We start from the raw sequence: 43,705 nt of genomic DNA, 5'->3' as shown, positions 1-43,705 counted from the left end.
AGCTGAGAGGGAAACGTTGGCATGTCGCTTCGTTGCGATACTGAGAATTGCCAACATTAATGGTCACTCCTCATAGTGCTGGTGTGAAGCCTACTAGTACATCATCACATGATATTTTAGTAGGGATAAACCTGCGTTTTTGTGCCATAGTCTCCCTTATTGAGTAATCCCCAGTAAAATAACCATTGTTTATTTCAGTGTCGGCACACAACAGTTTAAGATAATTCACTACTATAGGAAGACTTTTATGAAATTTGAACCCAAATAACGCGCTAAATGCAGGTATGACTTGCATTTAGCGCGTTATTTTTAGCGACAATTGTGCTATATCGAAATAAGTGGGCGAATCAGGCAGTCAAATCAGTGAAAAATGAGCTCAGATTAACCCCTATGTATATCTAATCTACTGTTTCGCAAGACATCCCCAGTAAAATAGTGATCCTAAAACGTCATCAAATGGTGCTGCATGGCGTACTGAATGAGGTCACAGTGGCAATCCAAGGACAATTTGCGCATGATACTCGACTTATGTGCCTCCACCGTTTTGACAGAAATGCAGAGTCGTTCACCGATCTGCTTGTTGCTATGGCCTAGAATGATCAGCGGCAGCACCTCTCGTTCGCGGTCTGATAGGGTGTCATAACCGCAGTTCGTCACTGGTCGGTACGCATCCAGCTGGGTTGCCTCACGCTTATTGAGCAGTAAATTCTGGTCCAAATAAAGCCGACCCTTAGCAACGGCAGTCAATGCCCGATGAAATTCGCGGGCCGGAGAATCGTTGAGTAAATAGGCCAACGCGCCCTTTCTCACAGCATCCGCCGGGTCCGACTGCTCACCCAGTGAACTTAATGTGAGGATGCCAATTTCAGGAAATTGTTTATGTAGTCGTTCCAAAAGCAACAGCCCGTTTTCGCCACGAATGGTTAAGTCGAGCATCACCATCGCCACTGTTGTCCGCTCAATCACGCTAAAGGCTGCCGCGCCATCAGTCACTTGATCAACCACCTGAAATTCCGGCTGTTGGTCGATCAGACAACTCACGCCTGCGCTGGTAATGGCACTATCCGCAATCACAAGTACATTTTTCATTCACCTCATCCTTTCTTTTAGTGAGTGTTTTCTAAGTATTTTCTCATCATACACTTATTTTGGATAAACCGCTAGTCGATTTCCACGCATTGTCACCGTTTGAATAGGTTTACCATAAAATTCAGACAACGTCGGTGCAGTCAACAAGTCCTCGCGCTTACCCTTCCGGACGATTTCACCGCGGCGGAGCAAAAGCACGGCAGCATTTCTTCGGTGTAGTGTGACACCAGTAGCAAAGCGGGATGGTTGGGCATTTCTGCGATCCCCGCCACCCGTTTCAAAAGCTCTTCGCGCGCAAAGAGATCCAACCCGTTGCACGGCTCATCCAAAATCAGCAGCTGCGGTTTAGCCATCATTGCACGCGCAATCAACACCAGTTGCCGTTCCCCTTGCGATAAAACGGCGTACGGTTTTCCGAGCAATTTCTCACCGCCGAGGTCGATCAGCGTCTGCCGGGCAGCCTGCAGGTCGCGCTTAGTAACCTCTTGATAAACACCAATGCTGGCAAATTTTCCGGAGAGCACGATGCTGTCCACAGCGTCGCCAGGATGTAATTGGTCCTGTAACGCGGTGCTGACCCAGCCAACTTTAGTCTTCAACTCAGGAATACTAATGTGCCCAAAGACGCCGCCTAGGACTTCCAATTTACCGCTAGTGGGCCACAGATCCCCTTGAATCATCTTCAGCATCGTGGTCTTCCCAGCGCCATTAAGTCCAAGAATGGCCCAATTTTCCCCGTTCTGGACCTCCCAGTTAAGATGTTTAAGAATCTCCTTCTTCCCACGAGTAACAGAAACATCCTCAAATTTTAAAATCCGGTTCATGTGATCATTTCCTTTCAAGATGGTATTAAGAAAAAACAGCTTTTACACCACTAATGATAGTCATATTAGAATAGTAGAACGATTAGTTAAATATCCGCACTATGTCGTTAACACCATTGCTGTTTTATGTTTCATAAGCATCACTGTCGATATATATGAAAGCAGTCGAGGGCGGATTCTCTACAAACCATCTCTGACTGTCTTTCGATGTTTATCTACCGTTAAAAGCTAGCTCACTATGAGTGGAATGGAGGTATTTGGCACGGAGTCGTGGTGTCGACATCAGTTAGCGACCGTTCTTGGGTCGGTTACTGATGTGCGAGACGATGGAGATCCATTCAGATGGCGCACAGCGACAGCTGAATTAGCTTCATCGCGAGCCACCACGACGGAGTGCCAAATACCGCAATGCAACGGACTAACACGCTAAATCAAAGACAAAAGAACAGCCCTAAATTCAGACTGGAGGGACTGGACCTAGGCTGTTCTCGTATGTTGTTAGTGTTGTTGGTGTGTTACTCAGGAGTAGCTAAAGATTATTCAGCAGTTGGTGTGCTGTACTTGTCAGCATCGTTAACGAATGGCATGTGGGCACGCAATTCAGCACCGACTTCTGACAATTGTGAATGTGCAGAACGTTCGCGCATCTTGTAAAGATCCTTGAAGCCGTTCCGGTAGTCTGCCATGAATTCCTTAGCAAAGCTGCCGTCTTGGATCCGAGTTAAGGCATCCTTCATGGCCTGCTTAGATTCGGCACCAACGACCTTTGGCCCAACGACGTATGAGCGTATTCGGAAGTGTTTGAGCAATCTTGATACATCTTGTTGAACCCGCCTTCGTAGATCAGGTCACAGATCAATTTCATTTCATGTTCAACTTCAAAGTAAGCTAATTGTGGTGAGTACCCAGCCTCAGTTAAGACTTGGAACCCAGTTTCGATCAGGCTGTAACGCCACCCATCAAAACGTTTTGTTCACCGAAGAGATCTTCTTCAGTTTCTTCACGGAAGGTGGTCTTCAACAAGCCGGCACGGGCAGCACCGTTGCCCTTGGCGAATTCTTTTGATAAGTCTTCAGCATGGCCAGAGAAATCTTGGTCATAACCGTATAATGCCGGCACACCGAAGCCTTCCTTGTATGTACGACGACAGAGGTTACCTGGACCTTTAGGGGCCATCATGACAACGTCAACATTCTTTGGGGCAACGATTTCTTTGTAGTAAACGTTAAACCCGTGGGAGAAACCTAAGACGTTACCTTCTTCAAGGTTTGGTTCAACGGATTCTTTGTAAACGTCTGACATGACTTCATCAGGGGTCAACATTTGGATCCAATCGGCTTGTCTTGCGGCTTCAGCTGGTGTGTAAACTTCAAAACCATCCGTCTTAGCGGCGTCAAATGACTTCCCTGGGCGAACACCAACGATAACGTCGTAACCTGAGTCACGTAAGTTGTTTGCTTGGGCATGGCCTTGGGCACCATAGCCGATAAAGGCAATTTTCTTTCCTTGAAGATAGTTAGTGGTAACATCCTTTTCGTACAACATTTCTACGCTCATATACAATTCCTCCGATAATCTATGTTTTTGATAGTAATAGTTAAATCGAGTAATGCCTCGATATGTGGTTCGCGGTTAGGGTACTGCTGTGTGACGAGTTGGCCTTATTAGCCCCACCTCCCTTAAGGTTTTGCGCAGGGTTACATGCCAAACATGTCGTCGTTGGTGTGACCAGGCGCCACCATTGGGTACGCCTGGTCATCAACGGGCACGGTCACTTCGATCAGGGTGGCATGGGTGTCAGCAAAAATCCTTGTCATTTGTGCATCCAGGTCCTCATCAGGTGATAATTTTTGATACTGCAGATCGTAGGCCGCCATCAGTCGTTCAAAGTTTGGCTGGTGGTCAAACGTGGACTTGTAACGGTGCTGGCCGTAGAACTGGTCTTGCCACTGACGAATCATGCCTAGGGCGTGGTTGTTCAGTAAGAAGATCTTGATGTTCAGGTCTTCATTAGCGATGACTTCCAGCTCCTCACTGGTCATTTGAAACCCGCCATCGCCGACAAATAAGATGACATCCTTGTCGGGATTACCAAACTTGGCGCCGATGGCAGCGGGGAGACCGTAGCCCATCGTCCCAAGGCCGCCAGAGGTAATAATTTGTCTGGTTCGGGTAAACGGGTAAGCCTGTGCCGCCCACATTTGGTGCTGACCCACGTCGGTGACAACCGTGGCGTCGCCGTTTGTGGCCTTCCCGGCAGCCGCGATGACGGCTTGGGGATCAAATCCTGGTGCTTGTTGTGCGGACTCGGCGCGGTTGGGATGGGTGGTTGCCCATTCTTGCGTGCGTTTCTGCCATGCAGTCGTATCCGGCTTAGGTGCTGTACTTGCCGCCATTGCGGTCAAGGCTGTTTTCGCATCCGCCTGAATCGCAAACTGGGTCGCGAACGTTTTATTTAATTCTTTCGTATCGATGTCAATATGTAGAATTGTTTTATCATCCGCGTACCCGGCTGGTTTAGGAATCAACCGGTCATCGAAACGTGAGCCCACGTTGACGATAAAGTCGGTCTCGGCAAGGGCCATGTTGGCGGCGTATGTACCGTGCATGCCGCCCATGCCTAGGAACAGCGGAGCACTGTCCGCTACCGTTCCTAACCCTAACAGGGTCGAAACGACTGGTAACTGCCAATTATGTATAAACTCGTTGAATTTTTCGGCACCGCCTGATGCAGCCGTCCCAGCACCAACAATGGCGATTGGGCGTTTGGCATTGCTCAGTGCCTGCATCCCAGCTGCGAGTATCGTTTTATCAAAACGAGGTTGCGCCGTGGTCTGCGGTTTAGCGGCGGGACGAAATTCAGCTGTCTCATCCAAAACGTCTTTGGGGAGATCGATAACGACTGGCCCTTTTCGTCCGGATTGTGCTAGGTCAAAGGCGTCTGTGATCGTCGTCTGCAGGTCGTTAACGTCCATGATCTGGAAGTTGGCTTTGACGATCGGCTTGGTCACGTCCATGGTATTGAGCTCTTGAAACGCTTCTGTCCCAAGAACGCCACGACCAACCTGACCCGTGAAAACGACCATCGGCACTGAATCCATCATGCATCGGCAATCCCCGTAACCGCGTTGCTGGCACCGGGACCACTGGTGACACTCACGACACTCGTCTTCCCCGTCGCTTTTGCGTACCCTTCAGCTGCGTGCGTTGCCCCCTGTTCGTGCCGAACTAACGTGATATTGAACTCACGATCGTACATGGCATCAAACAAGGAGAGAATCGTACCGCCGGGATACCCGAATAACTGGGTAACACCCTGCTGTCGTAATGTGTCGACTAAAATGCGAGCACCTGTCTCTGTTGTCGTCGTTGCTGGTGGTGTGATTTCTGCATCCATCTATTGCGTCACATCCTTTCACTTCATTTAGTTTTCAATGTGTTACGACCACCAGCCGCGAAGGAGGATTTGCCGCCTCGTCCTTGGCTGGTGCTTCGTAATGGTTAATACAATATCAACTCGATTTTAAATTGTCAACAAGAATTCTAATTATTTTTTAATCGAAATAAGCAATTGAAAATTGCATACTACTTTATAGGCCGAGCTAATTTTTTGAAATTAATTTTGTTGAAATAGCTTTGTAGCACAGCTTACGACAACAACGATTGCTGAGCCGTTATTTTAATGCCATTTTATCCCCAGTAAAATAGCTGGTTATATTGCTAGTTCAAAAGTTTCTCTCATTTTAATTTAATTTTGATAATTGCTAGGTTTTTCAAATCTATTGTGATATAGTTAGCAAAACTAACGTGTAACACACAAGAAAGTGGCTTGGAAAAAGTACCCTGTCAGTTTGGTTCAGAGAGGTCCGGTTCGCTGCAACGGACTCCAACTTACAGGTGAAAGTAGCTCCGAGGCACCCCCGCTTTCTGGTACTGGCCATTATCCAGAGGATATGTGTTGGCATATCCATAAGACACAGGCAACTGTAACCTAAGGTGGTACCGCGCGAAAACGCCCTTTGAGAGTTTATTTCTCAAGGGGCGTTTTGTGTTGTTAGTTTCGCTTCACTATAGAAGACTTCATATTGGCACCAGATTCGCATCATCGCAGAAAGGAATGATTTCATGACATCACACATTATCCTCGCAACGTCCAACGCCCCCATGGCAGAATACTTTGAATCCCAAGGGTTTGACACCTTATATCTAGGCCAGCGTTCGGTGGCCGCCCAATTACTGGGCACAGGCAGCGACAAGGTGTTAAGTCTGCCCGAATATGCGCAGTATCTCAAGTGCATGCGCACCACGACGGACGTTAAGCTGCTTGCCGAGGCGTCCTATGCGTTAACAGAAGCTGACAGTATTGCGGATATGGTCAGCATGCTTGCGGATTGTGGTGCCAATAAGGTCCTGATCGACGACTCCGACCGCCACGGCCACGCGCTGACCTTAGCCAATCTAAGCCAGACGCTGGATGACGTGTTGCAGCGCATCGCGGGTCTGGACACGGGAATCATTTTAAACCTCTGTCACTACGATGATTATGGCATTGCCGGCATCAAGGAACGTGTTGCCCTCGCCCATCAGGCACAGATCGACAGCATCGCATTGAGCCGACTCACCACGGCCACACTGAGTGCATTAGCGCCATTGCTGAAAGAGAACACCGATATTGGTCTGACTTTGGATACGAAAGACCTCAATTTCAGCCTAATTCAAGCCTTAAAACCCGCGTTTGTTTTGGATACCTATCACCCACAGGAAGCGTCAAATCAGTGGGTTCAAAAGACTGGCGCATCAGTCATTACCAAACTATTTATGAGTTAATGCTATTTCTTTAGAAGATCAAAAAGCACGACGGTTTATTCGTCGTGCTTTTTGGCGTGAGGTTCTTAACCTATATTAACCTATATAATAGGAAGAAAATGAATTTTCAGTTTAATCAGGAATTGACTCATCCCTAGTAAAACGGGAATTCATCTTAAGGGAAGATAACCGCCAAAAAAAATTTAAAAATAAGTCATACCGAAAAAGTTTCAACCAATTTTCGCCAATCTTTAACCTCAATTCCGTAGTATATAGAGTGAACGTTATTAAGAAAGGACGGTTTTTATGATTAATTCCGCCAATCAGCACCGGTTACGGTTCCTGCTGATCCTCGGTACCCTAAGCGCCACTGGACCACTATCCATTGACCTCTACCTACCGGCGTTACCCCAAATGGTGCGCCAATTTCACACGACCACTGCGATGATGCAATTGAGTATCACAGCTTGTCTCCTCGGCCTCGCCGTGGGACAGCTGATCAGTGGGCCGCTCAGTGACCACTTCGGCCGCCGAAAGCCGCTGTTTATCGGGTTTATTGTTTTCGGGTTAGCCTCGCTGGCAATAGCGTCAGTCATTCCGTCAGTTTGCTGATCGGGTTGCGCTTCGTTCAGGGACTCGCCGGTGCCGCCGGCCAGGTGCTCTCCAGAGCGGTTGCCCGCGACCTTTTCAGCGGCAAAGCACTGACGCAGTTTTATGCGTTATTGAATTCAGTGAACGGTCTATTTCCAATTCTGGCGCCAATCATTGGCGGCTTTATGATCAAATTTGTGCCCTGGTCCGGCATCTTTATCCTGTTGGGCGTAATCGGCTTTCTGCTATCTGGGCTGATTCTGATCGGCATTCCCGAAACGCTGCGTCCTGAGAATCGGCTGACTGGACCGGTATTTCAGAGTTTTTTGTCATTTGGCACATTACTGAAACAGCAAGGATTCTTTAGTCAGTTGCTGATCACCGGCGTGGTTTACGGCAGTCTCTTCAGCTACATTGCCGCGTCGACCTTTATTTACCAGCAATTATTCCACCTTTCAGCGCAATCATTTAGTCTCATTTACGCGTTAAACGGGTTGGGCATCGTTATCGGCAGCGGTCTACCTGCCGCCTGACCGGCATCAGTACCTATCGTCAGTTGAGTTCAGGCATCGGGCTGTGCATGGCGGATGCGATGGCCTTACTGCTGGGCGCCTACCTGCACTGGGGATTGGTGATGATTGCCGTCTTGATCTTCCTGTTAGTGATCGGCGTGGGCATGTTGCTGACACTGACCACCGCGATCATTATGGGCGAGACAACGCAGAACGCTGGCGGGGCATCGGCATTGATCGGGTTATCGCAAAACGCTTTTGGTGGGTTATCCTCACCCCTAGTGGGTCTCTTCGGTACCAATAGTCTGGCCCCAATGGCTGGACTGGTCTTGATCTATAACCTGATTGCTGGTGGTCTGGCCTACCGGGTCCATCATCAACTTCATAAATAGAACGTCATAAATAAAAGGAACGTTGTACTTAAGCAAGTACAACGTTCCTTTTAGTGTTCTTGATGTGTTGCCCGCCACTCCTTCAAATAAGCGAGCCGTTGTTTAAACCGTTTTTCATTGCCTTGTTCAGTCGGTTCATAGTACTCATGACCAGCCAATTCATCAGGCATCGTCGTCATGGTGGTTAATTTTTCGGCTGAATTATGGGCGTACTGGTAGCCTTCGCCGTACCCGAGATCCTTCATCAGCTTGGTTGGGGCATTACGGATCTGCATCGGCACGGGCACGTTGCCGGTCTGCTTCACATCCGCCTTTACGCGATTCCGCGCCGCATAAACGGCGTTCGACTTTGGCGCCAGTGAGAGATAGATCACCGCTTCAGTGAGGTGCACATCACACTCCGGCATTCCCAGAAACTGACACGCTTGAAACACGTTTACGGCAAGATTCAACGCATTCGTATCCGCCAGCCAATGTCTTCACTCGCAAACCGAACCAGCCGCCGAGCAATGTACAGCGGGTCCTCGCCGCCATCCAGCATCCGTGATAACCAATAGATTGCAGCGTCAGCGTCACTGTTGCGCATCGATTTATGCAACGCCGAAATGATATTGTAATGCTCTTCGCCATGCTTGTCATAGCGCAGCGATTTAGTATTCAGCAGCGAATCCAGATCATTAACGGTGATGGTCACGGTTTTGTTTTCGCGATGGCCATTCAGCACAGCCATTTCCAACGTGTTAAGGGCGATCCGCGCATCGCCGTTCGCAAATTCAGCCACCATCTTGAGCGCATCCGATTCAATGTTTACGGTCAAATCAGGGAACCCAGCCGGATGCTTCAGCGCATTGTCTAAGAGGTGCTCAATATCGTTTACCGTTAGTTTTTTCAACACAAAAACTTTGCACCGTGAAAGTAACGCTGCGTTGATCTCAAACGAGGGGTTCTCAGTCGTTGCCCCGATCAGGATGATGCTGCCACGCTCAACAAAGGGCAGAAACGCATCTTGCTGCGCCTTGTTAAACCGGTGGATCTCGTCGATAAACACAATGGTGCGCTGGCCAATCTCCCGGTTGCCTTCAGCTTCCTCCATGATTTTTCGGATCTCTTTAATCCCGCTAGTCACCGCGCTAAACGTGATGAAGTGTGATTTCGTTTGGTGGGCAATGATCTGCGCCAACGTTGTTTTCCCCACACCTGGTGGTCCCCAAAAGATCATCGAAGACAGCTGGTCGTTTGCAATAATGTCCTGCAAGATCTGGCCATCGCCGAGAATCTGCTGCTGCCCAATAAAATCCGCCAATGTTTCCGGTCGCACGCGGTTCGCTAACGGACTATTTTGCCGCTGCTGGTCATCAAATAGTGAGCCCTGTTCCATCCGAAAGCCTCCCTTCTCAGTTGATAAAAAGACCGCGACACACTAAACCCCTAAGTTCAGTCCGTCCCGGCCACTGTTGTTTGTCTTATTTTTCTTGATCTTTTTTCATTTGCGCCGAGACCTTTTTGGCCTGCTCGCGCTGCTGGTTCAAATGGTTCGCCTTATCATGGGCATACGCTGTGTACAAAGCCCCATAATCCAACTCATGACTTCGTAACGAACCGTCTCCCGCGTCAAACTTGTTAACCCGACTAAACCATGATGCCATAGTAAACTCCCCCAATGACCGTTTACCTGTATGATACCAAAGTTAGCGCTTAATTAAAGGGTTTCTAGCGAATTTGACGCGGAAACTTTAGATTTCCGGCAAATTATGGTTGTTCTGTTGATAAATAATGGGTAACTAGTGGGTAATGGTCGCTGCGTTCCATCGGGCGGCCCTGCCGGTAGTAGTGTGGTCGCTACAACCGGCAATGCCGCCCGGCGCCACTCCGCTAACATACCGATGCACAGTCAACTACTCAGTGTACATTATCGTAACTAACACCCCATTAGCTAGTATTCATCAATCTACTATTGGTTATCTTTTTCACTACTAGGTTAGCTGACCACAAGGTAATTCGCAGTCGAGGGCGGATAATCTACAAACCGGGTTAATTATCTTGTCATCCTTCACCTAATAGTTATTCATTTCAGGAATGTGAGTGGAATGGCGTAATTTGGCACGGCAGCGTGGTGTCGATGTCACTTGATGGCCGTTCTTTGGCCATTTAGTGACATGCGAGACGAATAAGATCCACTCGAGAGCCGCGCAGCGGAAATCGAGTTAGCTTATTCGCGAGCCACTACGCTGCCGTGCCAAATTACAGAATGCAACGGCCTACCAACGCAAAACAAAAAGCCTGAGCATCACTCGCTCAGGCTTTCAATAGTTAACGCTTAAAGCTCATCGCCCTCAGCCCGCAGAAGTTCACCTAATGCAGGTTGTTGCTTAGTATCGATGTGATACTTGTCAGCAAATTCAGCGACTGCATCCTTGCCGTAGAGTTTTTCATCTAATGGCATGTAGGCAGTGGCAACTGGATCGTCAGGTTTGATGATGGCGTTGATAACGATTGGCTTCTTGTTGCCGTTAGCTTGCAGGTCCTTGACCTTAGCAAACACATCGTTTAATTCGTCGATGGACTTAGCAGTAAAGCCGATCCCACCGAGCCTTCAGCAACCTTTGCCCAGTCAGCTGGGGTCAGGTCGACGCCGTAGAAGTGTTGTTTCGTTTCAGCTTGTTCGTAGTAGATGAACCCAAACCGATCGTTTGAGAGGACCACGTTAATGACTGGTAATTCATAACGGGCTTCAGTGATGACGTCTTGTTCCACCATGGCGAACCCACCGTCACCGGAAAGTGACCATGCTTGAGCATCTGGCACACTTAACGCACCGGCTAACCCACCAGGCAGGCCAAAGCCCATGGTTGCGAACAGTCCGGAAATAGCGAAGCGTTGGTTCTTGTTCATTGGTAATCCACGAACGCCCCACTCGGAAACATTCCCGGTATCCACAGCGTAGGTATCGTTTGGCCCAGCGAGTTCAGCAATCTTAGCGGTCACTGATTCTGGGTTCAAGCCCTTGCTGTCATCCTTGGCTAATTGATCCAGCCGAGCATCCCAGTTCTTCTTGTTTTCTTGGTTTGCTTTCAGCCAAGTGCCAGCTGGTAAGGTCTCACCAGTGTCGATCAGGGCTTGCAGATAGGTCTTAGCATCCGCAATCACAGCGTAGTCAACGTCAACGGTCTTGCCAATATCAAAGGCGTTGGTGTTCACTTCAATGATTTTAACGTTCTTTGGCCAGAAGTTTGCGAATGGGAATTCTGAACCGAGGAATAAGATGAGATCCGTGTGTTGTAAGGCTTCGAAACCTGATTTAGTCTCTAAACGGCCAAACGTCCCAATGAAGTTGGATGGTCAGTGCTGATGACACCAGTAGCTGGCACCGTGTTCATCACGGGAATGTTGAACTGTTCTGAGAATTTCGTCAAAACGTCTCTTGCGCCCAGCAGGCCACGGCCAGCGTAAATTAACGGATGTTTTGCGTTCTTCAATAGTTCAAGTGAATCGGTAATGGCTTTTGGATCAACAGTTTGCGTAAAGTTATCAGCTACAACTTTTGGTGTCTTGGATGGCACGTAGTCGATTTCCTTAGTCGTCAGGTCTTCAGGTAAGATCACAACGGCAACGCCGCTTTGACGATAAGCTTCACGAATCGCTTCGTTGATCACGTAAGGAATTTGTTCCGCGGTCGTCACAGTCCGGTTATAGACACCAACATCTGAAAACATTGGTGTTTCATCCATTTCTTGGAAGTAGTTGGTGTTCATTGAATCCTGGCCAACTTGCCCAACAATGGCAAGCACTGGCACGTGATCCATTTTGGCATCATATAACCCGTTAAATAAGTGGGTTGCGCCAGGACCAGCTGACCCAAAGGCCACGCCAATCTTACCAGTAAACTTAGCGTCGGCCGAAGCAGCGATTGCCCCTACTTCTTCGTGTCGAACCTGAATATACTTCACGCTATCTTGTTCGAGATATAAGCCTTCAACTGTGTGGTTAATGGATCCGCCTGGAATACCATAGACGTGATCAACGCCCCAATCAGCTAATGTTTTTACTAACGCTTGACCTGCCATCATTTTAGTCATGTGTCTCGCTCCCTAATCTACTTATAATCTCACTAGATAAAGGCTAGTGGTAACCTGACTCCTATTTACGAAATTCATTGTAGGACGTGAACAAAAAAAGGTCACATAATTTGACTTACTTTTTGTAAGAATGTTGAACACGCGTGATTTAAAAAACGTGTTGCTTCCATTTAAAGGGTTCATTTTGATAATAATCAGATAATTTGACGCGCAATCGTCTAATTTAGAACGGCCATTCTAAATTAGAGTAACCGGAATTTCGACCTTTTTCAGTGGCTAATTGTTTCACGTGAAACATATCGGATTAGTGTGTCCGCTCGTCAACGATCTCCACATTCTCATCAATTTCATCATTATCGTCCGCCAAAACCAGCGTGTTATAGCGTGGCTGCAGCGTCAATTTCATATTCTAGCCAAGGAATTTTTCGGAATAGCCCTTAAAGTAGATGGTCCCCAGGTTAGAATCAAGGGCCTGATCATAGTCCGTATAAGGCATATCGTTGTTGATCAAAATTAACTGAAATGACACTTGAAGTGCCACTAAACCATGGTGCGAATATGGGCCAACCCCGTCGTCGTAGCTGAGTAACAGCCGGGTATCGTCTGTTAAATGTGCCTTGATCTTGTCGGCTGCGGCTTGCGAGATCTCTAGGTGTTTTGTCATTTTGCATTCCTTCTCTCTTTTGTTTGTGGGAACCTTTTACTGGTTCGAAGCTTTCTACTTATTTGGAGCTGAAACGTGTTCAGCAAGGCACGGGGCTAACGTGTAACGGACTCTGACCCGCCTTGCTTCACACTCTTTCCAAATTATCTTCCCATCCCCTCGTAAGCGCAACCAATTAGCTTTTAATTTATGCTAAACTAGAACCAACAGTATGGAGGTCAAGCTCATGACAACAGAAAAAATGACATGTCGCGCAACACGTTCCCTTACCAACCACCGGGTCTTTCCGGCTGATATTAACGAACACGGAACCGTCTTTGGTGGCCGGACCCTGGCCCTAGTTGATGATAGTTCCTCCGTTTCGGCTGCCCGGGTCTCAAAACAGATTCAGGTCACCGCAGCAATGGATCACATGCAGTTTCTAAATCCCTTTGCCGTTCCGGAAACCATGGTGATCGACTCCTACGTGACTGGCACCAGCAAGCGTCCATGGAAGTCTTTGTGAAGGTCATGGGCGAAGACCTGACCACTGGTGGCCGTTTCCTTGGCTTCACCTGTTTCGTCACCTTTGTCACTGCAGCAAGTCCCGCCGACCCTGAATTGCCAGAAATCGTGCCCGAGACAGACGAGGAAAAATTTCTCTGCGCCGGCTATGAAGCACGCGTTCAAGAACGGAAAGCTGGTCGGGCTACCGAACGCGAAACGTTGACCCACATCGATCTTGAAGCCCCGGAATTTAAAAAATAACACCCTGTTGGCCTGCCATATTTGGCGGCTTTTTTGTTGTCAGTTTGACCACCCCACGCCAAAAGGCAATTGTATAAATATACACGTGTATACGTTCAGTGTTTTAATAAGAGGTCATACTTGTTGTTTCTATAACATACTAAATAAGGACCAGCCGCCTTCAACTTGAAAGTGGCTGGTCCTTATTATGACGCATTTAACAATCACACTATTACTAATAATTCTACTTAACCTTTGCAATCTTACCCTGCTCAATATAAACATCGAGAATGGCAATATCAGCTGGGTTGACCCCGCTGATCCGAGTTGCTTGGGCGACCGTTTCAGGCCGGATCTTGTTGAGCTTTTGATGGGCTTCAGTTGCGAGGCCATCAATGGCGTCGTAGTCGATGTTGTCAGGGATCTTCTTAGCTTCCATCTTCTTCATCTTGGCCACGTTCTCTTCGGCCTTCTTAATGTAACCAGCGTACTTGATCTGGACGTCGATCTCTTCCATCTCACGGCGATCCAGTGGCACATCGGGTGCGGGAATGAACTGCATCAGATCCTTATACGTCACTTGTGGCGACGCAGGAAGTCTGCTGCCAAAACACCGTCCTTCAACGGCTTCTCATTATGAGACTGAACATAGGCATTCACAGCATCCGACGGCTTGACCCGCACCGTATTCAACCGCGCAATTTCGTTTTTAATGGTCTGACGCTTCTGGGTGAAGGCATCGTAACGTTCCTGAGAGATCAGGCCCAGTTCGTAACCCTTGTCCGTCAACCGCAGATCGGCGTTGTCGTGGCGCAAGATTAACCGGTACTCTGCCCGGCTGGTCAACAAACGGTAGGGTTCGTTCGTGCCCTTGGTGACCAAATCATCAATCATGACACCAATGTAGCCTTCAGAGCGTTTCATGATGAATTCGCCCTTGTCCAGTGCCCGCAGACCGGCGTTAATGCCGGCCATAATGCCCTGTCCAGCAGCCTCTTCGTAACCAGAAGTCCCGTTGGTCTGACCCGCTGTGAACAGGTTCTTGACCAGCTTAGTTTCCAACGTCGGCCGGAGTTGATAAGGTGAAACGACATCGTACTCGATGGCGTATCCTGGGCGCATCATTTCAGCGTGCTCGAGCCCCTTGATGGAGTGGAGGATCTTTTGCTGAACCTCTTCCGGCATCGACGTCGACAAGCCTTGAACATACCATTCATCCGTGTTCCGGCCCTCTGGTTCCAAGAACAGCTGATGGCGGCTCTTGTCAGCAAACCGAACGATCTTATCCTCAATGGATGGGCAGTAACGGGGGCCGACACCTTCGATAACACCGGTAAACATTGGCGCGCGATCCAGGTTATCCCGAATGATCTTATGCGTCGTTTCGTTGGTGTACGTCAGCCAGCAAGACAGCTGATTCTTCAATGACAGGTAGTTTTCATCCGGTGTTTCATAGCTGAAGTGGTTTGGCTCAACGTCGCCAGGTTGCTCCTCGGTCTGATCGTACTGAATCGTGTTGCCGTCAACTCGTGGCGGTGTCCCAGTCTTAAACCGCTTGAGTTCCAGACCGTACTTTTCCAAATTCTTAGTCAACTTCATGGCTGGCTGTGAGTTATTGGGCCCGGATGAATACATCAATTCTCCAATAATAATTTTCCCGCGGGCAGCAGTTCCAGCCGCGATCACCACGGCTTTAGCGCTGTACCGCGCACCCGTGTTGGTGATGACCCCTTTGCAGACGCCATCTTCAACGATCAGATCATCCACGATGCCTTGACGCAACGTGACGTTTGGTTCCTTTTCAAGGGTATGCTTCATTTCGGCGTGGTAGGCGTGCTTATCGGCCTGCGCGCGTAACGCCCGGACAGCAGGCCCCTTACCCGTGTTCAGCATCCGCATTTGCACGTAGGTCTTATCAATATTGCGGCCCATTTCACCGCCCAATGCGTCAATTTCGCGGACGACGATCCCCTTTGCGGGACCACCGACTGACGGGTTACATGGCATAAAAGCGACCATGTCCAAATTGATGGTCATCAGCAGGGTCTTATTGCCCATGCGCGCAGCTGCGAGCGTGGCCTCAACACCGGCATGGCCGGCACCTACGACAATGACATCGTAGTCTGTTCCTTGGTATGGTTGAATCTCAGGCATATCGTTTCTCTCCTTGACTGTTGCTCTTTTTTTAATCGTTATGAAATGACCATGGCCCCTTTAACAAGAACATGGTCTTGTGATAATTCGTGTGACGCCACGTACTTCATTGCATCGACCTTAGAGTGTCACATGCTACGCTGCAAGACGTTGTGAGTCAACGGATGTTACTTACCAACACAGAACTGGCTGAACAGTTGATCCAGCAACTCATCTTGGTAACTATCTCCGGTAATCTCTCCAAGGTCGTTCCAGCAACGCGTCATGTCGATTTGAACAAGGTCGACAGGCATCCCCGCAGAAATACCCGTCATGACGTCGTCGAGCGCCTGGCTTGCCTGATTTAACAGGCCAATGTGGCGCGCGTTAGTCACCATGACGTTTCCCTGACCGCTTTCGATGCCTTCATCAAAGAATAAGTGGGCGATTTCGTCCTGCAGCTCACTGACCCCTTGATTTTGCAGCATGGATGTCTTGATCAGCTTGGTATCCCCAGCCAATTTCGCCAATTCGTCCATGTCGAGCTTAAGCGGCAAGTCCGTTTTATTTAAAATGATAATGCGCTTCTCGTCAGCAGTGTCGGCTAATAGCTGCCGGTCGCCATCCGTTAATGGTTCACTGGTATCCAGTACCAGCAAGACCAGGTCAGCGGCACCAATTGCTTTTCTCGAGCGCTCAACACCGATTTTTTCAACCGTATCCTCCGTTTTACGGATACCGGCTGTATCAATCAGTTTAAGCGGCACGCCAGCCACGTTAACGTATTCTTCGATCACGTCACGGGTCGTCCCGGCAACGTCTGTCACAATGGCTTTATCTTCGTTTAACAGCCGATTAAGCAGGCTGGACTTCCCAACGTTTGGTCGGCCAACGATTGCCGTGGCCAACCCTTCTCTGAGAACCTTGCCCTGTTTTGCCGTTTTCAGTAACTGCTGAATCGACGCCTTAACGTCCTGCGCCTTTTCCAATAATAGTTTGGTCGTCATCGTTTCCACGTCGTCGTACTCCGGATAGTCGATGTTGACTTCAACTTGAGCCAACACCTCCAAGATATCCTGACGCAGACTTTTGATCAACCGTGAAAGATTGCCATCCAATTGATTCAGGGCAACCTTCATTGACTTATCCGTTTTTGCACGGATGAGGTCCATGACCGCTTCGGCCTGTGACAGATCGATCCGGCCGTTTAAGAAAGCGCGTTTGGTAAATTCACCTGGTTCAGCAAGCCGTGCCCCGTTACTGAGCACGAGTTGCAGGATCTCATTGGTGGCCATCAAGCCCCCGTGACAGTTGATCTCCAGCACGTCTTCACGGGTGTAAGTCTTTGGTGCCCGCATGACGGAGACCATGACTTCATCAACCTCTGACTGGGTCGCCGGATCAATAATATGGCCATAATTAATCGTGTGAGAGTTCACATTCTTCAAGTTTTTACCCTTAAATAACGGTTCGACAATATCAAAGACATTGTCCCCGCTCACCCGAATAATTGAAATACCACCCTCGCCAGGCGGTGTTGCAACGGCCGCAATCGTATCAAATTCACTTGTCGCTGTCATAGCGTTATCCCTCCTCATTGGAATTGTGACGAATTTCACGCACAAAAAAAGTGCGCATCCGTGCCCCTAACAGCACGGATAAAGCACTTTGACTACTTTATCTATTTAAGATAAGAATGATTGTCTACAATATTAATGGGAATCGGTCGTTTTGTCAAGACGAACAGGCAAAACAAGTGTTTGGATTTTGGTGTTTTTGTTTAAAAACATGGGTTCCTCGAGGTCTGAATTCCGTTGCATTCCGCAATTTGGCACTCCGTGTGGTGGCTCGCGACTGAGCTAACTCGATTTCCACTGCGTGGCTCTCGAGTGGATCTCAGTCGACTCGCACATCAGTAACCGACCAGCTTAACTTACCTATTGTGGAAACGTGTTCCGCAGGGCGAGCGGTGGAACGAAACGACCTTAGAGCGCTACTTTGACAACAGAAAGCCTTCCGGAAGGTAGAAAACGACAATTCATATATTTGAACGTACCACAAAAAGTGGCATCATTTAGGTGCAAATGCCACCATTTCATCGCTATTTAATTTTTAAAAATTTTAGTGAACTTGCATTTTCAAGTCAGCACAAAATAAGCATCCGTTCGATGCGTTAAAATTTTGTGGTTAGCGCGGTGAAATAACGACGGCGCGCTTTGGTTCGCTACCAGCTGAATACGTCATGACGTGGTCGTTATTGGCCAAAACAGCATGGATTTGCTTACGTTCGAAGGATGGCATCGGATCCAGGTAGACTGGTTTTCCGGTTGCGACAACTTCGCGCGCCATGTTTTCAGCTAGCCGGGTCAGCGTGTCAATTCGCCGACTCCGGTAATTAGCAACGTCTAATGTTACAACTAGTTTTGAGAAGCGTTTGTGATTTAAATAAACCTGAGCAAGACTCTGCATAGCGTTGATAGTCCGGCCGTGTTTACCGATCAGCAGTCCCTCAGCTTCAGTGTTAAAGTTAACGGTCACTTGACGGTGCTTGATCTCTGTCGTGCTGGTGGCATCAATGCCAAGCTGCGCAACGATTTCATCTAGGTAATCTTTTAGTTCAGCAACCACTTCAGCGTATGATTTCTTGCTGGTGGCTTCTGTTTCAAATTCAATAGTGGATGCTTCAGTTTCAGTAGTTTCTTCAGTGGTTGTTTCGGTTGTTGTCCGGTTCATGGGCTGTGCTTGCGGTTCTGTTGCCGCAGCGGCAGTCGCCTGGACGTCTGAGTGCGTGGTTTCGGTCTGTTTAGCAGTCACATCAACTTCTGCTTGACGCGCGCCAATGCCGAAAAAACCACGCCGAGGCGTTACTTGAACCGTGGTTTCGATTTCTGTTCTGGTTAAGCTCAATGCTTTTAAGCCGGCTTCAATAGCGGCTTCCACGGTATCGCCTTTAAATACAGTCATGGTAAATTCTCCCTTCATGGGTATAACCCCATTAGATATAGTATATCATGGTCCCTCTTAATAATAGCGCAAAATTAAGTGTTAGCGCTTTAAACTGGTGGTTTTTGTAGCAGAGCGCGGAAGAAAACGGGTTGAGACCAGAATATAAGGACAAGAAGTGGGAAATCCCGGGTCTGGATTTGTCACTTCTTGCCCTTATATGGCCGGTCTCAGTTTTCTGGAGCGCGTTTCGGCTAGATAAACTAGAAGACTCAAAAAACCTGATTCTCATATTTAATCTTCACACCGTATACTACCTTGTCATGCAGTTTCCTGAATCAGTTTACTACTCTGTGGTTCCTATGTATTTATGACACAACTGCAATCTGTGACGTGGACAATTGTGCCTAGTCACATCCCGTCCTTCTCTTAGCCTTTAGCCGAAACGTGCTCCCAAGGGCAAGGCCTTAACCGCCCTTTTTCCGCACTCTAAAAAACGCGCCACCCGGATTCACACCCGGGTGGCACGATTTTTTAGTTACTTACGACGAGATTGTTTTGCGCGTTTAACAGCTTTTTTGACCTTGCGATCATGTTCCTGTTTCTCGCGTTCCTGCGCCTCACGTTCACGCCGGATCTTCCAAGGATTTTGAATAACCAAGGTCTGACCCACTTGGAAAGCATTCGTTACAACCCAGTAAAGGGAAACGGCACTTGGCAAGCTTAAGGCGGTAATGAAAATGATAATTGGTGTCGTGACGGTCATCATGGTGGTCATCCCGTTTGATTCGGGTTGGCCTTGCATCATGAGCCACGAACTAAAGAACGTAAAGACGGCAGCCAAAATCGGTAAGATAAAGTAAGGATCTCGAGACCCTAATTGCAGCCATAAGAAACTCCCTGTCCGCAACACGTGCGTTCTAAAGATCGCCTGATACAATGCCCAAATGATTGGCAGTTGAATAACCATTGGCAAACAACCAGCCACTGGGTTGACCCCAGCTTCGCTATAGAGCTTTTGCTGCTCTTCACGCAGTTTAGCCATTGTTTCTTGATCTTTAGATGAGTATTTCTTTTGCAGTGCTTTTAACTGCGGCTGAATTTCTTGGGTCTTGCGCATACTTCTGGTTTGGAAGATCATCAATGGCAAAATAATGATCCGGACGATAATCGTGAAAACGATGATCCCGATACCATAACTCCCATTAAAGAGGTTCGACAACCAGATAATTGCTCTCGAGAAGTTTAGTAAAACAACGCCATCCCAAAAACCGGTACTGTGACTCGTAATCGGCTGATTACCACAGGCGGTCAAGAAAACGGCTAGCGCGACAATGCTACCCATCGTCGCAAAGCGTTTTAATTTTTTCACTAGTCTTCCTCGCTGTACTCAGTATCAAGCAATTTTGCAAGTTTTAAAACGTGAATCAAGTGCGCCTTAATGTCCGGCATGGGCATCTCAGACGTGGTTGGCCGAGCGATGACGAGAATATCAACGTCCTGCTTCAAGAACGGCTTCAGTTCCAGCAAGGATTGCCGAATCCGCCGCTTGACCCAGTTACGATGAACCGCGTTGCCGATCTTCTTACCAACAGAGATGCCCACCCGGAAATGCTTCTGGTTAGGTTTCTCCATTTTATATAGAACAAATTGCCGGTTGGCAACTGATTGGCGCGCTTCAAAGACTTCTTGAAACTCGGTCTCCTTTTTAACGCGGTAAGATTTTCGCATAGTGCATCTCCAAAGGTGGAATCTCTGGTCATAAAAATAAAAGACCACTGACGGTCAGTGGTCTTATGCAGACAATACTTTTCTACCTTTTTGACGTCTACGTGCTAAAACCTTACGGCCGTTACTCGTACTCATCCGCTTACGGAAACCATGTACCCGTGAACGATGACGCTTCTTAGGTTGATATGTGCGCTTCATTAGAACTAACACCTCCTGCGCTTTGTGGCGAAGAACCACTATATTTACATCGTAAAATGCATTTCTAAAATATAGTACCATACTCTCGCCTAAATACAAAGACTGAATTTAATTTTCTTGGGTTTCTAAAATTTGTTTCATGACTTTAGCTTGTGGATAACCTGTGTATTTGGATTTTGAATTCACATCTTTTTAACTGAGTTATCCACCAATCCACACCCTGTGGTTTCGCAATCGTTTTTGGGTGTTCTTTCTGGGGACGAACGTGTGAAACACTTGATATAACTGTATTTGTTTTACACAACAGCCTGTGGATAAAAATGTTTCACAGAGACTTGTCCACAGTTATCCACACCCCTGTTAATAACTTCCAAACACCCTGTGAAACAATTATCCACAACGTAAAAAGGCTGTGGAAAACTTTTTTGTGGCATGCTAAACTGAATTTATCATTTCAATATTGGGGAGGTAACAAAACAGTGCTTGATTTAGACACCCTGTGGGGAGATATCAAGGATGACTTCCGAAAGCGAGTCGCACCAACGGCTTACACTACTTGGATCGATACTGCAGATCCCGTGAAGTTGACCAACCATCGTCTTACAATCAAGCTGCCGTCTGAGTTGCATCGGGATTATTGGAAACGCAATTTAACCCAACCGTTAGTTGAGTTTGCCTACGAAGCAACCCAAGAAGACATCCAGCCTGTCTTTGTCGTTGAAGATGAAGCGACTAACGCCACGGTGCCGCGAGAACCGGCCACCAATGCCCACAACGTTAGCCAAGACGCCAAATTGAACCCGAAATATACCTTTGACACCTTCGTTATTGGTAAGGGAAATCAAATGGCGCATGCCGCCGCCCTCGTCGTTTCAGAAGAACCCGGCTCCATGTACAATCCGCTCTTCTTCTATGGCGGCGTTGGTCTTGGAAAGACACACTTGATGCACGCGATCGGCAACAAGATGTTAAACGATGATCCGAACACAAAAGTAAAGTATGTGACCAGCGAAGCCTTTACCAACGACTTCATTACCGCGATCCAATCCAAAACGCAAGAACAGTTTCGAGAAGAATATCGCAACGTTGACCTGCTCCTCGTTGATGATATTCAATTTTTTGCCGATAAAGAAGGGACACAGGAAGAATTCTTCCATACCTTTAACGCCTTATATGATGACGGCAAGCAAATCGTCCTCACTTCTGACCGGTTACCGCATGAGATTCCGAAGTTGCAAGACCGCCTAGTTTCACGGTTTGCCTGGGGCTTGTCCGTTGACATTACCCCACCGGACCTCGAAACGCGGATCGCGATTCTGCGCAACAAAGCCACTGCGGACGCGATCTACATCCCTGATGAAACACTGAGTTATATCGCCAGCCACATTGACTCCAACGTGCGTGAACTTGAAGGCGCCTTAGCCCGAGTCCACGCCTATTCGAAGCTGGTCCACCAGCCGATCACAACTGAATTAGTCGCGACTTCCTTGAAGAGCTTAAAGCTCGACAAGCATAGTAGTGAAGTCACGATCCCATCCATCCAAGAAAAGGTCGCTAAGTACTACCACGTCTCGCTGGCCGACTTGAAGGGTAAAAAACGGATGAAATCCATCGTCATGCCGCGTCAGATTGCCATGTACCTTTCTCGCGAACTGACGGATAGCTCGTTGCCAAAAATTGGGAACGAGTTTGGCGGTAAGGACCATACGACCGTCATCCACGCCTATGATAAGATTGCCGAAGCCCTCAAAACTGACAGCGACCTGCAAAGTGAAATTAGTAATCTTAAAACCGAGATCGACCGCTAGTTCATTTTTCTAAATCTGGATGACTAGCGATTATCTGATCCAAAGTAACTGAGCGTTAGATAGAAAGTAATCGATTGACAAAATAGGAAGTCGACTACTTTTTTTAATGCGTTAAGTAGGCTATTATTAAGCTAACTAGAACCTTCTATAGAAGAAAGTCACAATGAGGCCTGGGGATAAGTCTAAAAGTTATGCACAAGTTATCCACAAGTGGAAAACCTAGTAACACGTTATCTTAAGAAAACTTATCCACAGTATCAACCGCCCTACTACGACTATCTTTTAATCTTTATATTATGGATACTAAGGAGTGTCACTCAAAATGAAATTTACGATCAATCGTGCTGCGTTCTTAAAAGAACTCAATAACGTTTCGCGGGCTATTTCATCAAAGACCACGATTCCAATTTTAACTGGCTTGAAACTAGTTGCTGATGATAACGGCTTGACCTTAACTGGGTCCGATGCTGACATTTCCATTGAAGCTTTGATCCACGCTGATGACCCAGATAACCAGTTAGCTATTGAATCCACTGGTGCCATCGTGTTACCTGCCCGGTTCTTTGGCGACATCGTTAAGCGGCTGCCTGAAGACAACATGACGTTAGATGTGACAGAAGGTTTCCAAACAGAGATCACTTCTGGTTCAGCATCCTTCACAATTAACGCTTGGACGCCAACAATTATCCACGCTTACCAGAAATTGATGCAACGGATGCCATCACCTTATCCGGCGACGTCTTCCGCGAACTCATTAATCAAACGGTTATCGCGGTCTCAAATCAGGAAAGTCGGCCAATCTTGACTGGTGTTCATTTCACGTTAGTTGACGACCAGCTACTGGCTGTGGCAACGGACAGTCACCGGTTATCACAACGCAAAATCACCCTGCCAACATCAGCATCAGCGACCTATGACGTCATCATTCCCGGTAAGAGTTTGACGGAACTGTCACGAATGATCAGCGATGACAATCCTGATGTTGAAATGCGCTTATCCGACAATCAAGTATTATTCACGATCGACGACCGCCTGTTTTATTCTCGGTTGTTGGAAGGCAACTACCCTGACACGTCACGCTTGATTCCAAAAGAAGCGACGACCAGTGCTGAGTTTGATGCAAAGAGCTTGCTGGCTTCGGTCGAACGTGCCTCTCTGTTGTCACATGAATCCCGGAATAACGTGGTCAAATTGACCCTGAACTCTGAGGATGGAAAGGCAACGATCTTCGGCAATTCCCCAGATGTTGGGAACGTTGAAGAAGAGTTGACACCAAAGGAATTGACTGGTGACGAACTGGAAATTTCCTTCAACCCAGATTACATGAAGGACGCCCTGCGTTCCTTCGGCCAAACAGAGATCCGCATTGCCTTCACATCACCATTGAGACCATTCACGCTGGTGCCAACTGAAGACAGTGAGAACTTTATTCAGTTGATTACGCCGGTGAGAACGTTTTAGAGAGTGTGGAAGAAGGCGGTTAAGGAGTGGAGCCTAAGTAACTTCGACCGAAAAAGGCTGGTTTTGCTTTTTTTGGTCGAAGTTACTTAGGTGCAACTCCTTGCCTTCTGGAACACGTTTCGGCAAAAGGCTAAGAGAAAGCAGTTGCCAGTAGCAATTTATAGCTTTCATCAGAAAATCCTGGTTTTGCTTTTTTTGGTCGAAGTTGCTTCTGCAGTAGCCCCCTGCCTTCTGGAACACGTTTCAACTCAAGGCTAATAGAAAGCAGCTGCCAAAAAGCAGTAACTTTCATTGGCCAATCCAGGTTTTATATTTGATGCTGGGTACCCAAAATGCACAAACCCGCATAACAGCAACCGTAAACCCAACAAATAAAACCAGTTTGTATCAAAATGAACAAGTAAATCAATCAAAAAAAGAGACTTATTCCAAAAATGGAATAAGTCTCTTTTTACATCAAAATAACTTTGTGAAAAATGGTAAGACACCAAATAGAACCTAACACCAGGTCTATCAAAATGGCCAAAGAGGCCGTCTGCTTGAAACTGATCATCCGCGAAGCAATAAAGAAGCAATATCAGTTGGACAAAAAGAGTACCTAATAGAGCGTTGCCTTAAAAAACGACAAACAGTCAATCAAATTAGCCATGACGCATACACATAACTGACGTGGCACATCTCTCAAAAAAATTATTGAATGTGCATTGCCGGTTTTTATCAGCCAAACCGATTCAAAATCTCGCCCGTAGTTCATTGACTAAGTCATCTTTTTATTTTCAAACATCAAAAGCAGTTTTCCATGTCTTAAACTAGCCAAATCAGCCCATATTCACCACAAATCACCCAACTTTTCGTTACATCCGTTCAAAGTCAGTCTCCGAAAATCCAAAAACAGGGGTAATTTCGCTGGAAACCATGAATTTTTAAATTCTAAGCGCATTTTGGCTGATTTTGATAAAAGACACATTCAAGCCAGAAAATCGCTCATATTGCTTGTACGTGATTGAAAGGTATACTTTTACCCTCAAAAAGCGTATAATTAGTAGAGAAAATGAAGGTGGGTGAAGCCGTGAAAAAGGAAGTTTTCATTGAGCCGCCATACATCACCTTGGGCCAGATGCTTAAAGAAGAAGCAATCGTTGGGTCCGGTGGTCAGGCGAAGTGGTATCTCAAAGAGCATGCCGTAGATGTTAATGGCGAACCGGACAATCGCCGGGGACGTAAGTTATATCCGGGTGATACGGTTGATGTCAAAGATGTCGGGCTATTTTTTATACGCTTAAATCAGGCTGAATAGTCATGAAATTACAGGCATTAGCGTTACACAATTTCCGCAATTACGACGACGTGACAGTGGCGTTTGGCGACGGGGTCAATGTCTTGCTGGGTGAAAATGCCCAGGGGAAGACGAACCTGCTGGAGGCCATTTATTTTTTGGCCTTAGCCCGCAGTCACCGGACAAGTAGTGACCGCGACTTGATCAATTGGCAGGCGGAAACAGCGCAGGTGAAGGGTCGGGTGCAGAAGGCCAGCGGGAATACTCCGTTGGAACTGGATCTGTCAAAGCACGGTAAGCGTGCCAAGGTCAATCATTTAGAGCAGGCCAAGCTGTCCCGCTATGTTGGGCAGCTAAACGTGATCCTGTTCGCGCCAGAAGACCTGTCATTGGTCAAGGGGGCACCCCAGATTCGCCGCCGGTTTATGGATATGGAATTTGGCCAAATGAGCCAGAAGTATCTGTATAACTTGTCTCAATATCGGACAATTCTGAAACAACGTAATAAATACCTGAAGGAACTGGGTGCTAAACAGCAAAAGGACCTTGTTTTACTCGACGTGTTGTCGGATCAGCTGGCTAATTATGGCGCGCAGATCATGTTTCAACGCATCACGTTTTTAAAACAACTGGAGACCTGGGCCGCCCAGATCCACCAAGAAATCTCACAACAGCGCGAAACGCTGACCTTTCATTATGCGACGAGTATCGCTGACGATGCGTTAGTGGATACGGCACACATTTACGAGGCCTTAAAAGCCGGTTACGCGGCCAAGCGAGATAAAGAATTGTTTCAACGAACGACACTGCTGGGACCGCATCGTGATGACCTGAAATTCATTGTGAACGACAAGGACGTCGCCAGCTTTGGCTCTCAGGGGCAACAGCGGACCACAGCACTCAGCGTCAAGTTAGCGGAAATTGATTTAATGCACGAACAAACCGGCGAGTATCCCGTCCTGTTACTGGACGATGTTCTGTCGGAGCTCGATGATATGCGGCAGACTCACCTACTGACTGCCATACAAGACAAGGTGCAAACATTTTTGACCACCACGAGTCTAAGTGGGGTGGCCCAGAAGTTGATTCACCAACCAAAGATCTTCACCATCAACAACGGTCAGATCAGTTCTGAGTCGGACGATGGTGATGAGGACGCGTCTGCGGATGCGGCTGATGACGAGACTAACGGTATTTAGCAAAAGGAGGAATATCACTTGGCTGATAAGGAAGAAAGCAAGCAGGAAAAGGCACGCGAATACGATGCCAGCCAGATCCAAGTGTTGGAAGGACTTGAAGCGGTTCGGAAACGGCCCGGGATGTACATTGGGACGACGAGCTCACAAGGGCTGCACCACTTGGTCTGGGAAATCGTGGATAACGGGATCGATGAAGCTCTGGCAGGTTTCGCCGATGCCATCCATGTGACCGTTGAAAAGGACAACAGTATTACCGTTGTTGATAACGGTCGTGGGATCCCGGTTGACACGCAAAAGAAGACGGGGAAATCCGCTCTGGAAACCGTCTTTACGATCCTGCATGCCGGTGGTAAGTTCGGCGGCGGCGGGTACAAAGTTTCCGGTGGGCTGCATGGTGTGGGGGCATCCGTTGTGAACGCGCTGTCCTCCGAACTGGACGTTAAGGTCGTTCGGGACGGCAAGCGGTACTACATGGACTTTGCGTACGGCCACGTTAAGACCCCAATGAAGGTCATTGACGAAGGGTTACCAGAAAACATTCGCGGGACCACGGTGCACTTCTTGCCGGACCCAGATATTTTCCGGGAAACCACTACGTACGACATTAAGATCCTGACCACCCGGATCCGCGAGCTGGCTTTCTTAAACAAGGGTCTGCGCATTACTATCCGTGATGAGCGGCCTGACGAGCCAACTGAACAATCCTTTATGTACGAAGGCGGGATCCGTCATTACGTTGAATATTTAAATAAAAACAAGGATGTCATTTTCCCTGAACCAATCTATGTTGAAGGTGAAGAAAAGGGCATCACGGTTGAAGTTGCGTTGCAGTATACCGACGACTACCACTCAAACCTGTTGACGTTTACCAACAACATCCACACCTACGAAGGTGGGACGCATGAAGAAGGGTTCAAACGTGCTTTGACGCGGATCATCAACGACTATGCGCGCAAGAACAATCTCATGAAGGACAACGAGGATAACCTGAGCGGGGAAGATGTCCGTGAAGGCTTGACCGCCGTTGTCTCAGTTAAACATCCGGACCCACAATTTGAGGGTCAAACGAAGACGAAACTTGGGAACTCGGATGCCCGGACGGCCACTGACCACCTGTTTAGCGAACGTTTCTCGAAGTTCCTGATGGAAAACCCTGATGAAGCTAAGAAGATCGTTGATAAGGGGATGCTGGCTTCTAAGGCGCGGGGTGCAGCTAAGCGGGCGCGTGAAGTTACTCGAAAGAAGAGCGGCCTTGAAATCAGTAACCTGCCTGGTAAGTTAGCTGATAACACCAGTAAAGATCCAGCAATTTCTGAATTGTTCATCGTCGAAGGGGATTCCGCCGGCGGTTCTGCTAAGCAAGGTCGGTCACGGTTGACCCAAGCCATCCTACCAATTCGTGGGAAGATCTTAAACGTTGAAAAGGCCAGCATGGATCGCATCTTAGCCAACGAAGAAATCCGGTCACTGTTTACAGCGATGGGCACTGGGTTTGGCGAAGATTTCGATGTCAGCAAGGCAAACTACCACAAACTGATCATCATGACCGATGCCGATGTCGATGGCGCCCATATTCGGACGTTGTTGTTAACCTTGATCTACCGGTACATGCGGCCACTGCTTGAAGCAGGCTACGTTTACATTGCTCAGCCGCCGCTGTACCAGGTTCGCCAAGGGAAGATGCACCGTTACATCGATTCCGATGAAGAATTAAAAGACTTCGTCGGCCAGCTGCCACCGTCACCAAAACCAGCTATCCAACGGTACAAAGGGCTTGGTGAAATGGACGCTGAACAACTCTGGGAAACGACCATGGATCCAGAAAATCGTCGGTTGCTCCGAGTTGATGCCAGCGACGCCATGGATTCTAACGACGCGTTCACCACACTGATGGGCGATAAGGTCGAACCCCGGCGTGAATTTATTGAGCAGAATGCGAAGTATGTAGAAAACCTAGATGCCTAGAGTGTGGAAGAAGGCGGTTAAGGGGCGGAGCATAAGTAACTTTCGACAGAAAATCCCGGTTTTGGATTTTGTGCCGGAAGTTGCTTAGGTGCAACTCCTTGCCTTCTGGAACACGTTTCAGCTCAAGGCTAATAGAAAGCCGCTTGCAGGTAGCGATTTGTAGCTTATAAAATCCTAATTTTGGATTTTATGTCGAAAGTTACTTAGATGCCATTAACTCAATAAACAAAGTAAAACAACGTAGAAACGGACAAGCCAGAGGTTCAGACATCATGTCGCGGCCTCATTGATTGGAGGTTACTGATTTGGCTGATCAAGATTTACCAAATCGAATTCAAGATGTTGACTTGGCGAAAACCATGCGAACATCATTTCTAGATTATGCCATGAGTGTTATCGTGGCGCGGGCGTTGCCTGACGTTCGGGATGGGTTGAAACCCGTTCACCGACGGATCCTGTACGATATGCACGAACTGGGTGTTACCCCAGACAAGCCGTACAAGAAGTCGGCCAGAATCGTTGGGGACGTTTTGGGGAAGTATCACCCCCATGGTGATAGTGCGGTTTACGAGTCTATGGTCCGGATGGCCCAAGACTTTAGTTACCGTTACCCCCTTGTTGACGGTCATGGGAACTTTGGGTCCGTCGATGGTGACGGTGCCGCTGCCATGCGGTATACCGAAGCCCGTTTAAGCAAAATTGCGTTGGAAATGCTGCGTGATATCAACAAAGATACCATCGATTACCAACCCAACTATGACGATACCGAAAAGGAACCAACGGTGTTACCGGCACGGTTCCCAAACCTCTTAGTTAACGGAGCTTCAGGAATCGCCGTTGGGATGGCAACCAACATTCCACCGCACAACTTGGCGGAAGTCATCAGCGCCATTCACATCCTGATGAAGAATCCGGATGCAACGACCGCTGATCTGATGGAAGCTTTGCCAGGCCCCGATTTTCCTACCGGTGGCGTGGTCATGGGTAAATCCGGTATCCGGAAAGCCTATGAAACGGGTAAGGGGACCATTACCCTACGCGCTAAAGTTGAAATTGAATCTGATAAGAGCGGTAAGCAACGTATCGTTGCAACCGAAATTCCATACATGGTCAACAAGGCTAAGCTGATCGAACGGATCGCTGATTTAGCCCGTGACAAGCGAATCGAAGGCATCACGGATGTTAACGATGAGTCTGACCGTGAAGGGATGCGGATCGTGGTGGACGTTCGCCGCGATGCTAGTGCTGAGGTTATTTTAAACAACCTGTACAAGATGACATTGATGCAGACGTCGTTTGGGTTCAACATGCTGGCCATCGTTGCCGGTTCACCTAAAGTGCTCAGTTTGAAAGAAATCCTGCAGTACTACTTGGCGCACCAGTTGGAAGTCATTCAACGGCGGACCGCCTTCGAATTAAAGAAGGCGGAAGCGCGGGCGCACATTCTGGAAGGGTTAAAGATTGCCCTGGACCACATTGATGAGATCATTTCGATCATCCGTGGTTCCCAGACTGCCGACGTTGCTAAGACCGAATTAATGTCACGGTTCCCACTGTCAGATAAACAAGCCCAGGCCATTTTGGATATGCGGCTCGTTCGTTTGACCGGTTTGGAACGTGACAAGGTTGAGCACGAATACGATGAATTACAAAAGTCGATCACAGACTACAAAGCTATTTTGGCAAGTCGCGACCGGCAAAACCAGATCATTTACGAAGAGCTCTTGGAAATTCAAGAGAAGTTCGGCGATGATCGGCGGACTGAATTGATGGTTGGTGAAGTGCTGAGCCTCGAAGACGAAGACTTGATCGAAGAGGAAAACGTCATGGTTTCCCTCACCCATAACGGGTACATCAAACGCTTGCCAACGACCGAATTTAAGGCGCAAAACCGTGGCGGTCGTGGGATTCAGGGAATGGGCATCCATGATGATGACTTCATCGAACACCTGATTTCCACTTCGACCCATGACGTCCTGTTATTCTTTACCAACGCGGGTAAGGTTTACCGGATGAAGGGGTACGAAATTCCTGAATATGGGCGTTCCGCAAAGGGGATTCCGATCATTAACCTGCTGAATGTCGACTCGAAGGAGAGCATTCAAGCGGTGATCAATGTCTCGGATGCTGCTGGTGATCAAGAGAAGTATCTGTTCTTCACCACGTTGAAAGGAACGGTTAAACGAACTCCTGTCGACGAATTCTCTAACATTCGCAGCAATGGTCTGAAAGCCTTGAACTTGAAAGATGACGATGAGCTGATCAACGTGTCTATCGTGGACGCTGACCAGAACATGATCATTGGGACGCACTCCGGATATGCCGTTAGCTTCCAAGCAAGTGACGTACGGTCCATGGGCCGTTCCGCTACCGGTGTCCGTGGGGTTCGTCTTCGGGATGATGATTACGTGGTCGGTTCCGCCATTCTTGGCCCAACCAGCAACGTGTTTGTGATTTCCGAAAAGGGGTATGGCAAACAGACCCCAGCCGATGAATACGCCATTAAAGGCCGTGGTGGTAAGGGTATCAAGACCATTAACATCACTGAAAAGAACGGCCCACTGGCTGGTCTGACTAGCGTTAACGGTGAGGAAGACATCATGTTGATCACTGATAAGGGTGTTATGATCCGGTTCGGCGTTGAAAACGTCTCACAAACGGGTCGGGCAACCTTAGGGGTTCACTTGATTCGTCTGGATGACGATTCCAAGGTCGCTACGATGGCTGTTGTTGAAAAGGAAGACCCAGACGATGGTGATGACGCGCAGGATGTTACACCAACGGATGATGGCGGTTCAGATGGTGATGCACCAGTGATCACCAATGAAACCACTACTGGGACTGACACGTCATTAGACCGGTTACTAAACGCTGCTGATGCAGAAGACGATGACGACACCACAAATGATAGTGATGCCGACAACGACTCTGATTCAGGGATGCTGGGTAATCCGGATGATACGGATGACGATGACTAAACACTAAAACAAGAAACGTTGCTGGATGAAGATCTGGTGACGTTTTTTTGTGGTTAGAGTGGCAAGAGGATAGAAAATGATAATTGAATGGCCGTTCTATTATTGGACTGTGAGCTCGTGGCTTGATCCAGCAGCTGAACGACGCACTATTACTGGCCAGTGTTGGCGGAGTTAACGCTGCAATTAAAGCGTCAGTTTTATTTTTTTAAAAAGTCAAAAAAGAAAAAAACACCGCTCGTTTTGATTTCGTATATATAGGGTATACGACATCTCTTGTCTAAATAAGCGTTGCATCTTAGCTGAAAATTTGCTAAAATACTATTTTGTGAGTAATCCATTCTCGGATAACTCTCCTTGCTCTCTTAAATCTAACTGAAGAGGGCCTGAAGTCCATAAGGAGGTGCAAATTTCATGAAGTATGAAATTACTTACATCATTCGCCCAGACCTTGACGACGCAGCTAAGACTGCCTTAGTTGACCGTTTCGACAAGGTTCTGACCGACAATGGTGCAGAATTGATTGATTCAAAAGACTGGAAGAAGCTTCGTTTCGCTTACGAAATCGGCGGCTACAGTGAAGGTGTATACCACATCGTTAACTTGAACGCCAACGACGACGCAGCTTTAAACGAATTCGACCGTCTTTCAAAGATCAGCGACGATATCTTACGTCACATGATCGTCAAACGCGAAGACTAATTTAGACATTCAACTATAACTAGATAGAGAGGAGCAATTCCTATGATCAACCGAGCATTGCTAACTGGACGCTTGACAAGAGATGTTGATTTACGGTACACCCCAAGTGGGGCGGCAGTTGGAAACTTTACGTTGGCTGTTGATCGGCAATTTACCAATCAAAACAACGAGCGTGAAGCAGATTTCATCAACTGTGTGATCTGGCGGAAATCTGCTGAAAATTTCGCTAACTTTACCCACAAGGGTGCGTTAGTTGGAATCGACGGCCGAATTCAAACCAGAAACTACGAAAACCAACAAGGTCAGCGTGTTTACGTTACCGAAGTGGTCGTTGATAACTTTGCACTGTTAGAACCGCGTTCAGCGAATAATAACAGTAACGGTAATTCCGGCAGTTATAACAACAACCAAAACGGCGGTAGCAATAACTACAACAGTGCGCCTGCTGGTAATAATAGTGCTCCTCAGAACAACAATCCGTTTGGTGATCCAAACACCAATGGTGCGGCTAACAACAATCAAAACAGCGGACAAAATCAGGCTGACCCGTTTGCAAATAACGGCGACAGCATTGATATTTCCGATGATGATTTGCCGTTCTAAACGGATCTGAATAGGAGGGAATAACATGGCTCAACAAAGAAGAGGCGGACGTCGTCGTCGTAAGGTCGACTTCATCGCTGCCAACCACATCGAATACATCGATTACAAAGATACTGACTTACTGAAGCGTTTTGTTTCAGAACGGGGCAAGATTTTGCCACGTCGGGTTACTGGTACTAGTGCCAAGAACCAACGTAAGTTAACAATCGCAATCAAGCGTTCACGCATCATGGGCTTAATGCCTTTCGTTGCCGAAGACTAATTGCAAAAAGGAAGGGACCACTGACTGGAGACGGTTGGGGGTCCCTTTTAGAGTGCAGAACCAGGGGCGGTTAAAGGGTGGAGCCTAGTGGACTTTGGTCATAAATTCCCGAACTTGGAATTTGTGACCGAAGTCCGCTAGGTGCAACCCTTTGCCCCGTGTCGCACGTTTCGGCTTGAGGACAGTAGAGGGCAAGGAGTGACAGGGACTTTTTACTGAATAACATCAAAAATAAGACCGACCACTTAGCACAGAAATGACTAGCCAAAATTAGTTTTTCATACTACTGTTGTGTTCGTTGCAGAATAAGGATATATAAAGCCTGACCATACAAAATCAAATTGATTTTATATGATCAGGCTTTTTTAGATATACTTTTCGGACTTCTTACTCATAAAACCGTATTAACATGCGTGTTCTACTGTTATCTAGCCGAAACGTGCGCCACAAACCAAAGACTTGCACAGAAGGCGACTATGATATAAAATCCTGGGTTTGGATTTTGTATCATAGTCGCCTTCTGCTCCAGTCTTTAACCGGTTTGCTCTGCACTCTAACGCTATGTAGTCGCAAGCCGTCTCGACCTTCTGAACGCATTGCTGCGCCGATCGTTTTTGCTTGCCATGGTTTGGCACCGTGGGTAAGTATCGCATGTTGGGTGGGTGGTGTCAAGATGTAAACGATTTAGAATTTGAATCTTACATAAAATTAAAATACGCTATAAATATTAAAATAAAATGATAGAATGTAAGACAACGAAATGGAGGTAACGCTATGTCACTTGAAGCTGTTGAACAGTATTTTGAACCTTATGGCCTTTCTGACCGGATTCACGTTTTCCATGAATCAACGGCCACGGTTGCCGAAGCGGCTGCGACCCTTGGCATCGACCCTGATCAGATTGCAAAAACGCTCGCCTTTGACGTTGACGGGCAAGCCGTCGTAGTTGTTGCGAGTGGTCTTTCCCGCGTCGCTAACGGCAAATTTAAGCGCGCATTCGGCAAACGGGCTAACATGATCCACCGCGATGAGGTTGAAGCTCGAATCGGACACGCGGTTGGCGGAGTTTGTCCCTTTGCACTGAACCCGGATGTGAAAGTTTATCTGGATGAGTCGCTTAAAAAGTACGACACGCTTTATCCAGCTGCTGGCGATACCAATGCCGCTATTCGGTTATCGTTAGCTGAACTTGAACAGTATTCGCATCCCACTGGGTGGGTCGATGTGGCTAAAGAGACCAACTAAAAAGACCGCTCATTTCTGAGCGGCCTTCGATCTGGGTAGTCATTTAGTTATCTTATTTCTTAAATGATCGGGTGGTAAAGGCAATCAGTAACGCAACTACGGACAGCACAACTGGCAGATAAACGGCCATGTGCACACCGGCCGTGAAGGCACCCTGTGCGCTTGCGTGACTGGCGGCTTCACCAATGCCCAGCAAACTCGTTGCTAAAGCGGTTGAAATTGCACCGATGATCTGTTGCAACGTATTCATGATGGTACTGCCATCACCAGACGCAGGCCCCTTTAATGCACTCAGAGCATGTGTTTGAGCTGGTGACATAGCCAGAGGACAGCCAATCATTAAAACGACGTGATCGGCAATTACAAAGGCCACAGCGGTGTGTGTACTGGTGGTCAGCAGCATGATAGCACCAATCAGTGCAATCAGGAACCCTAACCGCGTCAGCCATTTGGCACCGAAATTATCAAATAAGTTTCCTGAAACAGCTGAGACCAGTGCATTTACAATACCACCAGGCAACATGATGATCCCGGTCATTGCAACGGGCAACAGGAGTCCCTTTTGCATGTACATTGGCAGAATGTACATAGCTGATAGGATGATGCCAAAGTCAAGCATGACCATCAAAGCGCCGGCTCGGAAAGCAGGATTAGCGAAGATCTTCAAGTTCAAGATTGGTTCGGCAATGTGGACTTGGCGGTAAGCGTAAACGACTAAGACAATGATGCCAAATAGCAGCAGACCTAACACAAGTGGGGATCCCCAGCCTTTTGAGCTGGCGAAACTGACAGCGGTCACGATGCTGGCAAACCCGACGACACTGGTTAGGATCGAAAGCACATCGATTTTTGGTTTACTAATGTTACCAACATTTTCCAGTGATGTCAGTGCAAATACTAGTGCGATCAACAGGAATGGGACAAAGGCCCAGAAGATCCAATGCCAAGAAAGTTTGGCTAAAATCAATCCGGTCAGCGTTGGGCCAATGGCTGGTGCAAACATGATGACCATGGCACAGGCGCCCATTGCTGCCCCAAGTTTAGCCGGCGCAAAGACCTGCATAGCAACCGTGAACATCAGCGGCAAGATTAGGCCAGTAGCGATACCCTGAATCATCCGGCCGAATAATAGAATTGGAAAACTTGGTGCCAACGCTGCGATAACGGCGCCAACTAAGAAGTCCAATAATCCGAAGATAACGACTTGCCGGGTAGTAAACCACTTGGTGATCAGACTGTTTAACGGTAAAACAATTCCGATGACTAACATGTAGCCGGTGACCAGCCACTGAACGGTGGCGGTCGAAATACTCAGGCTGACCATTAGTTTTGGCAGGGCAATGTTTAATGATGTTTCACTAAACATCCCCACGAAAGCGCCAATTAACATACTGGCCATGGCGAGAGCGGGGTGCTTGACCACGACCCGGGGCCGTGACGCACTCATTGTAGCTTGTTGTTCCATGAATAATACCTCTTTCTTGAAAATGGATGCTTTTTCACAATTGGTTACACTACCAGAAAATTGGCGGCTTCGTAAGTGTTTTTTTGAGAAGAGTGGAAGAAAGCGGTTAGAAGGTGGAGCACAAGTTGACTCTGACATAAATTCCCGGTCCTGGAATTTATGTCAGAGTCGGCTTGTGTGCAACCTTCTGCTTTCTGGAACTCGTTACGGCTATGATGCCAAAAAATTGGGAGCAAGGCGGTCCAGAGTTCGTTACACGTTAGCCCCGTGCCTTGCGGAACACGTTACGGCTATGATGCCAAGAAAGACCAACTCTGACATAAATTCCCGGGCCTAGAGGTGTGTCAGAGTCGGCTTGTATGTAACCTTCTGCTTTCTGAACCACGTTACGGCTCTAATACCAAGAAAACACATTAGTTAAACCCATTACCACCAATTTCATGAACGACCATGGAAGCCGTCAGATTTATATGAGTGCGGGTTTGTGCTAAAATAAGGCTATTATTATTAGCGAATGAAAACAGAGGACTTAGAATGAACGGTTTTTTCTCAAGGGATAACTTACCCGAATTTTTAAGAAATAAACGATTGCGCGGCTTGGCGCTCTTTATCATGTGCTTGTCCCTGATCGGCGTTGTGATGGCCTTCATCTTCTCGTGGATCCTGGGTGTTGCGTTCCTGGTACTGATTATCGTCAGTTCCGTGTTCGCGTTTAATACCATGAATGAGATCAGCGCCGACATGAACCGGTATATCGCTGACCTGTCATTTCGAATCAATCGAGGTGAACAGGAGGCACTGATCGACATGCCGGTCGGGGTCATGATGTTTGGTGACAACGATGCCATTGAATGGGTGAACCCATACCTGCAGCGCTATTTTGGCGACGAGACGGTGCTGAGTCGACGGTTAAACGACGTTGACCCTGAACTGGAACAACTCATCGAAGCCCATGCGTCGGATGAGCATGCCCAAACAGTGACGTGGCGGGAACGGCAATTTTCGTTTCTCGTCCAAAAAGATGTTCGGGCCGTCTACCTCATGGAAGTGACCCACTTTGCGCAGATTCAATCGCGGTACGACAACGAACGGCTGGCCATTGGGCAGGTCTTTTTGGATAACTACGACGAAATAACGCAATCCATGACTGACCAGGACGTGTCGAACCTGCGAAACTACGTGACAAACGAACTCTCCGTTTGGGCGCAAAAATTTGGCATGTACCTCAAACATCTGGATGACGATCACTTCTTGGTCTTTCTCTATGCCAAGTCGCTGACGGCCATTGAAGAGGATAAATTCAGCATTCTGGACACTATCCGGGAGAACACTTCCAAGCAAAACTTCCCACTGACCCTCAGTATGGGGATCGCGTATGGTGGCGCTGACTTAGCCAAACTTGCTGATCAGGCACAGTCCAATTTGGACTTGGCACTGGGTCGAGGCGGTGACCAGGTCGTTGTCCGTGCGCAGGACGAGGAAGCGCGGTTCTATGGCGGCAAGACTAACCCGATGGAGAAACGGACACGAGTTCGGGCACGGATGATTTCCCAAGCGCTGCAAGAATTGATGTCGCAAGCTGATACCATTTTTGTTCAGGGACATCAGCAGCCTGATATGGACGCCATTGGGGCCTGCATGGGGATTCGCCGGATCGCGCAAATGAATGGCAAGGAATGCTACATCGTTTTAGACCAGGAAAAAATTCACTCGGATGTCCAGCGGCTCATGGTCGCTACCAAGGATTATCCCGAGATCGCTGACGCCATCATCACGCCTGATGAGGCGCTCAACAAGGTGACCAAGCAGTCCATGCTGGTCATGGTCGACCACTCCAAGACGTCGCTGTCCATCTCACCTGAGCTGTATGAGCGGCTGGAAAACCGGACTGTGATCATCGACCATCACCGGCGGGGTGAAGAGTTCCCTGAAAACCCAATGTTGGTCTACATCGAGCCCTACGCCAGCTCAACGTGTGAGTTGATTACTGAAATGTTTGAATACCAGTCACAGGAAAGCGAACCAGTTAATAAGATCGAAGCCACTGCAATGTTGACGGGGATCTTTATTGATACGAAGTCGTTCTCATTGCGGACGGGGTCTCGGACGTTTGACGCGGCCAGTTATTTACGGTCAGCCGGTGCCGACCTGGTTCAAATGCAGCAGTTTATGAAGGAAAACGTGGACAGTTATCTGCAACGGAATCACTTGATCGAGCTGGTTGAATTTATCAATGGCGACCTCGCAGTGGTTACCGGTGAAGAAGACCAAATCTATGATTCCGTGACGGCTGCCCAAGCAGCGGATTCATTGTTAAACATGTCGGGCATCGATGCGTCGTTTGTCATTACAAAACGTGATGACGGCCGAATCGGGATTTCTGCTCGAAGCACGGGTCAGCTGAACGTTCAAATTATTATGGAAAAGATGGGCGGCGGCGGTCACCTATCCAGCGGTGCGACACAGATTTCAGACAGTACCGTCAGTGATGTTAAACAGCAATTAGTCGCCATTTTAAACGGCGAAGACGAAGAAGAACCGACTCCCGAAAAGGAGTAGGTTCTCTTTAGTTAGGATTTATGATAGAGTATTTAATGAGGCCCAATTTGGGCGATATGAGGCGGTCAAATAGACCGTCCTTAAAAGGAGGACTTACCTGTGAAAGTTATCTTTTTACAAGACGTCCGCGGTAAAGGTAAACGCGGTGAAGTCAAAGACATGCCAGACGCTATGCCCAAAACTTTTTAATTAAGCAAAACAAGGCCAAAGCCGCCACTTCAGCAGCCATGAGCCAATTAAAGGGTCAGCAACGTGCCGAAGAAAAGCGCGAAGAAGAAGACCGTGAAGAAGCCGTGAAACTGAAGGCCGTTTTGGAAGACAAGAAGACTGTTGTTCAACTGACAGCTAAGGCTGGAACGGATGGTCGTTTGTTCGGTGCCATCTCCAGCAAGCAATTGATCCAAGCCCTCGACAAGCAATTTGGCATCACCATCAACAAGCACAAGCTTGAGATGAAAGAACCAATTAAGATGCTTGGGTACATTAACGTGCCGGTTAAGCTGTACAAAGATGTAACAGGAACCATTCGGGTGCACGTTGACGAAAAGTAGCGTTACCGGTGGGATGCACCAAAACGGTTAGTCCAAATAGAGAAAGTTTGTGTTTCATTGACGGGGTCGACGGCAAAGCCTATGGTTGGTTGTCGTGGCCCCGTTTAGTAGTAGAGTGTGGAGCAAGCCGGTTAGGGGGGCGGAGTGTAAGTAACCCTGGGCAGAAAAGTCTGGTTCTGACTTTTTTGACCAGAGTTGCTTACACAGTAGCCCCCTGGCTTGCGGAACACGTTTCGGCCACGTAGCCTAAACGTGTTCCAGGAGGCAAGGGGCTACTGCATAAGCAACTTCCGACACAAAATCCAAGACCGGGATTTTCTGTCGAAAGTCGCTTATGCTCCGCCCCTTAACCGCCTCCTTCCACACTCTTCCCCAAAGGAAATCAGGTGAATTCAAATGAGTGAAGGGTTACGTGATCAAACACCACCACAAAATATCGAGGCTGAAAAAGCTGTTCTCGGGGCGATCTTTTTAAATGGTGATGCCTTAGTCGACGCTATGGAATTAGTCCAGGCAGACGACTTTTATCGGCGTGCGCACCAGCTGATCTTTCAGGTCATGGTAGATTTAAATGACCGGGATGAGGCCATTGATGCCGTGACCGTTTCCGATGAGTTAAAACGGCAGAATCAGCTTGAAGACGTTGGCGGCATGACCTATATTGCCGAGTTGGCTTCGTCTGTGCCAACGGCGTCTAACGTTGGGTACTACGCAAAGATCATCGGTGAAAAAGCCACGCTGCGTCGGCTGATTCAGACGGCAACGAAGATCGTTACGGATGGGTATGCTGAAGATGAGTCCGTGGATGATATCATCGATGGTGCCGAACAAGCCATTATGAACGTCTCTGAGGCGCGTAGTCAGGCCGGCTTTAAGATCATTAAGGACGTGCTGAACAACACCTTTGAAGAGATCGATAAGCTCTCTCAGCAGGGGGATACCGTTACGGGTCTGTCTACTGGGTATAAGGACCTGGACGACATGACCACCGGGTTGCATGAAGATGAATTAATGATCCTAGCTGCCCGGCCAGCCGTTGGGAAGACCGCGTTTGCGTTAAACATTGCGCAAAACGTTGGAACGAAGACGGATAAAGCAGTTGCTATTTTCAGTTTGGAAATGAGTGCTGAGTCATTGGTCAGCCGGATGCTTTGTGCGGAAGGCAGTATCAACGCCAACCATTTGCGGACTGGACAACTAGAAGAAAATGAGTGGCAAAATTTGATCGTGGCAATGGGTAGTTTATCCAAAGCGAAGATCTTTATCGATGATACGGCTGGTATTAAGATGTCTGAAATTCGGGCAAAATGTCGGCGATTGGATAAGGAGCAAAACGGAAACTTAGGGTTAGTTGTGGTCGATTATCTGCAACTGATCGAAAGTTCCGGTGCTGAAAACCGGCAACAGGAAGTTTCTGCAATTTCCCGGCAGTTAAAGAAACTGGCCAAGGAATTACACGTGCCGGTTATCGCGCTGTCACAACTGTCTCGTGGTGTTGAACAACGGCAGGATAAACGACCTGTGCTGTCAGATATTCGTGAATCAGGATCAATTGAACAAGATGCGGACATCGTGTCGTTCCTGTATCGTGATGACTATTACGAGCGGGACGGCGATGACGATGATGATAACGACGGCGGCGGACAAGATGACGAGACCCAAGATGTGGGTGAAGTTGAAGTCATTATCGAAAAAAACCGTTCGGGTCCACGTGGGACGGTGAAGCTGTTGTTTGTGAAGTCGTTTAATAAGTTCTCTTCGGTGCTTATACGCCAGAAGGGTAGAGTGTGGAAGAAGGCGGTTAGGGGGCGGAGCAGAAGTAACTTTGACCGAAAAAGGCTGTTCCTTGCCTTTTTTGGTCGAAGTTGCTTCTGCAGTAGCCCCCTGCCTTCTGGAACACGTTTCAGCTCAAGGCTAATAGAAGGTGGCTGCCAGTAGCAATTCGTAGCAATCATACTGGTTTGGATTTTGTGCCGGAAGTTGCTTAGGTGCAACTCCTTGCCTTCTGGAACACGTTTCAGCTCGAGGCTAATAGAAAGTAGCTGCCACCATCACTCATTAAAAAAGACCCACAATCACTTCCCACAATACAATAATCTACGCAAAACAAACCGAGCATGATTTAAATCATGCTCGGTTTTTCTATACTTATGTATCAGATTAGATAAATGATTGACCTGATTTGGGGTTCGGTGTTGGAAAGTAGGGGGTTATCAAACAGTAGAAAATGTCAGTCGTTCGGGATGTTGAGTGGTTGGTATGGTTATTTTGAATTAGAGACTACAAGGGTTCCGATGTCATTTGCGCGCTGCTGTCCTCGAGCCGAAACGTGCGACACGGGGCAAGGAGTTGCACCTAGGGGACTTCGCCCATGAAAGCCAGGCCCGGGCTTTCATGGATAAAGTCCCCTAGGCTCCACTCCTTAACCGCCCCTGGTTCTGCACTCTACAAAAAAGACCCACCGTTAGGGGACGGTGGGTCTAGGGGGGAGTGGATAACGCTATTTTTTAGTTTTCACTGTTTAGGGGGAGAAAAAACATGAAAACATCGCTATCTATTTTAAGGGGTAGTCAACTATCTTGGTAATTGACTATATCTATGTAATAAAGAAAAAATATGATAAAAGTATGAATTTTTTGATAAAGTTGTTAAAGATTTGGTAAAGGCTTTTGACAAGTAAAGTGATAACAGCTACGGATGCCTGTTATACCGGTGTTTATCGGTGCTCATTTTTATTTGAACGATAAGAAATTTTTTCTTGATTTTTATCGTATTCACACGATATTTCATGATTTGTTTTTATAAATGAGACACTGTGTTGCATTTCGTCGCAAAAATGAAAGCGTGAAAGTGAGACTTTGTTCTAACATTTTGATTGATGAGTCAAATACTTTTGGTAATTAAGTGTTTCACGTGAAACATTTTGGTGGTTGCTTGGCAGCTTGGCCGAAACGAGTTGCAGAAAGCAAAAGGTTGCACACAAAAGGACTCTGGCAAAAATTCCAAGCCCAGGAATTCTTATCAGAGTCCTTTTGTGCTCCACCTTCTGAACGCTTTCCTCCACTCTCTACGAATGCTGTTCCGCAACCGATTCCTTATCCTCTTCAGGATGGTCCGGTTTCGTCATCCAAGCTGTAAAGCGTGGCATTTTGTTGGTATAGAAACTAACGAATCGCCCTGTCAAAATAGCCGTAATCGCAGTTCCTTCACGGATACCAGACAGGGAGTGACGGAAGATCAGTGCTAAGACCGCTGCTATGAGCATCATCGTAATGTCTTGGCGCACCTTGATTGTTGGAAATGGCGTGTGCGTGACGAGACTAATTGCGGCGGTGAGTCCTTCGCCAGACATGATGATTGCCTGCGAGTTGACTTCCAGATACACCCCAAAGGATAGGAGCAGAATACTAATGGCGGTGAAGAAAAGCTGCCACCAGTAAGTGGTCATCGGCAGAAAACTGAATAATTTAACGAACCCATCGATGAAGAAGCCAAATACGATGCCCGGAATGAGTTGCAGGATGTTCTGCCATGAAAATTGTCGGCGTAAAATGAAGGCTTCGAGTACGATCAGTAAGATCATGAACACAATTGTCAACTGGCCTAACGTAAAGCCCGTGATGATACTGGTGACATTGGGAATACTGGAAATTGGTGACGTCCCTAATTGCGCTAACCGTGACAACCCAACGCCAGCTGACATAAAGGTGATCCCAAAAAATAAGAGTAGAAAATGTTTCACTATTGCACGCACGAAAAGACTCCTTTGAATTGAATGGATTTAGTTCTTAGTATTTTGAAGGGCTTCATAGACCTTCTGCAACTGATCTGAAAAGGCCGTTTGGTCGATCTCTGGATGCTGTGTGAAAAATGAGTCCCACCAGCTGATCATGGTGTGCTTCAAGCGCTCTGCGGCCCGAATGCCTGCCGGTGTGAGATTAATGCGGTTGACTCGTTTATCAGTCGTATCACTGGTTCGTGTCACGAGTTTTTGCTGGGAGAGCTTACGCAGATCACGCGCTAATAAACTCGGGTCAATAACCATTTCAGTCGCAATTTCACGTTGAACCAGGTTCGGATTATCGTAAATGAATAGCAACAAGTCACTCTGAGTGGCGCGAACATCTAAACCTGCAATCTGTTGGTTAAATTCAGTTTTTGAATGCCGGTAAATACCAGCAATGAATTTGCTTAATGAGTAAAGCGGCATCTAATCGTCCTCCTTTTGTGGACATGTCCATTAAATACCTAATAACTGTTAGCTGTCAACCAATTTCATTCACAAAGTGCGGTTGAAAGCTTGGGAAACATGCCGTTATCTACGTTATGGTTTGTTAAATTGGGGGTTTCCGATAGCGTTATCGGCGGTTATTTTCAGTGTGATGGCAATCGAGCGCACAAGTTTATTTTAAAAAATATTGCCAGGCCGAGTGCCTTACTGCCCCAGTCGCTTTCTAGTCATTCGGAGGATCCCCAGTAAAATTAATTTATTAAAATTAGTTGACAGTTTCTCATCTTCGGGGTTATGCTACATGCAACATTTCAAATACGACAACTTGACTAACCCAATGGAGTAACGTCATAGCTTTACTTAGAGAGTATCGGTACGGTGAAAAGATACTAAAACTACGATGAGAAAGATTGCGTTGAACAACTTCACTTTTCGAGGTGAACTGGTGCACCCATTATCGTGCCGCGTATCGCAGAGCGAGTCTGCCGTACGTTGGAGGAATCAGTTGCGAGACTGATTTGAAAAAAGGTGGTACCACGTGAAAAACGTCCTTTGGTCTTTGAGACCAGAGGGCGTTTTTCGTTGTCGTAGAAAATGCATAGTAGATCAGACAAACAAATACATAATTTAAGGAGTGGTTATTATGAAGTATGGCATTATTGGCGCAGGTGCAATGGGATATCGAGTGTTTAAATAATTATGTGTAAATGATTCATTG

The 43,705-nt window shown here is 47.5% G+C and carries 29 protein-coding genes and 8 pseudogenes; 18 read left to right on the top strand and 19 right to left on the bottom strand.

The genetic code is table 11. The features are described from left to right. Positions 1–441: 441 nt before the first annotated feature. From JCM11969_RS09355 to JCM11969_RS20720, 5 genes and pseudogenes are all read right to left on the bottom strand, one after another. Positions 442–1,089, bottom strand: coding sequence for a LuxR C-terminal-related transcriptional regulator (locus JCM11969_RS09355; protein WP_054710738.1), 648 nt, complete (start codon positions 1,087–1,089; stop codon positions 442–444). A gap of 54 nt (positions 1,090–1,143) precedes the next feature. After that, positions 1,144–1,913: pseudogene (locus JCM11969_RS09350) on the bottom strand (ABC transporter ATP-binding protein). A 536-nt stretch (positions 1,914–2,449) separates the two neighbouring features. Continuing rightward, positions 2,450–3,470 (bottom strand): annotated as a pseudogene (gene ilvC, locus JCM11969_RS09345) (ketol-acid reductoisomerase). A gap of 140 nt (positions 3,471–3,610) precedes the next feature. Then, positions 3,611–5,017 (bottom strand): thiamine pyrophosphate-dependent enzyme, encoded by a 1,407-nt coding sequence (locus JCM11969_RS09340; protein WP_439709739.1) that lies wholly within the window; start codon positions 5,015–5,017, stop codon positions 3,611–3,613. Continuing rightward, a complete protein-coding gene (locus JCM11969_RS20720; protein WP_439709738.1) occupies positions 5,014–5,310 on the bottom strand; it encodes a thiamine pyrophosphate-binding protein in 297 nt (98 codons plus the stop codon). Before JCM11969_RS20720 ends, JCM11969_RS09340 begins: the two co-directional genes overlap by 4 nt. A 728-nt stretch (positions 5,311–6,038) precedes the next feature. On the opposite strand from JCM11969_RS20720, the gene JCM11969_RS09335 reads away from it, so the two are divergent. From JCM11969_RS09335 to JCM11969_RS18995, 3 genes and pseudogenes are all read left to right on the top strand, one after another. Further along, positions 6,039–6,740, top strand: a complete 702-nt coding sequence (locus JCM11969_RS09335; RefSeq protein ID WP_054710736.1) for a hypothetical protein — start codon at positions 6,039–6,041, stop codon at positions 6,738–6,740. A 285-nt stretch (positions 6,741–7,025) separates the two neighbouring features. Further along, positions 7,026–7,843 (top strand): annotated as a pseudogene (locus tag JCM11969_RS20415) (Bcr/CflA family efflux MFS transporter). Between the two features lie 59 nt (positions 7,844–7,902). Continuing rightward, a complete protein-coding gene (locus JCM11969_RS18995) occupies positions 7,903–8,214 on the top strand; it encodes an MFS transporter (RefSeq protein WP_225353217.1) in 312 nt (103 codons plus the stop codon). Between the two features lie 50 nt (positions 8,215–8,264). Here JCM11969_RS18995 and JCM11969_RS09325 read toward each other — a convergent pair. From JCM11969_RS09325 to JCM11969_RS09310, 4 genes and pseudogenes are all read right to left on the bottom strand, one after another. Continuing rightward, a pseudogene (locus JCM11969_RS09325) lies at positions 8,265–9,592 on the bottom strand (replication-associated recombination protein A). 85 nt (positions 9,593–9,677) lie between these two features. Beyond that, complete coding sequence (locus JCM11969_RS09320; protein ID WP_054710734.1) at positions 9,678–9,860, bottom strand: hypothetical protein; 183 nt, start codon at positions 9,858–9,860, stop codon at positions 9,678–9,680. A 671-nt stretch (positions 9,861–10,531) separates the two neighbouring features. Next, positions 10,532–12,290, bottom strand: a pseudogene (locus tag JCM11969_RS09315) (thiamine pyrophosphate-binding protein). A 409-nt stretch (positions 12,291–12,699) separates the two neighbouring features. Continuing rightward, positions 12,700–12,954, bottom strand: a complete 255-nt coding sequence (locus JCM11969_RS09310; protein WP_225353216.1) for an iron-sulfur cluster biosynthesis family protein — start codon at positions 12,952–12,954, stop codon at positions 12,700–12,702. 226 nt (positions 12,955–13,180) lie between these two features. Here JCM11969_RS09310 and JCM11969_RS18990 point away from each other — a divergent pair, with 226 nt between their 5' ends. Next, positions 13,181–13,459 (top strand): hotdog domain-containing protein, encoded by a 279-nt coding sequence (locus JCM11969_RS18990; RefSeq protein WP_225353215.1) that lies wholly within the window; start codon positions 13,181–13,183, stop codon positions 13,457–13,459. Beyond that, positions 13,444–13,701, top strand: a complete 258-nt coding sequence (locus JCM11969_RS18985; RefSeq protein ID WP_225353214.1) for a hypothetical protein — start codon at positions 13,444–13,446, stop codon at positions 13,699–13,701. Before JCM11969_RS18990 ends, JCM11969_RS18985 begins: the two co-directional genes overlap by 16 nt. 223 nt (positions 13,702–13,924) lie before the next feature. Here the strand turns inward: JCM11969_RS18985 and mnmG are convergent. From mnmG to rpmH, 6 genes and pseudogenes are all read right to left on the bottom strand, one after another. Next, positions 13,925–15,834: pseudogene (mnmG, locus tag JCM11969_RS09300) on the bottom strand (tRNA uridine-5-carboxymethylaminomethyl(34) synthesis enzyme MnmG). A gap of 167 nt (positions 15,835–16,001) precedes the next feature. Beyond that, entirely contained in the window at positions 16,002–17,393 is a 1,392-nt protein-coding gene (gene mnmE / locus JCM11969_RS09295) for a tRNA uridine-5-carboxymethylaminomethyl(34) synthesis GTPase MnmE (RefSeq protein WP_054710732.1), read from the bottom strand. Positions 17,394–18,000: 607 nt separating this feature from the next. Continuing rightward, positions 18,001–18,777 carry an RNA-binding cell elongation regulator Jag/EloR gene (gene jag, locus JCM11969_RS09290; RefSeq protein ID WP_054710748.1) on the bottom strand — a complete coding sequence of 259 codons (777 nt, stop codon included), beginning with the start codon at positions 18,775–18,777 and terminating at the stop codon, positions 18,001–18,003. 517 nt (positions 18,778–19,294) lie between these two features. Continuing rightward, on the bottom strand, positions 19,295–20,101 hold the full coding sequence (yidC, locus tag JCM11969_RS09280; RefSeq protein ID WP_054710746.1) for a membrane protein insertase YidC: 807 nt from the start codon (positions 20,099–20,101) through the stop codon (positions 19,295–19,297). A 26-nt stretch (positions 20,102–20,127) separates the two neighbouring features. Then, complete coding sequence (gene rnpA / locus JCM11969_RS09275) at positions 20,128–20,487, bottom strand: ribonuclease P protein component (RefSeq protein ID WP_054710729.1); 360 nt, start codon at positions 20,485–20,487, stop codon at positions 20,128–20,130. 63 nt (positions 20,488–20,550) lie between these two features. Beyond that, positions 20,551–20,685 carry a 50S ribosomal protein L34 gene (gene rpmH, locus JCM11969_RS17105; RefSeq protein ID WP_054702263.1) on the bottom strand — a complete coding sequence of 45 codons (135 nt, stop codon included), beginning with the start codon at positions 20,683–20,685 and terminating at the stop codon, positions 20,551–20,553. A gap of 479 nt (positions 20,686–21,164) precedes the next feature. Between rpmH and dnaA the strand changes: the two genes are divergently transcribed. Both dnaA and dnaN read left to right on the top strand, forming a co-directional pair. Continuing rightward, a complete protein-coding gene (dnaA, locus tag JCM11969_RS09270; protein ID WP_054710727.1) occupies positions 21,165–22,493 on the top strand; it encodes a chromosomal replication initiator protein DnaA in 1,329 nt (442 codons plus the stop codon). A gap of 322 nt (positions 22,494–22,815) precedes the next feature. Continuing rightward, a pseudogene (gene dnaN, locus JCM11969_RS09265) lies at positions 22,816–23,954 on the top strand (DNA polymerase III subunit beta). Between the two features lie 130 nt (positions 23,955–24,084). On the opposite strand, the gene JCM11969_RS17740 reads toward dnaN, so the two are convergent. Beyond that, a complete protein-coding gene (locus tag JCM11969_RS17740) occupies positions 24,085–24,246 on the bottom strand; it encodes a hypothetical protein (RefSeq protein WP_156319324.1) in 162 nt (53 codons plus the stop codon). Between the two features lie 759 nt (positions 24,247–25,005). On the opposite strand from JCM11969_RS17740, the gene yaaA reads away from it, so the two are divergent. From yaaA to JCM11969_RS09220, 8 genes are all read left to right on the top strand, one after another. Next, positions 25,006–25,251 (top strand): S4 domain-containing protein YaaA, encoded by a 246-nt coding sequence (yaaA, locus tag JCM11969_RS09255; protein WP_162231468.1) that lies wholly within the window; start codon positions 25,006–25,008, stop codon positions 25,249–25,251. 2 nt (positions 25,252–25,253) lie between these two features. After that, positions 25,254–26,429, top strand: a complete 1,176-nt coding sequence (recF, locus tag JCM11969_RS09250; protein WP_054710723.1) for a DNA replication/repair protein RecF — start codon at positions 25,254–25,256, stop codon at positions 26,427–26,429. A gap of 18 nt (positions 26,430–26,447) precedes the next feature. Beyond that, the gene (gyrB, locus tag JCM11969_RS09245) at positions 26,448–28,394 is read left to right on the top strand and encodes a DNA topoisomerase (ATP-hydrolyzing) subunit B (RefSeq protein ID WP_054710721.1); all 1,947 of its coding nucleotides are present in this window, start codon (positions 26,448–26,450) and stop codon (positions 28,392–28,394) included. A gap of 305 nt (positions 28,395–28,699) precedes the next feature. Next, complete coding sequence (gene gyrA, locus JCM11969_RS09240) at positions 28,700–31,372, top strand: DNA gyrase subunit A (protein WP_082409254.1); 2,673 nt, start codon at positions 28,700–28,702, stop codon at positions 31,370–31,372. A gap of 411 nt (positions 31,373–31,783) precedes the next feature. Next, on the top strand, positions 31,784–32,071 hold the full coding sequence (gene rpsF / locus JCM11969_RS09235; RefSeq protein WP_054710717.1) for a 30S ribosomal protein S6: 288 nt from the start codon (positions 31,784–31,786) through the stop codon (positions 32,069–32,071). A gap of 42 nt (positions 32,072–32,113) precedes the next feature. Continuing rightward, entirely contained in the window at positions 32,114–32,674 is a 561-nt protein-coding gene (ssb, locus tag JCM11969_RS09230) for a single-stranded DNA-binding protein (RefSeq protein WP_054710715.1), read from the top strand. Between the two features lie 25 nt (positions 32,675–32,699). Further along, positions 32,700–32,936, top strand: a complete 237-nt coding sequence (gene rpsR / locus JCM11969_RS09225) for a 30S ribosomal protein S18 (RefSeq protein ID WP_054710713.1) — start codon at positions 32,700–32,702, stop codon at positions 32,934–32,936. Positions 32,937–33,710: 774 nt separating this feature from the next. Further along, positions 33,711–34,181, top strand: a complete 471-nt coding sequence (locus tag JCM11969_RS09220) for a YbaK/EbsC family protein (protein WP_054710710.1) — start codon at positions 33,711–33,713, stop codon at positions 34,179–34,181. A 52-nt stretch (positions 34,182–34,233) separates the two neighbouring features. Here the strand turns inward: JCM11969_RS09220 and JCM11969_RS09215 are convergent, their stop codons facing one another. Further along, positions 34,234–35,646: a DHA2 family efflux MFS transporter permease subunit gene (locus JCM11969_RS09215; protein WP_054710708.1), complete on the bottom strand. Its 1,413-nt coding sequence runs from the start codon at positions 35,644–35,646 to the stop codon at positions 34,234–34,236. Between the two features lie 534 nt (positions 35,647–36,180). On the opposite strand from JCM11969_RS09215, the gene JCM11969_RS09210 reads away from it, so the two are divergent. From JCM11969_RS09210 to dnaB, 3 genes and pseudogenes are all read left to right on the top strand, one after another. Next, positions 36,181–38,205, top strand: coding sequence for a DHH family phosphoesterase (locus JCM11969_RS09210; RefSeq protein ID WP_082409253.1), 2,025 nt, complete (start codon positions 36,181–36,183; stop codon positions 38,203–38,205). A gap of 99 nt (positions 38,206–38,304) precedes the next feature. Beyond that, a pseudogene (gene rplI, locus JCM11969_RS09205) lies at positions 38,305–38,756 on the top strand (50S ribosomal protein L9). Positions 38,757–39,152: 396 nt separating this feature from the next. Next, positions 39,153–40,694: a replicative DNA helicase gene (dnaB, locus tag JCM11969_RS09200; RefSeq protein ID WP_082409251.1), complete on the top strand. Its 1,542-nt coding sequence runs from the start codon at positions 39,153–39,155 to the stop codon at positions 40,692–40,694. 1,129 nt (positions 40,695–41,823) lie between these two features. Here the strand turns inward: dnaB and JCM11969_RS09195 are convergent. Together JCM11969_RS09195 and JCM11969_RS09190 are read right to left on the bottom strand one after the other, a co-directional pair. Further along, positions 41,824–42,510 (bottom strand): YczE/YyaS/YitT family protein, encoded by a 687-nt coding sequence (locus JCM11969_RS09195; RefSeq protein WP_225353212.1) that lies wholly within the window; start codon positions 42,508–42,510, stop codon positions 41,824–41,826. Between the two features lie 27 nt (positions 42,511–42,537). Continuing rightward, positions 42,538–42,966: a MarR family winged helix-turn-helix transcriptional regulator gene (locus JCM11969_RS09190; RefSeq protein WP_054710706.1), complete on the bottom strand. Its 429-nt coding sequence runs from the start codon at positions 42,964–42,966 to the stop codon at positions 42,538–42,540. Positions 42,967–43,705: the final 739 nt, after the last annotated feature.

It is taken from the genome of Secundilactobacillus paracollinoides DSM 15502 = JCM 11969 (assembly GCF_001311135.1).
Classification (GTDB): domain Bacteria; phylum Bacillota; class Bacilli; order Lactobacillales; family Lactobacillaceae; genus Secundilactobacillus; species Secundilactobacillus paracollinoides.
The sequence above is the reverse complement of the archived record's forward strand: the minus strand, read 5'-3'. Positions and strand labels throughout refer to the sequence as shown.

Excerpts from the sequence above, each read along its gene's own strand:
- recF (WP_054710723.1), top strand. The coding sequence starts at position 25,254 with ATGAAATTACAGGCATTAGCGTTACACAATTTCCGCAATTACGACGAC.
- jag (WP_054710748.1), bottom strand. The coding sequence starts at position 18,777 with ATGACTGTATTTAAAGGCGATACCGTGGAAGCCGCTATTGAAGCCGGC.
- ssb (WP_054710715.1), top strand. The coding sequence starts at position 32,114 with ATGATCAACCGAGCATTGCTAACTGGACGCTTGACAAGAGATGTTGAT.
- JCM11969_RS09335 (WP_054710736.1), top strand. The coding sequence starts at position 6,039 with ATGACATCACACATTATCCTCGCAACGTCCAACGCCCCCATGGCAGAA.
- rpsR (WP_054710713.1), top strand. The coding sequence starts at position 32,700 with ATGGCTCAACAAAGAAGAGGCGGACGTCGTCGTCGTAAGGTCGACTTC.
- JCM11969_RS18995 (WP_225353217.1), top strand. The coding sequence starts at position 7,903 with ATGGCCTTACTGCTGGGCGCCTACCTGCACTGGGGATTGGTGATGATT.
- dnaB (WP_082409251.1), top strand. The coding sequence starts at position 39,153 with ATGAGTGAAGGGTTACGTGATCAAACACCACCACAAAATATCGAGGCT.
- JCM11969_RS17740 (WP_156319324.1), bottom strand. The coding sequence starts at position 24,246 with ATGAAAGTTACTGCTTTTTGGCAGCTGCTTTCTATTAGCCTTGAGTTG.
- yidC (WP_054710746.1), bottom strand. The coding sequence starts at position 20,101 with ATGGGTAGCATTGTCGCGCTAGCCGTTTTCTTGACCGCCTGTGGTAAT.
- JCM11969_RS09210 (WP_082409253.1), top strand. The coding sequence starts at position 36,181 with ATGAACGGTTTTTTCTCAAGGGATAACTTACCCGAATTTTTAAGAAAT.
- JCM11969_RS18990 (WP_225353215.1), top strand. The coding sequence starts at position 13,181 with ATGACAACAGAAAAAATGACATGTCGCGCAACACGTTCCCTTACCAAC.
- JCM11969_RS09215 (WP_054710708.1), bottom strand. The coding sequence starts at position 35,646 with ATGGAACAACAAGCTACAATGAGTGCGTCACGGCCCCGGGTCGTGGTC.
- JCM11969_RS18985 (WP_225353214.1), top strand. The coding sequence starts at position 13,444 with ATGGAAGTCTTTGTGAAGGTCATGGGCGAAGACCTGACCACTGGTGGC.
- rnpA (WP_054710729.1), bottom strand. The coding sequence starts at position 20,487 with ATGCGAAAATCTTACCGCGTTAAAAAGGAGACCGAGTTTCAAGAAGTC.
- yaaA (WP_162231468.1), top strand. The coding sequence starts at position 25,006 with ATGAAGGTGGGTGAAGCCGTGAAAAAGGAAGTTTTCATTGAGCCGCCA.
- rpsF (WP_054710717.1), top strand. The coding sequence starts at position 31,784 with ATGAAGTATGAAATTACTTACATCATTCGCCCAGACCTTGACGACGCA.
- JCM11969_RS09220 (WP_054710710.1), top strand. The coding sequence starts at position 33,711 with ATGTCACTTGAAGCTGTTGAACAGTATTTTGAACCTTATGGCCTTTCT.
- rpmH (WP_054702263.1), bottom strand. The coding sequence starts at position 20,685 with ATGAAGCGCACATATCAACCTAAGAAGCGTCATCGTTCACGGGTACAT.
- JCM11969_RS20720 (WP_439709738.1), bottom strand. The coding sequence starts at position 5,310 with ATGGATGCAGAAATCACACCACCAGCAACGACGACAACAGAGACAGGT.
- JCM11969_RS09340 (WP_439709739.1), bottom strand. The coding sequence starts at position 5,017 with ATGATGGATTCAGTGCCGATGGTCGTTTTCACGGGTCAGGTTGGTCGT.
- JCM11969_RS09310 (WP_225353216.1), bottom strand. The coding sequence starts at position 12,954 with ATGACAAAACACCTAGAGATCTCGCAAGCCGCAGCCGACAAGATCAAG.
- JCM11969_RS09320 (WP_054710734.1), bottom strand. The coding sequence starts at position 9,860 with ATGGCATCATGGTTTAGTCGGGTTAACAAGTTTGACGCGGGAGACGGT.
- JCM11969_RS09190 (WP_054710706.1), bottom strand. The coding sequence starts at position 42,966 with ATGCCGCTTTACTCATTAAGCAAATTCATTGCTGGTATTTACCGGCAT.
- mnmE (WP_054710732.1), bottom strand. The coding sequence starts at position 17,393 with ATGACAGCGACAAGTGAATTTGATACGATTGCGGCCGTTGCAACACCG.
- JCM11969_RS09355 (WP_054710738.1), bottom strand. The coding sequence starts at position 1,089 with ATGAAAAATGTACTTGTGATTGCGGATAGTGCCATTACCAGCGCAGGC.